Raw genomic sequence first — 43,544 nt, 5'->3', positions numbered from 1 at the left:
TACTTTTGTTCATACTTTTTTGTGTCGTAACTCAAAAGTATAAATCTCGGAGCAGTTCGATTAATTTCTACTGCTCCTTTTTATTTTTCCCGGACACTAGTGATATTTTTTGAGAATTTTGGCATGTAAATAAAATATTTTTCGATAAATACGTTTATAATAATAGATACTTATTTTTGTCGGATCAAAGCAGCACCATAACGAATGAATAGACGAATAGCTTACGTTTTTCTTTTTTTGATAGCCATTAGCACACAACAAATAGAAGGTAAAGAAAAGTTCAGGCAAAAAAATGAAGCGCCAGTAGTAGCCAGTATAAGGAATGAGGAAGACAATACTAAATACATACAACATCTGATTAACCAGGCAAATTACGGAGACACTGTTCGTATACCGTTAGGGACACATTATGTACGCACTATTTATCTTAAGAATGGTGTACATATAGCCTCTAAAGGCGTGTTAAAACAGCTGAAACCAGATAGCGTAGAGAAATTTAGTTTCGCAAAACAATGCTCCAGCTCACCTTTATTTGTCGGTAAAAATATACATGACATTTCGTTAAGTTTTAAAGCCGCTGTCTCCAATGAAGCGGTTTATTTGGAAAATTGTAAGCGGGTAAAAGTGACGAATACAGCTATTCAGGGAGACTCAACTAATATATGCGCTTTTTCGGGAATTTATCTGCGTAATTGTGAACAGGTTGATATAACAAACACCGAAGTTTCCTTTTTTGGAAAAAGTAGACAAAGCCCATCTTTTTATCAGCGAGGTACCGGTATACGAGTACAATCCTCGAAAAATATAAGAATTTCGGATAATAATATTCATGATAATGGTGAAAATGGTCTTTTTTTTCATGCTTGTGCAGCGATAGTTGTCCATCATAATCGCGTATCAAACAACGGTATGAGCGGTATACAGGTGGCTTTTGGAAGCACTGGTTTGGAAAAACAATATAAGATTACCGATAACACCTTAACAGCTAATGCAGCTGATGCGATAGATATTAATAATCCCGACCCTGTACGGCAGGTTGATCTTCAGGCCGTCATCGAAGGTAACCAAAGTAAAGGAAATGGTTGGGTAATGGGTAAAAAAACGCGTGATGGTTCGGGTATCGCAACATTGGTCGGACTTAAAAATGTGCTGGTTCGAAATAATAAATCAGAAAACAGTAATCGCCCAGCTATATATATTAGGCAATGCGATGCCATCGATGTTCTTGAAAACGATGCCGATAATTTTGCAGAGATTGTTGGCGATTTAGGCCAAATACACTTATTTAAAAATACTTTTGACGGTTTGCGTGTATTAGCACATGCCAAAGCTAAGAAACTGACATTAGACTCGAACCACATCCGTTTGGTGTATCTACCCAACGATATTGCCGTTGATAGCTTGGTATTTGTTTCCAATAACTTAAGGGGCGACCTCAATATCAATATGGATGGTCGGTTGATTTGCAAGAACAATACCATATCGAGTAATTCGCCGCGAGGAGCAATTGCGCTCTGGAAGGTAAATGAAGCTGTTTTATCTGGAAATCAAATATCGGCTACAAAGAATAGTGCGCTATATATTCATGAAAAGGCGAGTAATGTGGTGGTTGAAGACAACAAGATTCACGCAACCAATACCTGTATAAAAGACAATGGCTCAAGCCACTTAAAAATAGCCCGGAATACACTGGCATCTGCAACGTATAATGCTTCGGCTCAGACGTTGGTATCGGTAAACCCAAAGGATCTTCATCTCAGCGATAACATTTATTATGTGGGTAAAGAAAGGTTGGAAAAAGATAAAACCAGACAGGCATTGGGCTTAGAAGGTAACGGTACGGTTTATATGCAGGGAGATGTCCGTGGATTATTCAAACCGTCGGCATCCTATAAAAACTAGCTGTTTTATTATGGGGTAAGTTCCCCTAAACAATACCATTACCTTCCATGTAGATGTAGATGTAGGTGGGAACGAATCTATAAGTTCATTCCCCCTGATACTTCGATACGTTGTCCGTTAATCCACCGAGCATCTTCGGTGCACAAAAAGGAAACTACGCCACCAATATCAGCTGGTAAACCAACACGACCCAAAGCAGTGATGCTCGCTATCTGTTGGTTCACGTCTTTGTTGTCTCTGACGTGACCATCTCCAAAATCAGTTTCAATGGCACCCGGTGCGACTACATTGGCACCAATTCCTTTAGGACCTAACTCTTTTGCCAAGTATCGGGTCAGCACTTCAATAGCACCTTTCATAGATCCATAGGCCGAAGAACCAGGAATGGCAAAACGCGCTAGTCCAGATGAAATGTTGATAATACGCCCACCCTCATTAATATAAGGTAATGCCTTTTGGGTTAAAAAAAATACACCTTTATAATGTATATTTAACGCTTCGTCAAATTGCTCTTCGGTTGTTTCCATAAAGGGTGCATAAAGCGCAGTTCCTGCATTGTTAATCAGGAAATCAAAATTTTCACTTCCCTTTTGTTCTTTCAAAAAGGTAGTTACTTGTTCCATGAATGCATCAAAAGTGGTGACATCTGCCGTGTTTAATGGAAATGCTTTGGCCTTTTGCCCGAATGCTTCAATTTCTGCTACTACTTTATCCGCCTCTGCTTGATGCTGTTTATAGGTTAATAAGACATCAATTCCTTTTTTCGCTAAACTGATAGCCATGTTTCTTCCTAAACCACGGCTGCCGCCAGTTACTAAAGCTGTTTTATGTGCTGTTGTGCTCATGTGTTTATTGCTTATTATTTGTTTGGTAACAAAAATCAGCAATAAGTAATGAACGTGGTTGTAAAGATCAATCCATTATTTGCGAAATTCAAATCGGCGTAGATGACCGAAATCCCAAAGGAGTTGTCGCCGTCTGTTTTTTAAAAAAGTTAGAAAAATGAGCGATTTCCTCAAACCCCAAGCTGTAAGCAATTTCTGATACGTTCCAATCGGTCTGCTTCAATAAAATTTTCGCTTCCTGTATCAATCGGCTAGCAATGATTTCGGTGGTGGTTTTACCCGTCCCTTCCTTTAATACCTTATTGAGGTGATTGACATGGATGGCTAATCTATCTGCATATTCTTTTGCTGTTCGTAGCTTGAGTTTTTGACTTGGCGATTCGATGGGAAACTGTCTTTCCAGCAATTCGATAAATAAGGAAATAATACGAGCGGAGGCGTTCTGATTGGAATGTAATGCTTGTGCCGGTTGAAGTTTCTGACCATAATGTATAAGCTCCAATACATAGGTGCGGAGTAGATCGTATTTAAAGGCATAGTCTGATGCAATCTCTTGATGCATCTTTTTAAATAACCATTCAATTTCCTCCGCTTCTACGTCGCTGATTTCAAAAACTGGATAACCACCTGCTTTAAAAAGGGGGAGCTCATCTAATAAAATGCCGCTTTTGTTTTTAATTAAAAATTCATCGGTGAATACGCAGAACGAACCCGATTGTTGTTCGTCAAGTGGTACCCAATGATAAGGAACTTTAGGTGTTGCAAACAATAAGGTATTTCCTGCTATATCGAATTCCTTGTCTGCATATTCTGCCTTGTTTCTGCCTCTGATTAGACTTATTTTATAATAAGCTCTTCGGTTATAAGGCATGATGTGTTTCCGTTTGACCTCGATTAAAGTTTGGGCAATATCAAACACATTAAAATGTCCGATTTCCTGATGAATGCCCGGAGGTAATAGTGTTTCTATGGTTTTACCCGTAAATTGCGCAGCTTGTTGGTAGAACTCATTAAGCGAGGTGCTCTTTATGCTTTTCATCGATCAATTTGATTGCAAAATCCAAAGATATTAGTTTTTAACAAATTCGTTTTTCTATTTTTATACCGACCTACTTCCCTTAAAACACTGTTTTATAGCAGGGTAGATATGAAATCGGGGTAATGATAAGGCGATCTGTAAAAAGTATCCTTTTATCAATAAAATGTATCCAAACACTACCTTCTTAAATGTGTATTTTTGCATGGTATTGAGCAATAAAAAATGGTTAAGAAGATGGTTAATATACAAGAGTTTGTGGATTATGCGAAGTTTTCGCCAATAAAAATGAAAAACTGCATATCGTAAATTTCGGAAATGAAAAGGATATTTTGCGTAAATCCCAAAAAATAACTATTGACTTCTATCTTATGGCGATAAAACCACCATTAGAAAGGAATCGAATTATTGAACAAAAGTTTGAAGATCAAGCAAATTCGTTTTTATATGTGGATTGCCCACAAAATACACTGGCTTGGGATGTGAGCGAACCCAATTCTGGTTGTGTAATTATGGCCGATGCAAAGCTGATTACAGCGTGTTGCCAAAGACTATAATTTCGTTCACTATAACAATCATGAAGCACTTTATTTCACTAAAGAGGAAGAAGTTTTACTATGGGATTTATTTAGGAATGACTACAATGAATTTGGGAAGCCGCATTATTCAAAAGATGTCATCGTATCTTACATCGCATTGATATTGTCTTACACACAGATCTATTACGACAGACAGTTTGACACTCGGAGTGCTGTATATCATCAAGTGGTTGAGGATTTTTACAATAACCTCGACGATTACTACAGTCAACAGGAAGGTGTTTCCGGAATGCCTTCTGTGGCTTATTTTGCTCAGAAGGCCAATCTGTCACCAAACTATTTTGGCGATTTGATAAAACACTTTACAGGGCAATCACCTATTGACCATATTCAGGATGTTGTATTGAAATTAGCAAAGGATAAATTGAAAAACACCTCGTTATCCATTTCGGAAATATCCTATAGTTTAGGCTTTGACTACCCAAATTATTTTGCGCGGTTTTTTCGTAAGAAAACTGGACTATCGCCGAAGATCTTTAAAAATATATAATACTTTTTATGACATCATTCAGTCAGCTAAAAACCATGCAAATAAGAACAAAATTGTGGATTGCTACTATCGGTTTGACTATTTTTTGTGCTTGGAAAACAACACAAACAAACGACATTACAGAAGCTGCATGGCTTATAGGAACGTGGGAAAACAAAACTCCAAAAGGAAGTATTTATGAAACGTGGAGCAAGTTAAATGACCACGAATATATAGGTAAAAGCTTTATCACAAAAGAAAAAGATACCATCGTTGCTGAAAACATTCGATTAGTTCAACAATAAGACGGATTATTTTACATTCCGACTGTTAAAAATCAAAACGAAGGTTTACCTATTCCGTTTGCTGCCAAAACAATTTCAGAAAACCAATTGGTTTTTGAAAATCTACAGCACGATTTTCCGCAAATCATTTCGTATACAAGAATCAGTTTAGATTCTTTGGTGGCTGAAATTTCGGGAACTAAAAATGGAAAAGAACGTAGGGAAAGTTTTTCGATGAAACGGGTGAAATAAGATCATGATATTAATATCCAAACGTCAGGTGCCGGAATTTGTTCTTTTTGTACCAGAGGGGTGTTTTTTTATAGATTAAAGCAAATACCTTTAACCAATAAAAAGATATGCCACACTATGTAGATGAAACTGCTTCGGTAATTATACCATTCTTCCAGGAGAACCTGTAGCGGATAGCTTAGCGGTACAACCTATTCCATTAAAAATGGCTGTATCAAAAGTACACTCAACGCCATGGCAGTAAGAATGACGATGACGCAATCTGGACTTTTGATACAACCTCTTCTTCGTATTAATTCATCACATTTAACACGATTCATGACGCATCGCGAAGCGCCTTGATTTTATCGTGTGCGCTTTTGATTTCATCTGCTTGCTTGCTTACTAGCTGTATGGTATCAGGAGCTAATGTATTGGATTTGAGAGCATCATTATACGCTTTTTTTATAGCGTCTTCGCCGCGTTCCGCTTCTTCAAGTATGCTCTTCCGATCGCCTCCACCGAATAAGGCTTTAACGTCAATCCATGCCCGGTGTAGTTCACCAGCCATGCTTGTTCCGGTTTCTGGATGTCCTGCATGTGCAGTGACTAGAGTGGTGAGTTCCTGACTGAACTTTCGGCTCTGGGCGGTAAATTCCTGAAACAGCACTTTTAAGTCAACATTTTCATCCTTGATATCGGCTAAAGCTTTTTCAAATCCCGCCACACGATCATTATTGATTTGTATTAAATCATTTAAAATGGTAATTGAATTTTCGTTGTTTGACATAGGTATAATTTTTTGATGTTTTCATTTAATAAACGCCTATACTATCGATCCGGTTTTAAAAAGATTAAAATTGTTTTACTAATCATCGTTTTACCCGAATGCCATCTACAGTTGGCTTATGTTTTCAATTACGCACGATTTATACGATTTACCAATAGGAATGATAACATCGTTCGAGAGGATGATGTTACGGACATCTATACGTTTGATGTGTTGTTTATTAACCAGAAATGACCGATGAGTTTGTAAAAAATGGGCATGGTTCAGCTTAGCCAAAAATCCTTTTAATGTATGGTATAACGAATAATTCCCATCAATTGTGATTAGCTTAATGTAATCTCTTGCCGATTCGATGTAAATAATATCTTCCTGATATAGCTGAACTAGAAAGCCTTGTGTTTTTATAAACAAAGGGTTTTTCTTAATAGAAGATTCGGGTTTATTGTTTTTTAATTTGGTTATGGCATGCAGAAAGCGCTCATAGGAAAAGGGTTTGAGCAGGTAATCGATTACATCCAGTTCAAATCCATCAAATGCATAGTGCTTGTAAGCGGTCGTAAATATTGTCTTTGGTGTTTTTGGCAAGGCTTTGAGAAAATGTACACCGTTGACTAACGGCATTTCGATATCCAAAAAAAGTACATCAATGTTATGCTTACGCAAATATTCAAAAGCTTCGATAGCATTGCGAAAACTTGCTGTCAAGACGAGATTGGGAGTTTTCGCAATGTAATGCGCTAACACTTGTAAAGCTAATGGCTCATCATCCAATACAACACATTTCATCGTATTTTAATTTTGAATTCAGCAATATAGTGATTTTCAGTTTGATCAACCTGGAGATGGTGTTGGTCGGGATAATAACGTTCCAGGCGCTTACGAAGATTACTTAAGCCAATACCAGATTTTTTAGTCGTTGATAGCTTTGATAATGGTAATCGCTCGTTGGCAATTCGGAATGTTAACCATCCTTCCTCGTTGAGTGCGACATTGGCTTTTATCTCCGCCTGATCTATAGCGGTTTGTTTACCGTGTTTAAAACTGTTTTCGATTAATGGAAGAAACAATAGGGGAGGTATAGTCAAGGTGTCATCTACATCGTTTATTTGAAGATGAATAGTTGCTTGTGGAAAACGTAAACGTTCGAACGCAAAGTAACTGTTCATGAAGTGAAGCTCCTCTTTCAGCGGTACTTCTTCTCTAGCGGCATCATGCAAGATATAATGCATCAATTGCGAAAGCAATAAGATAGAAGAAGAGGTGTCTTTGGGATGATTCAGACTTAAGGCATAAATGCCATTAAGCGCATTAAAGAGAAAATGGGGCTGTAGTTGTGCCTTTAAAACCTGCATTTGTAATTTTAAGTGTTCGGTTTCCATTTTCCTGCGTGATATTTCATTGCGATAAGAAAAGATGGAAATGCCCACAGCCAAAAAAGCAATGGTATCCGTAGTAATAAGGTTCCAATCCAAATAACCTTGCTGTAAAGCATGAAAATAAGCCTTTTCGGGCATGGAACTTACTAAGGAGAAAAAATAAGCCGTCAACCGATTGTTCCATGTACCCAAAATAACGATATACACAAAACTAAGCCCTAATAACCAAGTATAGCGTTTCTTCGATAATAGCTTAGGCACCAAATAGCGATAATAGAAAATGAGGTAAAGTGAAGAGCAGCAAGCATATAGACAAAGGATAGGATAGGGGAAATTTTGTCCCATTTGAGGAGGAAAATAATCATGTTCTAGGTGATAGGAATATTTGTACATCAGTACATACAATATCCATACCAATACCTCCAATATTATCGGGTAGGTTAAAATGGTGTTCTTGCGTTGCTTCATTTTTCCAAAAATCGTATTAATTGATGAATTGACAATCGATACCCGACTAACGGGTGTTTTTATACGACGAATTTTTTAACCTAGCTGCACGAAGGATGTATCAAGCCATCTGTCGTGTCGCAGCTACAAAACCTGTGTTCGCCAACTAAATTGGGTGAAAAAAGGAATATGAATAACATAACATTTGTTTGGCTATTGTTTTTTTAAGCCAGTTCATAGGAGTACGACAGAGTTTCGCTACCTCCAGTTGCTGTCAGGATTCACTTCAGGTAGTCGATATGGATTCGCTTGCAACATCGGTTGTCAACTTAATTGGTAATCAGGAAATTGTAGGACTAGGAGAGGGGACACATGGTACAGCGGAATTTAATCAAATACGAGCAGCGATAACAAGAAAGTTGATTGCTCAAAAAGGATTCAGATACATCTGTTTTGAGCACAATTTTGGTGAAACGGCTTTGTTTGCTAAGGACCTCCTGTCGACTTCCGCAACCGACCATTTGGAAATGATGGGTTTATTGAAAAAGCACTTCATCGGTATCTATCAGAATAAGGAAATCCTAGAATTTTTTTCCTGGCTCCATGCCTACAATAAAGAAACAAAAGATCCTATCTCACTTATTGGAATCGATTATGCAGAAGCCTTAGGCTCCATTCTTACGCTGGAAAGTAGTATGAAAAATGTAGACGAATGTAAACCTATCCTTAATCGATTAAAAAGCAATGCAACATATCTAGATTCATGTTGGAATAGCCAATCAATTCCTCAGGATGCGCAAATGTGGTTAGAGAAAGGGGTCGAATCCGTTGATCTCATTGATAATGTGGAGAAAATTGCGATGCTTAAAAAGAAGCGTGAACTGCCTTTTAAGATGAGTTTGCTCAATATAAAGCTTGTTTATGAAACCTTTAATCGTTATCGACTGAAGGCAACAGAAGTTTCTAGAGATAGTTTGCTCTTTCAAATGGTCAAGCAAGTCCAGGATGTTGATAAGCATGCTAAAATGATCATATGGGCGCATGATGGACATGTTGCTAAAGGGGAAGTATTTGAAAATGAAAAGCCACTGGGAAATATTTTGAAGGATTATTATCCGGGCAACTATTTTTCTGTGGGAACCATAACTTCGGGGGGAAAGTACTTGGTTACAAAAGATCGTTTTCCAACAAGATATAACACGTTTTTTCCGACAAGCCTTCAAAAACCGATAAATGGTTCTGTTGAACAGTATTTGGATGGACTTGGCCAACGTCAATGCTTGTTTTATCCGGGTAGTTTATTCGATCATGCAGCCCTCAAACATTCAACTTATATGCGCTTTGCGGGCTATAATTTTACCAAGAAGAATACTTTTCAAGAAGTGAATTTATGGTCTTGCTTTGATGTATTGGTCTATTTTCGAAAAACGAATCCGTCAAGGTTATTCCGTTAAACCGGTAATGAATGTACATGGGCCGATAATGTGCCTTGTAGCTATAGTGGCGGAAACACCGACATAACATCCGATAAATACAGCACTTCACCAATGGCCACCTTTATGACTGCGTCCTGCATGCGCTTTGCTAACATATCAAAAAATATTTTACGGAGTATCCAGTTTGTTTGTCCTATAATAAATCCTTAGTTTTATAGCTGTTATTCCATGATAAATTTAAAATTATGAACTGCCCTATTTAATCTGCCAGCTGGAGGATCTATCATACAAGAAAATGTAAATTTATGCACAGATTTTGACTGTTAATTGATGTTCATGAGCCCTTTGGGGGGTAAATACAGTAAGATCCATCTGACCAATAGGTTAAAAACCGTTTTTGCGGTTCATGAACGCCAATAGTAAAATAGAAATAGACAAATAATTATTTACGGATGAAAAGATTCCTGGTTGTTCTTATCTTTCTTTCTCATTCATTGACCACTCCTTTCGCGCAAGAAAAAGCAACTCGATACTTACCAGCAGCACTGCAAAACTCTGGTATTTATCACATTGCAGCGGTCAGGACAGTAGATACAGCTACTTTTGTAGATGTCCGTATTACTTTTATTCCGAACTGGTGGTCGATGTTTTCCAAAACCAATTTCATCAGAAAAACAGGGACTGATCAAAAGCTATTTCCTAAAGGATTAGTCGGTGGCGTATTTGGAGAAAAGCTATGGACACCAAAATCAGGCGACACACTAGTGACATTGATCTTTGATCCGATACCTAAGCACGTTAAACAGCTTGATTTTGGTGAGGACGATAAAACCTATATCTACGGTGTCCAATTAAATGGTAAAGAATTACACGCGGCTGAAAAACAGATAAATAAAGAAAAGGAAGCGCTGAAATGGATAGATGCTGAGCTTGCCAAATCCCAAAATAATGAGGTGCTACAATCCTATAACGATGAAAATTTCTTCAGGAAAGATTCAGCGCGCATCGTAGGTTATATAAGAGGTTATGATAAACGACTCGGCTTTTCAAGTGGCATTATCTATAATTCGAACGAGTTGACCAGAGAAGATTTTCCGACCACCATCAAAATTCATGACGATGGACGGTTTGAGGTGGGGTTAGCGCTCCAGCATCCAGCGATCCATTATTTGGTTATAAATGATTCCGCGATAGATCATGTTTACCTAGAACCCGGACATACATTAGGCATGGTGTTGGATTGGGAAGATTTCCTACAACGGGATAGGTATAGGAATGGGAGTTATACTGCGAAACATACACAGTACTTTGGAGTTTTGGGTGCATTTAATCAAGAACTTTTTGGTATAGATATAAACAAACCGGATTATCAACAGCTTCGAGATGCACAAAAAGTAGTAGTACCAATAGATTTTAAGCATAAGCAGATCAGGCAATGGAAGGCTGAAAAGAAACGTGTAGATTCACTTTTGCAGGCAAGAAATGCTGGAACTAAGTTATCGTCACTCGTCAAAGTCCAGGTGGATTTGGCCTATGCGAATTACCTTTTTGAATATGCAAATAATAGAGACTATTACAGCAAACAGGATACGGCTAATCAAATACTCCGGATGCCAATCTCAGAAGATTATTTTGATTTTGTACGTTCGCTGAATCTAAATGATCAAACCTATTTAGTATCGAACGATTTTTCAGGTTTCATCAACCGTTTTGAGTATTCACCGTTATTTCCATGGCAAGAATCATCTCGAGCAAAAGATAGTTATGCCTATTTCGATTCAGTGGCCGTGAAGCATTTTTCGGAAATACCGCTAATGGTACAGGTAGCAAAAATCCGCACGGTTCAATATCAAATAGCGTTTTTACAGGACAGCATTCAGCTTGATCATATTATCGGGCAGGCAACCCGAACCTTACCTTTGGATTTTTTGAAAGCGGAGGTTTTTCGGCTGAAAGTAGAAAAATTGAAAAGAGATGCCGGATATGACCTGCCGGATACCTATGGTGCTAACGTGTTTCGGAAAATTGTCGATAAGTACAAAGGGAAAGTGCTGATGGTAGATTTTTGGGCAGAATGGTGTGGTCCCTGTCGTGCAGGCATCGAAGGCCATTTGGCCGATCGAGAAAAGTATGCTAACCATGCTGATTTAGCATTTTTGTTTGTTACGGACGACAGTACCGGAGAAGACTTTTATAAGGATTATACCGAAAAGCAAAAGATGGTCAATTCATATAAAATTAGTAACGAGGATTATCTGGCATTGCGGGAATTGTTTAAATTCAATGGTATTCCGCACTATGTTTTAGTGGGAGCAGATGGAAGAATATTAGACGATAATTTTCAGATGCACAACTGGAAATACGAGCTGACGCGAAGACTACCTGAAAAGTTTCCGTTAAAAGAGTTTAGTGCTATACAGCAGTAGGTTTTTTGGCTTAGATCATTTACCAAGGTGTCTTCTTTTAGAAATTAACGAAATCATTTGCATTTATTAATCTTAATATTCATCTTTGTTTATAAAGAAAGATGAATACAAATTATTTACATATCAATTGGTGGTGGCACAAAGGCTAACTTTGTGGCAGTACCGGTTGTAATGAGGATAATAAAGCATATAACAAAGGGCTTGCCATAACGCAAGCCTTTTTTTATGGGTTTTATCAAAATATTTTTATTGAGCAAAATGTTGGCCAAATAAGCCTTTTACAAGCTTTTTACGAATTGAATTAGATGAAGAAGATATTAACACACTTATTTGAAAGCAAGACTTTTACTAAAGAGGAAGCATATGAAATATTAACCAATATAACATCCGGTAAATACAATGCTTCACAAATGGCCGCCTTTATGACTGCGTACTGCATGCGGAATATTACCGTGGATGAATTGGCTGGTTTCCGGGATGCGATGCTGGACTTATGCTTAAAAGTTGATTTTAAAGATTATCAACTGATTGATCTATGTGGTACAGGTGGCGATGGGAAAAACACCTTCAATATATCTACATTGGCATCTTTTGTGGTGGCAGGTGCTGGCTATCATGTGGCAAAACATGGTAATTATGGTGTCTCGTCAGGATGCGGATCTTCCAATGTGATGGAATACCTAGGTTATCAGTTTTCTAATGATAAAAGTGAAATTTACCGGAGCCTTGATGAGGCGGGTATCTGTTTCTTACATGCGCCCTTATTTCATCCTGCGATGAAGGCAGTAGCTCCTATACGACGTGAGTTGGGTGTTAAAACATTTTTTAATATGCTGGGGCCGTTAGTTAACCCTGCCGAACCTATCTACCAATCCGTTGGCGTATACAGCTTAGCGTTAGCCCGTCTTTATGGCTACCTCTATCAACGGACACCGAAGCAGTATAGTATTTTACATGCGTTAGATGGTTATGATGAAATATCCTTGACAGGCGATTTTAAGGTAATCAGTAATCGAGGTGAACAGTATATGGCGATTGATCGATTAGGCTTTCCTAAAGTGAAGTCGGAAGAAATAGGCGGGGGTGAAACGGTAGCAGAGGCGGCAACTATTTTTACCAATGTATTGCAGGGTGAGGGTACTTCGGCACAGCGCCAAGTGGTGTTGTGCAATGCGGCAGTTGCTATTCAGACAATTTGTCAAGATAAATCATTTGCCGATTGCTATGCAGAGGCAGAGGCGTCCCTGTTAGGAAAGAAGGCCTTAACAAGTTTTAACAATTTAGTGAAGCGGGAAAAAGCGATATATTGAGATGAATAGGTTAAAATTGAAAATCTGTGGCATGACCGATCAGGCTAACATCAACGATGTTTTATCAGTAGGGCCTGACTATTTAGGTTTTATATTCTATGCCTCTTCTAAACGTTATGTTAAAGGATTATCAGCTGATTTTGTTAGGCAATTGACGGTAGTGCAAAAGGTGGGTGTCTTTGTCGATGCTTCCTTAGACGATATAAAGCAGGCGATAATTCACTATGGTTTGGATTTCGTACAATTACACGGGCAGGAACAACCCGATTTTGTACAACAGGTAAAAGCCTTGAATGTAAGGATCATCAAGGCCTTTGGCATGGCGGCCGATTTTGATTGGCAATGTTTGCGTGCTTACCAAGAAATGGCGGATTATTTTCTTTTTGATACTAAAACGTCAAGTCATGGTGGTAGCGGAGAGGTTTTTGATTGGACTTTATTACAACAATATCCGCTGCAAGTACCGTACTTTTTGAGTGGAGGCTTGAGTCTAACGAATCTGGTAGCGGTAAATACGTTCGATGATCCGCGCTTATATGCGCTGGATGTGAATTCAAAATTTGAATCCAGTCCAGGGTTTAAAGATATTCAGCTTTTGAAACAAATTAAAAAGTAAAAAATTTAAATGGATATAAGGAGCAAGACATAAGACAAAAAAGAGGAATTGATCTTGATCTTTTTATCTTGATACTTACTACTGATATCTTATAACTTATCACGTAAAACGTAGGACTTAAAACTTAAAAATAAAAACATGAACAATTATCAGGTCAATACGAAAGGCTATTATGGTGACTTTGGTGGTGCCTATATTCCTGAAATGATGTATCCTAATATTGAAGAACTGCGTTTAAACTATCTTAGTATTATCGATTCAGCTGATTTCAAGCAGGAATTTGAGCAATTATTGAAGGATTATGTTGGCAGACCATCGCCTTTGTATTTGGCGACTAGGTTATCGGAAAGGTATGGAGCAACTATTTTTCTGAAACGGGAAGATCTGAACCATACCGGCGCCCACAAAGTGAATAATACCATTGGTCAGATTTTATTGGCAAAGCGCCTAGGGAAAAAACGGATTATAGCCGAAACTGGAGCTGGACAACATGGTGTAGCCACAGCAACCGTATGTGCACTTATGGGGCTCACTTGTGTGGTATATATGGGAGAAATAGATATTCAACGACAAGCACCTAATGTGGCTCGTATGAAGATGATGGGGGCGGAAGTACGAGCAGCTACATCGGGAAGCAAAACCCTTAAGGACGCAACAAACGAGGCCATGCGCGATTGGATTAATAATCCGGTAGATACCCATTACATTATAGGTTCAGTGGTAGGACCACATCCCTATCCGGATATGGTGGCGCGTTTTCAATCCATCATATCAGCTGAAACACGCAAACAACTATTGGAAAAAACGGGTCGGGAAACCCCAGATTATGCTATTGCTTGTGTAGGTGGAGGAAGTAACGCCATGGGTATGTTTTATCATTTTTTGGATGATGAGCAAGTACAGTTGATTGCCGCTGAGGCAGCAGGAAAGGGTGTCGACAGCGGTCATTCGGCTGCAACCTCCGTTTTAGGGAAGGAGGGTGTATTACACGGAAGCCGTACTATTTTGATGCAAACTACCGATGGACAGGTAATAGAACCTTATTCTATTTCTGCCGGATTGGATTATCCGGGCATTGGCCCTCAACACGCCTTTCTACATAAGATAGGGCGAGCAAAATACGTCAGTATCACCGATGATGAGGCCATGCAAGCGGGTTTGCTGTTAACTCGTTTGGAAGGGATTATTCCAGCCATCGAAAGTGCGCATGCCTTGGCCCAATTGGAAAAAATGTCTTTTAAACCAACAGATCAGGTGGTTGTGTGCCTCTCGGGTAGAGGGGATAAGGATTTGGATAACTATAGAAAATATTTTGATTTTTAAGTCGGCGATCATGAACAGAATCAATCAACTTTTTAACAATAAAGGAGATAAAAAATTACTTTCCATTTATTACACGGCAGGTTACCCGCAGCTTGAAGACACGGTAAGCTTGGCTGAATCATTGGAAGAAACTGGTGTTGATTTTCTGGAAATAGGGTTTCCATATTCTGATCCTGTGGCAGACGGACCAGTTATCCAGCACAGTTCAGAAGTATCCCTGAAAAATGGAATGACCCTAGAACACCTTTTTGATCAGTTAAAGGATTTACGCAAACGGGTGCACATCCCGGTTTTATTGATGGGTTATGTGAATCCCTTATTACAATATGGTGTAGAACGTTTTTGTGCATCATGTGCAGCGGTGGGTGTGGATGGCGTTATTGTTCCAGATTTGCCGATGTATGAATATGAAGAACAGTATCAGGAGGTTTTTAAAAAATACGCTATTAGCCATATCTTTTTAATTACCCCACAAACAACGGAAGAACGTATCCGGAAGATAGATGCTTTGAGTACTGGATTCATTTATATGGTTTCTTCCTATGCAACGACCGGTAAAAACCTAGCCATATCCGATCAAACAACAGATTACTTTAAACGAGTGAAAACTTTACAGCTCAAAAATCCATTGGTAGTTGGATTTGGAATTGCTGACCATAACAGCTTTGAACATGCCTTGAATTATGCCGATGCAGCTATTGTGGGAAGTGCTTTTGTACGCTTATTGGGAGAACCCGATTATCGAAGTAAGATTCCGGCTTTTATTGAAGGTATTAAGGGAGGTGTGAAAGTGTGAGTTAGAGCAACCACATTGTGCAAGCAGCTAGCCGGAAAGATAGATTGTAAAAAGATAGATCAAGCTATATAGATAACACTTCTGGTTAAAAGCACTTACTGTTGTTCACCGAAAATGCCGCATATAAAATTTACAAGGTGTACCGGGAGGCACTAACGTTCCTGTAAATTTTAAAGCGGTGAGTTTCTTTGATACTTTCTTTTCGGAAAAGAAAGTATAGAATAAAAGTTGATTTTAGCTAAGTTTGTAGCAAACACAAAAATTATGTCACACATTAAAGATTACGTAGAAGCAAACAAACAACGTTTTCTAGATGAATTGTTTGAACTGCTTCGTTTTCCTTCGGTAAGTGCTGATGCTAAGTATAAAGATGATGTGCTGAAGACGGCGGATTATATCGCAGAAAAGCTGCGGTCAGCTGGTGCCGATAACGTGGAAGTATGCGCAACAGCAGGTTACCCTATTGTATATGGCGAAAAAATCATCGATCCGACTAAGCCAACGGTGCTGGTATACGGTCATTACGATGTACAACCACCAGAACCACTGGAATTGTGGCATACACCACCTTTCGAGCCAACGGTGCGTGATGGGAAAATATTTGCCCGTGGTGCATGCGATGATAAAGGTCAAATGTACATGCATGTGAAAGCCTTTGAATTGATGCAAGAAACTGATGGACTACCATGTAACATCAAATTTATGATTGAAGGGGAGGAAGAAGTTGGATCAGCACATTTGGATACGTTTGTTAAAGCGAATAAAGAACGTCTGGCTGCCGATGTGGTGTTGATTTCTGATACTGCCATGATTAGCCTGGAACACCCATCATTGGAAACGGGTTTGCGTGGCTTATCTTATGTTGAGGTGGAAGTAACCGGACCTAATCGCGATTTACACTCTGGGGTTTATGGTGGAGCAGTGGCTAATCCGGCAACGATTTTAGCGAAAATGATCGCTTCTTTGCATGATGAAAATAATCGTATCACCATTCCAGGTTTTTATGATGACGTGGTAGAACTGTCGGCAGCAGAGCGGGAGGCATTGAATAAGGCTCCTTTCGACGAGGAGGCATATAAAGCCGATTTAGAGGTTAATGCGTTATGGGGTGAAAAGGGATATACCACCATAGAACGTACCGGCGTTCGGCCAACGCTAGAAGTAAATGGTATTTGGGGAGGCTATATTGGGGAAGGAGCAAAAACGGTGTTGCCTGCTAAAGCTCACGCTAAAATATCGATGCGTTTAGTGCCGAATCAACATTCGAATACAATTACCCAATTGTTCCAAAAGCATTTTGAGCAACTCGCTCCGGAAGGTGTGCGGGTAAAAGTTACCCCGCATCATGGAGGTGAACCAGCGGTTACCCCAACCGATAGTGTAGCGTATAAGGCAGCAGAAAGGGCAATAACCGAGGCGTTTGGCAAAGCACCTATCCCGACAAGAGGTGGGGGCAGTATTCCTATCGTAGCTCTATTTGAAGAAGAACTTGGGTTGAAAACAGTGTTGATGGGGTTTGGTTTAGATAGCGATAACTTGCATTCTCCAAATGAAAAATATGATATAGCGAATTATTATAAGGGTATTGAAACCATCCCGCTATTTCATAAATATTTTGCCGAATTGAGTCAGTAAAAAAAGATCAGCCAGCTTATCCTTCATAAATGGAATAAGCTGGCTGATCTTTTTTCTTCTTCCTGCATTACTCCCAATCAAAAATTTGTTTTAGATTGGGGTTAAGCACAATTTGTTGTTGAGGTATTGGCCGATAATAATATTTAGGAGATACAAAGATGCCCATATCTTCTATTATTTGAACATTTCCTGATGTAGCATTTTTTAAGAACAGGGATACATCCTGACCAAATGTACCCACCCGATAATACTGCAGCACTTTTCCTAAACTGTTGGTCTCTTTGTTATTCGGAATTGACTGGGAAGCAGGGAGCAGGTAAATATCTGGAATTCCATCACCGGTTAGGTCGTGTTTACCCAAAGAGGCAAAATAGATTCCTTGAGGTTCATTTTCCAGAAATTTGCCAGCTTCCCAACGCATGAGGTCATCATGGCGTTGGCCTTCAAAAGCTAACTCCACCCGGCGTTCTCTTCTGATTTCCAATATTTCAGCCCGTTGAACGGAAGTCACGTTAGGAAATTTTGCGACTTCTACCGGATCAATAGGTGGATTTAAAGTCATATGAGGCATGCCCACGCGGTCTCTCAATTGATTTACGGTTATATCGAGATCGCTTTGGGTAAGTTGCCCAATTTCGGCTTTGGCTTCGGCATAGATCAGTAGGATTTCTGCAAAACGGTACAAGGGAACATCCATATTGTTTCGGGTGTCTTGATCTGTGGAATTATAAAAACCTTTAATCTGATGATAACCCGAAAAGTTCTTAGCCAATTGCTGCACATATAGACCGGTTCCCTGTGCATAGGTACCTGAGCGGACTAACACCCAGCCCGGATAGGCATACGTTTGGTATAAGCGGGGATCTCGATCGCGAAACTCTTGCACAAATTCATTTTGTTGGTAATTCGGTTGACGGCTATAGAAAGAACCATCTTTCATTAAATATGCTTGTACTAGATTTTTCTGTGGATAGGTCTCGTAATTGCCAAATACACCTTCACCGCTGTCGCCATTCAGTACGTTAGCCTGATAAAACCGAGCAAGAATAATTTCCTTGTTGCCCGAGAGATCGGCATTGGCGAAAAGGCTGCCGTAATCTTCATTCGGTTTGTTCGTTGTATAGATCTGAAAAGACCCGTTGTCCATAATATCTTTCGCAACATCAACGGCTTTCTGCAGAAAATCGGATGCCGAATTGGAGAGCTTAAGTTCCGTATGATATTTCCGGAAGGTCCCTTCATATAGAAGAAAGCGGGCATAATCTGCTTTTACTACCCAGCGGTTCACGGCACCTGTAGGTGCAGAAACATCCACATTATTCAAGGCAAATTCATAGTCTTCCATAATATGGTTAACAACGGTTTCCCTAGGATCGCGTGCGGCAAATAGGATGTCTTCGCTATTAGCTTCCAAGGGAACGTCAATCCAGGGTACATCCGAGTAACGTTTTACTTTGTCGACATAAAAACGGGCCCTAAAGAAACGGGCTAAACCTTCAAAGTGGTTTAGGCGATCTTCAGTAATATTGGCTTTACGAAAACGGTCTAAAAAGAAATTCACATTTCTAAGTTGTCCCCATTCCCAGCCACCGGTGATAGTAGTAGAGGAAGGATTGGTGGTCACCATCGTTTTCAATTCTACGTTTCCCGTTGAAAAGGCATTATCGGTTAAATTATAAGCTTCGGAAGTGTAGATGCCGGTAGAAGGAAAATCATAGAGATTATTGGCATACAAGTTTAAATCTTGTTCGGTATTGAAAAAACTTCCAGCATCAATATCGGTTTCCGGGGTTTTCTCTAAAAAATCGTCGTTGCAAGCCGTAGCAGCTACACAAAGGATTCCTATGAACAGGATTTTTCTGATCTTATTATTTAGTGGGTTATATAAGATTGTTGGCATGTTCTTTTTTTTTAAAATATGGCATTAACTCCTATGGAATAACTTCTTTGAAAAGGATATGTCATCCCATTTCCTTGCCGTCCTATAGCTGTTGTAGGATCGGTATTGATATTAGCATTGGTACTTTCCGGATCGTAAAAATCTTTTATACCTGACCATTCAAAGATGTTTTCGCCTGAGGCGTAGATGCGAAGCCGGGTAAAGCCGATCTTCTTGGTTAGCGAAACGGGTAAGGTATAGCCAATGGTGATATTTTTGATTCGGAGGTAAGACCCATTAAGTAGATAGGCAGTTTGTGGAATTGCCAAACCCATAGCATCATCGATTCGGGTTCCTAAGTTGGCATCGGCAAGCCAGGATTGTAAAATTGGATATTTTCCGTTGGGATTAGCATCGGCAAGCCCCAGATTCAAATACGATTGGGAGTGCTGGGCTTTTTGTGCTTCGCTATCACCGGTAGGACGGTAAAAGTCGAGCAGATGTTCATACGTATTGCCATAAGGTTGTTGGTAAAAACCCCAATAAAGGTAATCGAGCGGATAATAATCCCGTTTTCCTACACCTTGTAAGAATACCCGTACATCGAAGTTTTTCCATGAAGAATTCAGGTCTATGCCAAACTGATAGCGCGGCGTAGTATTACCAATTACCGTCAAGTCTTTCGTATTATCAAGGGTATAACCTTTTTCAATCTTACCATTGCCATCACGATCGATATATTTTGGCCACCCCGGTACTATCTGTAAGGCTCCCCAAGGGATAATAGATGTTTCGTCCAGCTGGGCAATTTCATCCGTGTTTTGGAATAATCCATTGCTTTGCAAGCCCCATATTTCTCCAAGATTCATCCCCTTATAGTATTGAAGAATACTTTCGCTCGGGTTATCAAACCGGGTAATGTGGGTTTTTGAATCGGATAGTACAAGACGGGCTTGAAAAGATAAGGGGCTTCCACTTAGCTCATAGCTATCCCGATAGCCCAACGATAATTCCCAGCCTTTTGTCTGTAGATCTGCTGCATTTTCGTTCGGTTCGGCTGCTCCTAAAATACCGGGCAATTCTTTACCACCGGTAAGCATGTTCAGTGTGTTCCGTTTGTAGATGTCAACAGTCATCGTGAAACGATCCTGCAATATGCCCATGTCCAAGCCGAAGTTCAGGGTGTTCACCTTTTCCCATGTGTAGTTAGGAGAAACCAAGAGCGGCGGACTGATCATGGTTGGACGCTCACCGCCAATGAGATAACCGGATTGTGAAGTCCCCATGGAAGGGAGATAGCCGTAATTGACCACATTCTGATTTCCCAAAGAACCATAGGAAGCGCGGAGCTTCAGGTTGTTAACGGTTGATCGGATTTTTTCCATAAAGGATTCCTGGTCTAGGCGCCAAGCGGCAGATGCGGAAGGGAAGAAGCCAAAGCGTTTGTCTTTTGGAAAACGGGAAGAACCATCATAGCGTCCGTTGAATTCCACTATGTAACGATCGGCATAGGTATAATTGACCCGTCCGAAGGCCCCTCTAATGGCATAGGTTTGAATCTCTTCGCTACCACTAGTCAGTCCTGTGGCCAGCCCGGTAGTTGGGTAAGAAGACGAAATCAAGTCTTGTTTATTGAGGTAAAAATATTCGTCACGGTAATTTTCCTGATTATAGCCTATAATGGCAGACAGGTTGTGCTTGCCAAAACTTTTATTCAGAGTGCCGTACAAATTGAATACTTGGTACCCAATGGATTCGCCCCCTCGTTCGGCAGCGTTTTCACCCTCTTCCCGGATATCATCCGGGCCGTAACCAATTTTATATTTGGTATGATAGGAGTTCGTATTGATGGAAGTATTTCTGAACGTGAAATCACTGTTGATTGTTAGCAATCTATCCCAAAAGTTCATCTCCGTTGTAAAGGTAGATTGGATCATGTTTTGCTTGATCGTTGTAACGCCACCATCGACTATCTGGGCGGCAGCTCGGCCAACCGTTTCATTTGCCCAAGTACCATCTGGGTTTTTATCCCATGAGGTTGGAAATAGGGTATAGAGGTCATAGATATTAAATGGCGTATTGTAGAGATTGGATTGTGTGGAGGTGCTGGAATGGGAAGTACTATAAAAACTGGTAGGCGATGTTCGGTTCGTGAAGGTATAAAAGGTATTGTTTCCTATTTTAAGCCATTTTCTCAAGTTATAATCAATTTTAGCTCTTAAGCTATAACGGTCATTGTAATCATCCGCCAACGTAAGAGGACTGTTTTGCCGATTATATCCACCAGAAAGATAATATTGCGCTTTATTGTTTTCACTCACGCCACTGATAGCCAAATCGTGGTTTTGATTGAAATTGTAATCATCTAGAAAATAATGGCTCCAATCCCGATCCCCCATGTATTCCCATAACGTAGGATCTGAAGGATTTACACGTACACCTGGAATAGAAGGATCGTCCGATCGTTCCTTAGCATATTGGTAATATTGGTCGCTATAATTGACGTTATCCCATGGAGTATTGTCGGTCGATAGTTCCAGTAAGCGAGAAAAGATATAGGGGTCGGTTACCATTTTAGGTAGCACAGTGGGTTTGTTCAAACTAAAGTTATTAGCGTAATTGACGGTAGCCCCAGCAACAGATCCCGTTTTGGTTTTGATCAGAATGACACCAAAAGCAGCTCGCGCTCCATAAATGGCGGCAGCGGAAGCATCCTTGATGACTGACATGGTTTCGATATCCTGTGGAGCAAGCAAATTAAGTTCAGCGGGACTAACCTGCACCCCATCAACTAAAATAAGTGGGTCACCCCCATTAATGGAGGTAATTCCTCGGATGTTGATGTTGGCCGCGGCTCCAGGAGCACCGGAATTAAAACGGATGTTTAAGTTAGGCACCATCCCTTGTAGGCCTTGTGCCACATTGGCTACCGGTCGGTTTTGTAAATCTTCGGCCTTTACTTGGTCAACGGCACCCGATAAGTTGACTTTCTTCTGCGTACCATAACCAACAATCACCACTTCTGTTAAGCTTTGTTTGTCTTCTGCCAAGATAATATCATAGCGCTCCGATTGCGTTATGGTAATGTCCTTTGGTAAATAACCTACCGTAGAAACGTGTAATACATCACCCACCTTAGCCTTTAACGTAAAGGTACCGTCAATTTTAGTAGAGGTTCCTTGATGCTTTCCGGTAATGGTGATACTGACGCCGGGTAAAACTTCACCAAGAGAGTCTTTTATAGTTCCGGAAATAATCCGATCTTCCTGGAGCGCTTGTCTGGCTTGCGCAACTTGCTGCCCGATCGTGAGCAACGCAACAACCAGTAATAGTAAGAGTTGTTTCATCTGTTTGTTGTTATTCGTTTTTGTAAGTATTTAATAGTACTCATGAGCCTGCTTAGCAGGTTTTGTTTTTAGTTGTCAGATGGAGCTTTTAATGACTAACCCTCGCAGGGCTTCTGAACACAAAGGCTGGTGTTTAATTTGTTGAATAAATAATTTTCTGTCCTGTGGATTCAATGATTGTTTTGATCATGTCGGGTTCATATATTTTTACGATTAGGGATTCGGAACAAAGATGAGTTTCGAATGTTAAGGACGGATTAAAATTTCATTATTTTAATTGAATGTTCATTCAATTAAAATGGTATATTTAATAAGGGGTGAGCTAGATATGGCGTGGTATATGCACCGATATCCTTAACAATAATTTAATCGGTCATGGTACTTTTTAGATAGGTCGTCTAGCTACCTTTGTAAAGCTATGCTTTTAGTTGTGATTGATACCTTGGGATGGGCAGGTGTAATTTTTTGCCTAATGGCTTATCTGCTTATTACCTATAACTATGTAACGCTGGACCATTGGTTATACCAGTTGCTGAATATTGCTGGAGCAGCCGGTCTGATCACCAACGCCCTGTATTATCATGACAAACCCAATATATGGGTTAATACCTTATGGGTATTGATTACACTGGGTCGAATGTTCCGATGGAAATGGTTAAGCAAAATGCGTAAATAAACCTACCGTGTTAATCGCAATAGATCGTAAATTTCTTCCTTATATTGATTTAATCGCTTTTCTGCGATGGTTTTATCGTCTATTAGTGACAGATAAAAATAGGCCCCGTCTAGAAAAATGAAAATGAGATCGGCGGTATGGCTGGGATCGGCTAATTGTAATAATTGCCGTTCATTTAACTTAGTCAGTACAATAGTAAGAGTCGATCGCAAAGAATCAAGAATAGTAACGTATTTTTGACGGATTTTTTTATCACGAAAACTCTCGGCATAAAAACCATAAAATAAACTATCGTCAAATAGTCGGTTCCATTTTTTAGAGAAAAGACGGTCAATAATCTCATGAAGTTCTGCAAGACCATAATCCTTTTCATGATCTATTTTAAAAATTAAAAGATACCGTTCTAATAGATAATCAATCAGGGCATCTTTTAGGTCCTCCTTGCTCGCAAAATAATGAATAATGAGGCTAGGATTAATATTCATCACTTTAGCAACTTTGGCAATTGACGTATTGGCATAGCCTATTTTTCTGGATACCTTATAAAAGACCTTAATAATTTCTTGTTTTCGAATATCTTTTATACTTTTTCTGCCCATAGCCTTTTGATAATATACCTAACCGGATTACAAATAAATAGGTTATTATTGAATGAATGTTCAATTAATAAATAAAATAAAGATTTCTTAATCATGGCTTAATGACGAAACCTGACCTTGCTCACAAAAGTATGCATGCAATAGCTCATACAAGCTCAAGCTTCATTACCATTAAAATAATTATTTCGATGAAAAAGTTAAACATTTTATTCTTTTTATGTGTCTATGCTTGCCTCGCTTCGGCGCAACAACAGAAAAAAGTAGTTTTTATGATTGTAGACGGAATATCAGCCGATGCATTAGAACAGGTCGCTCCTCCTCACTTTAAAGAATTGATGAAAAAGGGAGGCTATTTGCGGACACATCAAGGTGGTGGATTAGGTGCTTATACTGAAACACCCACCATTTCTGCCCCGGGATATACTAATGTGTTAACAGGGGTATGGTACAATAAACATAACGTTCCGGATAATGATATCAAGAATCCGAATTACCATTATCCTACGATTTTCCGTTTATTGAAAGATGCATTCCCTGAAAAAAAGATTGGTGTTTTCTCCAGTTGGTTGGACAACCGGACGAAGTTAATCGGTGAAGGTTTGCCACAGACTAGTCAAATCAAGATGGACGAGACTTTTGACGGGCTGGAGTTAGACACCGCTCATTATCCACACGATAAAGGACGTCAATTTATGTTGGCAATTGATCAAGCGGTCACGGCAAAAGCTGCTGAATCGATCAAAGAGCGAGGATTAGACTTATCTTGGGTGTATTTGGAATATACAGACGATATGGGGCATATGTATGGTGACAGTCCACAATATACCACCGCTATTGAAAAGGTGGATGAAGAAATAGGACAGATTTTGGCTGCTATTGAGGAACGTGAAAAAAAATTTAATGAAGAATGGTTGATGATCGTGACAACTGATCACGGCCGGGCAGAGAAAGATGGTAAGGGACATGGGGGACAATCGTTCCGTCAACGCTCCACTTGGTTATTGAGTAACCGTCCGCTAAACAATACCTACAGTAAGCTACTATATCCGGCGTCAGTAGACATTGTACCTACCATCACGGCATTTATGGGAATTCCGGTTCCAGAAAGCACGTTGAGAGAATTGGATGGGGTGCCATTAATTGGGGAAGTAGCGATAGCAGAACCTAAGGCCCATCGTTTAAAAGAACATTTGGATATTTCTTGGATCCCCTTAAAACAGGAAGGCGAGGTGAAGATTTGGGTATCTACTACCAATAACAAAAAAATAGGGCATGAAGACCACTATCAACTAATGGGCACTTTTCCGCTGAACCGCAAATACGCACTTATCTCCATTAAGGATATGCCGTCTACTTTTTATAAAGTAGTATTGGAAACACCAGACAATTCAGTAAATTGCTGGGTAACCAATTAAGTCTATTGCATTTTTGCGCTGACGAATAAACTAACATCGGGATTTAAGGAAATTCTATTACCTACCATAGACGAAATACCTTAACTTTGTGCTCGTTTGAACCCTAATGGGGGGCTTAAAAATTCGTCCTTTCGACCGTAATGAAATGGAGTAAAATCGTCAGACTTTTTTAGCTATCTTCTTTGGGGCGAAACGATTACACGATTAATTATCCTAGTACATGACTAGCAGCGCAATAAGACAAGCATTTTTAGATTTTTTTAAGAATAAAGGGCATGAAATTGTTCCATCAGCACCTATTGTAGTAAAGAACGATCCAACGTTAATGTTTACCAATGCTGGTATGAACCAATTTAAGGAGCTCTTTCTGGGTGAAGCACCCATAAAATTTCCTAGAGTCGTTGATACACAACGTTGTTTGAGGGTTTCCGGTAAACATAATGACTTGGAAGAGGTAGGAATTGATACGTATCATCATACGATGTTTGAAATGCTGGGGAACTGGAGCTTTGGCGATTATTTTAAAAAGGAAGCCATTGCTTGGAGTTGGGAACTGTTGACCGAAGTATATAAAATTGATAAGGATAGGTTGTACGTAACGGTATTTGAAGGGGATGAGCAGGAGGGGCTTCCGGCCGATACGGAGGCATACGACTGTTGGAAAATGCATATCAACCCAGATCGTATTCTGAAAGGGAATAAAAAGGACAATTTTTGGGAAATGGGCGAAACCGGTCCATGTGGTCCGAGCTCTGAAATTCATATCGACTGTCGGAGCGAGGCAGAACGCCAAGCGGTTGACGGAGCCAATTTGGTCAATGCCGATCATCCACAGGTAATTGAAATTTGGAATAATGTGTTTATGCAATTTAACCGGCTCAAAGACGGTTCGTTACAACCGCTTCCAGCAAAGCATGTCGATACGGGAATGGGCTTCGAACGTTTGGTACGTGTATTGCAACACAAAACATCCAATTATGATACGGATGTTTTTCAACCTTTAATTAACGTCATTGCACAAGAAGCAAACGTTGTTTATGGAGCACAAGAATCTCAAGATATTGCGATGCGTGTAATGGCAGACCACGTACGCGCTATTGCTTTTGCTATTGCCGATGGACAATTGCCATCGAATAATAAAGCAGGTTATGTGATTCGGCGTATTCTACGTCGTGCAGTGCGTTACGCATATACTTTCCTTAATTTTAAGGAACCTTTCCTTCATAAATTGGTTCCCGTATTGGCTGCTCAATTTGAAGGTGTTTTTAACGAACTTTTTGCCCAACAGGATTTCGTTCAAAAAGTAGTTTTGGAGGAGGAAGCCTCCTTTTTACGAACATTGATTACGGGGATACAGCGATTTGAGGGGTATCATGCAGATGAAAATAAGGTAGTAAATGGTGATTTTGCTTTTGAACTTTACGACACCTATGGCTTTCCTATAGATTTAACAGCTTTGATGGCACGGGAAAAAGGTTGGGATATCGATATGAAAGGATTCGAAAAGGCACTGGATGAACAGAAGCAACGCTCTAGGGCTGCAACCACGATAGACACAGGCGATTGGGTAGTGCTAGATGAACATACAGACACCACATTCGAAGGTTACGATACGCTGCAAACCAATACCAAACTATTGAAATACCGTAAGATTTCTGTTAAAGGAAGGGATCAATATCAGTTAACGCTAGCCAATACACCGTTTTATGCGGAAGGCGGTGGACAGGTTGGTGATACGGGTACCTTAACAGATGAGCAAACAGGAGAGGTGATTGATATCCGTGATACGAAAAAGGAAAATGGATTGATTATACACTTCACCGATAAATTACCTACGCATTTGAGGGGTGTTTTCCTGGCTAAGGTTAATACGGAACGACGGGCAGCTATTGAGCGTAATCATTCGGCTACCCATCTGTTACATGCGGCGCTAAAAACAGTACTTGGAGCGCATGTAAATCAAAAAGGCTCTTTGGTAAACGATGAGGTTTTACGTTTCGATTTTTCGCATTTTGCGAAAGTTAACGAGGAAGAAATTACCCGGATAGAACATCTGGTTAACCAGAAAATCAGGGAGAACATTTTTTTACAAGAGCAACGTTCGGTTCCCTATGCAGAGGCCTTGGCTTCAGGTGTAACGGCTTTATTTGGCGAAAAATATGGTGATTATGTTCGGGTGATCACCTTTGACGATCACTTTTCAAAGGAATTATGTGGGGGAACGCATGTTGGCAATACCGGTAATATTGGTTATTTTAAGATTGTCGGAGAAAGTGCCGTGGCAGCTGGCGTACGCCGGATAGAAGCAATCACGGGAACAAAGGCTGATGATTTTATACAGGAACAGGGGAAATTGCTTCAACAATTGAAAGATATGTTGAAAAATCCAAAAGATTTATCAATTGCACTACATGCCCTGCTGCAGGAAAACCAGAAATTAAAGAAAGAAGTCGAAAAATTAACACAAGAAAAAGCGCATCAATTAAAGGATACGTTGATTAACCACGCTGAAGTGGTAAATGGCGTACGAATGATATTGGATATGGTGGAACTACCTAGTGCGGATGCTGTGAAGAGTTTAGCTTTTTCCATTAAGCAATCAGTACCAAAGGATTTATGTTTGGTATTGGCAGCCAATATTGAAGGTAAACCGCATGTAGCTGTTATGATAGCCGACAATTTAGTAAAAGAACGAAACTTAGATGCTGGAAAACTAGTTAGAGAATTAGCGAAAGAAATAAAAGGTGGGGGAGGTGGCCAGGCTTTCTTTGCTACGGCAGGTGGTAAGGATGTGAATGGCTTGCCTATTGTCTTGCAAAAAGCAAAAGCTTTGTTATCTTAGCGCATAAAAAAATATGACGGAGGAGGTGTATTGATGAGTGTTGGTGTTTTAGGTGGACTTCTAAAAAGTCATTAAAAATCAATCAAATGAAGAAATTATTAATCGCATTAAGTACGCTAGTGGCGTTAGCCGCTTGTAGCAATAAAGACCAATTTGTGCTTAATGGACAGCTTTCTAATAACGATAACGTAAAGAAAATATTTCTCTATGAAGGCGGAGAAATGGTAGATTCGGCTTTTTTGAATGATGATAATCAATTTAGATTTAGGCGTACCGCACCAATTCCACAATTTTATAATTTAAAAATTGGCGACAACAACTATTTTTTTGTGTTGTCTAACGGTGAAGAAGTAAATTTTAAGGCGAATATGAAAGATCCAAATGGTAACTACCAAGTAGAAGGATCTGAAACATCGTTAAAGATTAAAGCTTTTAGCGAAATCAATGCGCGTTACGCTGCTGTTTCAAGAGAAATTGAAGGCGAATTTCAAAAGCGCTTAAGCAAGGAACCAGGGAAAGAAAACGAGATTAGGGAAGAGCTTTTTGCAAAATACCAGAAAAATATGGATGAATTTTCGAAAGAGGTATTAGCTTTTGCCCATAAAAATGTGGATAATTTGGCTGGTTTCTATGCAATTAGTTCATTAGATCCTTCCGAGTATGAAACGGAAATGATTGCTTATGCTGATTTAATTAAAGACAAGTTTCCTAAGAACGAAACGGTAAGGGATTTTGTGACCCATATGGCAGAGTTAAAACCTTTAACAGTAGGACAGAAGGCACCTGACTTTGAGTTGTTGGATACAAAAGGCAAGACGGTAAAATTATCCGATTTTCGCGGCAAATATACGTTAGTGGATTTTTGGGCTTCATGGTGTGTCCCCTGTAGACAAGAAAATCCTAATATCGTTAAACAATACAATACGTTTAAAAACAAGAATTTTACCATTTTAGGTGTTTCATTGGACAATAACCAAGCTGCTTGGCTGAAAGCAATACAAGATGACCACTTAACGTGGACGCATGTTTCTGACTTACAGGCCTGGAATAGCAAAGCTGCTGAGTTATATAAAGTATCCAGTATACCAGCATCCTTTCTTTTAAATCCAGAGGGGATAATTGTTGCTAAGAATTTAAGAGGGGAGAAACTAGCTCAATTTTTAGAAAAAACCCTATAGCGGTTGTATAGGAAAATACTACTGGAGCATTCTCGTTATATTTAACTTTAACTAGATGTCAAGAGAAGGTTTAGGATTAACAATTTGTTAATATTGAGATAACGTTAACTTTCGATTAAGTACATAATTTAGCCAAAAATTATTCGTATGAGCAGTGCCAAATACAAGATACTCGTTGTTGATGATGAACCGGATATTGTAGAACTAATAGAATACAATTTAAAACGAGAAGGTTACACCGTTTTTACGGCCAATAATGGTCAAGAAGCGATTACTACTGCTCGGAGGGTCAGTCCGGATCTTATTATTTTGGATATCATGATGCCCAAGATGGATGGTATAGAAGCGTGTAGAATTATGCGTAGTATGCCTGAATTTAAGAATACATTTATGGTATTTTTAACTGCAAGAAGTGAAGAATATTCCGAAATTGCAGGATTCAATGTTGGTGCCGACGACTATATTGCCAAACCTATTAAACCAAGAGCCCTAGTTAGCCGGATTAATGCCATCCTCCGCAGAAATGCTAAAGGTGATGAAGTTTCGGAGAACAAAGTCGAGATTGCTGATTTAGTCATTGATAGAGAAACGTTTTTGGTCTATAAGAATAATGAAAAAATTGTTTTGGCTAAAAAGGAATTTGAGCTCTTGTATCTGCTAGCTTCAAAGCCGGGTAAAGTTTATACCCGCGAAACGATATTAAAAAGTATTTGGGAAGATTCTGTAGTCGTTACCAATAGAACCATCGATGTCCATATTCGGAAGTTAAGGGAAAAAATAGGTGATGATTACGTTTCTACAGTTAAGGGGGTTGGATATAAATTTGATCTGGTTTAGGCTATACGGAATAGTTACGTCGTTATCCTACATTTGCCTAAGGGAAAGAACAATTGTCGTTTTTTCATTTTTTTAACTCCTTAGAAAAACTGTTTATAACCTATTCTCGTTAGTAATCCTAATATACCAGTTGCTTACTCCTTAGGTTTTGAAAAGATTTTTTTAATCATTTAGGTGCTCTAACAATTATTGTATATCGTTTTATACATAATTTTTTATATATTGCCTTAATGTCAAGAAAAAATCATCTTCAAACCCGATATGGTATTCTGAAAGATAGTTCCGATTATAAATAATAGTTTTGCGGCGTAATCATTATTATTAGCTATGGGGATATATTATAAACAACTTGGGATAATTCCAGTAAACGATAACGATCGTTTAAGAAAATTATACCGGTATCATATCCTGAATACTCCACCTGAAGATAGTTTTGATAAGATTGCTAAGCTCGCAATGGATTTGTTCGAGTCGACTAGTGCCTTTATTTCATTTGTAGATCGGAAAAAGGTTTTCTTAAAATCGGATACAACAGGTCAATTTGAACGCTATACCAATAGGGAAGACAGTTTGTGCTCGTGGACAATTTTACAGGATCATGTTGTTGTTTTTAACCAAATTGAAGATGCGGCATCTATTATTATCGATCCGGATTACTTTAAATTGACGGGTGTTAATTTTTATGCCGCTACTCCTATACAAACACCTGATGGCTATAAAATTGGTGCTTTATGCGTCGTTGATCCTAACCCTAAATATCCTTCAGAAAAACAGTTGAAAATGCTGCACAGCTTGGGATCTATCATTACGGATGAGTTGGAATTTAGATTGGCTACGCGTAATGCGGTGCGTGTGCAGACTGATTTGATGAATGTTGCCGTACACGACCTAAAAAATCCGTTAACATCCATTAAATTGTATGCGCAGCTCATCCAAAGGGAAGCCAACTGTCCGAATAATTTACGAGCCATGACCGATCGAATCATTAAATCTTCTGATTTCATCCTGTCTAACTTGAATGATTTATTAAACTTATCGCAGATTGAGGATGGAGCGATGAAGCTCAAAATTGAGGCTTGTACAATGGATCCGCTATTTAAAGACCTGGTTACGGACTTTGAAATTATCGCGAATCAAAAAAAACAGCAACTTGTTTTCGAAAATCACCTCAAAAAACCTATTGCAGGAGACAAAATGCGTTTAAGGGAAATCTTTGAGAATTTGCTCAGTAATGCATTAAAGTATTCCTTTCCCGAAACCACTATAAAACTGATCGCGCAAGAGCATGACCACAAAGCGTTAATTGAAGTTCGCGATAAAGGACAAGGATTGTCGGAGCAGGATAAAACAAAATTATTTAAGAAGTTTGCCCGACTTAGTGCTGTGCCTACAGGAAAGGAAAGGAGTAATGGTTTAGGCTTATCTATTGTAAAAACATTGGTAGAGCTTCATAGTGGTAAAATTTGGGCAGAAAGCGAAGGCAAAGGAAAAGGAGCCACGTTTTTTGTTTCTTTACCTTTAGTGGAAAGTTAACATTAACCTTCCCTGATATTTACTAGGTCCTGTCGTAGCTTCAAATAGGTAAAATATTAGAATCCTTTTTTTACCTTTGTGCCCTATGGAAGAAAACGTAGTGCGTGTCAAATTCCCAAAGTTTAAGGATCTCATACTTTTTGAAGATGATCATTTAATCGTTGTCAATAAACCGGCATTTATCGCTTCGCTGGACGAAAGGCGCGGAGGAGAAGTGAATATGTTACGCCTAGCAAAACAATATCATGCTGACGCTCAGATATGCCACCGTATTGATAAGGAAACTTCCGGCTTGTTGCTCATTGCGAAAGATCCGGAAACGTATCGTGCCGTTTCTATAGCATTTGAACGACGGCAGGTGAAGAAAATTTATCATGCTATTATTGGAGGAATACACGTATTTGATGACCTCAAAGTTGATTTACCCATTTTGAATTTGGGAAATAAAAATGTTACTATTGACAGGGCGAATGGTAAATTAGCGGAAACTTGGTTCAAGTCCATAAATTACTTTAAACATTTTACGTTGGTAGAATGTAGACCTATTACGGGTAGAATGCACCAAATACGAATACATTTGGCAACGCAACACGCTGCTATTGTGGGAGACACCTTATACAAAGGTAAGCCTGTTTATCTTTCGCAGTTAAAGCGGGGGTATACTATTGGAAGAGGACAGGAAGAACAACCTATCATGAAACGCTTTGCGCTACATGCGCGTGAATTGTATTTTAGTATCCATGACAAATCCTATCATTTTGAAGCACCTTATCCAAAAGATTTTTCAACACTTTTAAAACAATTGGAGAAATTTGATTCCTAAGATAAGCATTAACCTGACTTTTTAGGTGGTAAAACGTGGTGCTACGATTAAGTCCTTGGGATCTTTCCGGTAGTCATAAAAACCAATTTCAGTCTTAATTCCCAATTGTTTGGCGGCAACCATATTAACCAATAATGGACAAGGAGCATATTTCGGATTGCCAAATCCCTCCTGCAATACCTTTAATATAGCCAAGCATACATCTAAGCCAATGAAATCAGCTAGTTGTAGCGGTCCCATTGGATGGGACATTCCTAATTTCATAACGGTGTCAATTTCATGGATGCCCGCAACACCTTCGTATAGGCTATAGATCGCTTCATTGATCATGGGCATTAAAATCCGGTTGGCAATGAAGCCTGGATAATCCTGGACCGCAACAGGAATCTTTTCTAATTGACGAGCCAGTGCCATAACGGTGTCAGTAACTTCGTCACTGCTGGCATAGCCTCGTATCACCTCTACTAATTTCATGACGGGTACCGGATTCATGAAATGCATGCCAATGACTTTGTCTGGTCTGTTGGTTACCGCAGCAAGTTTGGTAATGCTGATAGATGACGTATTGGACGCTAATATCGTCTCTGGAGGACATAATTGATCTAAGGTTTGAAAAAGGTCTAATTTAATTGGCGTTTGTTCTGTCGCTGCTTCTATTACGAAGTGTGTATGGACAACCGCTTCTTCCAATCGAGTAAAGGTCTTGATACGGCTAAGTATAGCGGTCTTTTCCTCCGCTATCAGTATGGATTTTTGTATCTGCCGATCTAAGTTCTTTTCAATGGTTGTTAATGCGTTGCTTAAGGCCTTTTCATGCAGATCTACTAGCGAGACATGGAAGCCGTACTGCGCAAAAGTATGGGCTATTCCATTACCCATAGTGCCTGAACCAATTACAGTGATGTGTTGTATCATGGATCAAATTGATTTATTCTGTTTTCATGCCACTAATGGTTTTTTGCATTTGGGCCATCATTGTGGTTAGCGTTTCCAGACTTGGCTCGCTTGTAGGTTCCGGGAAATGAGTGCTGATAAAAGCTTTTGCTTTCCAGATTTCTAATATGTCTGGTGATTCCACCCAATATGGTTCGTATACTTTATTATCGGAAAGTAATTTTAATCCCTTATCTTCTTTAAATTTGTAGGCAACACGTTTATAGACAATTCCGTCTGCCTTCGAGATGATCACATAGGTTTGCCCAGGTTTAATATCGAACCAGTTTTCAAGATATTCACCAATGACAATCGTGCCTGATTGTAGAGGAAGCATAGAGTCGCCTTTTAATTCAAAAGCCCTATAGGTACCTTGTTTAAAGAACGGCAATCTGAATTTGGGTAATTCACTAATGTAATCGGGGTCAGCATAGCCATTCAAATAGCCCGCACTAGCTTTTACAGGTACAAGCTCAATGTTTTCGCGGTCCTCTCCATCTACCGTGATACTCAATACACGAACACTGGAGGCATCGCCTTTGGGAGTCGGTTTCCATTTGTCGTCAATTTTTTCATTAACCAACTCATCCATAGTTAATTCATAATAAGATGCGAATTTTTTTAGTAATTCGTATTTAGGTTCTGCACGATCCTCTTCATAAGCGCCTACCAAAGAACGTTTAATTTCCATTAAATCAGCGAATTGCTGCTGTGTATGGCCTTTTTTCTTGCGAAGATATTTTAGATTGGATGCAATATTGCTCATTTTTAAAATAATTTTGTTTTTACTAATATTGTTAGTATTATTGTGCCAATAAAGTTAGTAAATAAAAATTAATTAGCGAAAAATTTTAGTGTATTTTGTTATGAAGCATTTTGTCTATATTTTAACGGATTGTAATCGCAAACATCTGCATGTGGGTTTAACCGATCATTTATTGGAAACCGTGGCGTTTTACAAGCAGCATAAGCAGCTATTTTTTGATGCTGCAAATAAAGTTTCCCGATTGGTTTACTTTGAGGAATTTAATGCAGAAGAACCCGCGATTTCTCGTTTTCATATATTAGCAAGCTTTACAAGGTCTCAAAAAGAACGATTGATTCGCGCATCCAATAAAGATTGGCGAGATTTGAGCTTACGTTTGGCTACAGAAAGTTTATTCGTCAATATACAACAGTCCATGCGCCTTTCTTCAATAAGTGCCTAACATGGCCGGTTTACTTACCATCCTGGTGCAAAATTAAGTCCGAAAGTGCCAAATTTAATGTCCTTTCTGTTAAATGGTATGGCGTAATAAGGTTCTAGCACAAAATAGCCGAAAAGATTGACCCGTAGGGATATACCGGCACTTAAGGCAGGAACCTTCTCATAAATATTTACTTTTGAACCATCATCGTTTGTTTGAGTTTCTATTAAATCAGGTTCTTTTTTAAAAGCAATCTTGTCACCAGCACTCCAAGCTAGCCCCGCATCAAAAAAGACATTCAGATCAGAAAAAAGCAGTCCCGATTTGATTGCGGCAAGCTTTTCAGGTCCAGTAAAAGGAAGCCGTGCCTCAAGATTAACTACTGCAATCCTTGAACCCATTAATTGGTTAACATCAAAACCACCTTGGGTCGCATTGCTATTATTGTTATAAAATGAAGCGGATTCATACCCTCTTATTAAAAACGGATAGCCTATGTATAATGGATAAAGCTGGTCTTCTCCACTGCCAACACGCATATAGGTATATGCCCTAGCTGCTAAGGTTACGGGTTTAATGCGTTGGTACTTCCGTAAATCGACTGTATAGCCCATAAAACTGAAATCGCCGAAATATTTTTCTGCAGAAAGCCGATATCGATAACCACTTAAAGGAGCAGCGACACCGAAAAAGGAGTTATCCCCTACGAAAGCGGCGTTTAATTGTTGTAATGTAAAAGAATTGAAGTTGCCGCCATATGTCGCACTTGCTTCTTCGTTAGACAGCTTCCGCTTATCACTACCATAATAGTAAAGTGTATTTGGATCATAATAATTACTATATCGATCTACGCGATAACTGTAATGGGCAAAGGCGCCTCCTAGCTCAACACGTGTTGTACGAGATATGGGATAAGCTGCAAAGGCATCAATCTGATCTTGGAATGTCCGGATAATATCCGTGTTTTCCGTGTAATAAGTGTTGCCGTTAATGGTTTCATAGCCGTAACTCATTAGACCGGACATAAAAGGAATGTGTGAAATGGATGCTCCCCAAGTGATCCTTCCTTTTTGGTTGATATAGGCAAATTGCCCACCAAAATCATAAATTTCACCATTAATGGCTAAGCCCGCAAATAGCTGATTTCTACCAAGAATATCAGAAAAAATGCCTTGGATACCACTGGCGAGCCCTGCACCATACCGACTGTTAACGGCTACACCAACACCACTTCCTTGCAGGTAGTCTAATTGGAATTTCGGTTGATAGGGTATGGGTTTTATAGTCGACTTTGCTACTCGTTGGAAAATATTATAATTCTTTAGATTGCTATTGATAACGTCTACCCCAAGTGATTGGGGAGGCGGTAATAGTGCCGCGTCAAAGTTTACGTCGTTACTAGACACTTCTACTGGACTGAAATCGGATGGTTTGGCATTATAAATGGTATATTTCTGTGCTCGATAGTAAGAATAAAGGATATCATCGTTAGCCGAAACACTTAAGGCTGGCGAATATTCGGTAATACCACTAATACCAGTGAAGTAATCGGTCATTCTTTCTATTTTTCCAGAATCAAAAGTGTACCGGTATAAGTTACGAAAACCATCTCTGTTAGAAAGGAAATAGAGTTGACTGTCATCGGCAGAAAACTGCGGATTCAAGTTATTGGCATTAGGGAAAATGTCAATCTTTTGGATTTCCTTGGTCGTCAAATCAATAATGGCTAAGCCTAAAGGTATATCGACACCTTCATAGCCACTTTCTAAACTTAAGCGATCGGTACTGAATACTAACTTTTTACCATCTCTGGAAAAACTGGGATGATAATCAGAATATTGATCATTGGTAAGTTGCGTTATCTTCTTGGTGTTCAGGTTATATAAATAAATATCACTATAACCGTTTTTTAATCCAGAAAACGCAATGGTATTTCCGTCGGGCGACCAAGCTATATTCGAAAACTCTCCAATATCACCCATAGCTTCCAAAGATAACGTCTTCCCCTTGTCAACGTCTATAATAAGCAATTTTGATTTGCCCTGGCTGAATACACTGTAAGCAAATTTTTTGCTATCGTTGGAAAAAGACCCCGCACTCTCAATATAACTAAAATCATCAATATGGGAATTACTTTGTGTGCTACCCAATTTTCGTATAATCTTACCCGTTCGAGCGTCCGCCAAAAATAAGTCAATGCTAAATAGTTCTTTCTCCGATAAAAAAGCAACGTATTTTCCATCGGGCGAAATAGTAGGGGAGACGTTCATATTGCCCCCATTTTTATTATTTATAATTACCTTTCCTTTAGGTACTTGGGCGGTGTCTGTTAGCAAGGATTTATAGGCATTTTCGATACTGGTACGCCAAAGGTTAGAAAGGGTGGCTTCATCATAGCCAAAGGTATATTTAATAGCCGTTTGATAGCCATATTTGGCTGTGTTTTTAAAAAATGGAACAATTACGGTATCACCATAAGTCGAACCAATGTAGGCCCAAAATGCTTGCCCATAGCGATAGGGGAAGTATTTATTGCTTTCGGTAAGGTCTCTTAAGCTGGGAATATCTTTGTTTAGGTAAGCATCCCGCATCCACATAGCCGTAAATGCGTCTTTTTTACCAATGGACAGGTATTCGGCCATCCCTTCGACCATCCATAGCGGAAGGTTGCCGATGTTTTCAAGTTTGGTAGAATCACCTTCAATTAAGGTATGGTATTGGAAGGCATGTACCAATTCGTGTCCTAAAACATGTCTTGTTTGGTTGTTAATGAGCATGATGGGCATAACTACCCGATTTTTAAGTGCTTCTGTGACCCCACCAGTACCTAAACTGATTTCGCCGCCGATAGCGGTAGTCTGTTGGAAATCTGGATGATTATTGTATAGAATCAGCGGATTTTTACGCAGAAAAGTATCTCGAAAAACCTGTTGATGTAATTCGTACCACAGTTCTCCTTCTTGCATGAAACGCGTAAGCAAACTATCGTTTTTGAGGTAGGTGTAAAAATCAAAGTGCGGACTTTCCTTTACTTTAAAATTTAATGCTTTATACCTCATTTTGTTTTGCCCAAAATATTGACCGAATGTTGTTGTAGCATAACATACAAAAAGCATAAGGAAAGCGAAAGAGAGCCATAATTGTCTGGTTAGGGAGGCGTGTTTCATATTTACTGAGGTACCGTTTGAATTACTAAATTAAAGCTTAAGATTCATTTACGCAACTTTATCCTGTGCATAACTTTGTTATTTTTGCTTCAGCTGATCATCGATATGATTCATTTCTTCGTCGTTATATATGGGTATCGTTGGTTTTAATTCAACAGGAAGCCTCTCATCACTTGATATACTATCCTGAGCGATGATCCGCGGACTGGGGCAATTATATTTTCGGGTAATGGGTACGGTTGGCTCAGGCAGTGGTCCATAACTATAACCGCTGTTTGGATCATGATATAATTTTTCCATAAATTTTGCAAAAATAGGTAAAGCCGTATGTGAGCCTTCGCCAGTTGCCGAATTTCTGAAATGAATGCTTCGCTCGTCATTACCCACCCAAACACCTGTTACCAGGTCTTTGGTGATACCCATATACCATCCATCAACATAATCTGAAGAGGTTCCCGTTTTGCCACCTATTTGATTACCTTTTTTCCATAAGTCCCACTCCCAAAGCGCTTGTGAGGTCCCCCCAGGCTCATCCATCGTGCCGCGTAGCATATAGGTCATAAGCCAGGCTATTTCTTCACTTAATACACGTTTGGACTTTGGTTTGAAGGTTGCCAACACATGACCATCCTGATCCGTTATTTTTTGCACTAGTATAGGGTCATTGTGAATGCCTTTATTTAGGAACGTTGCATATGCGCTAACCATTTCATATACCGTTACATCATTGGAACCTAAACTTACAGACGGAACAGACGCTAAATAGCTGGTAATACCGCATCGATGAGCGGTCTTTACCACATTATCCCATCCTACTTTTTCGGTGATTTGTGCCGTAACAGAATTCACGGATCTTCCCATCGCCCATCGAAGAGACATATTGATACCCGTGAAATTCCAATCGGCATTTTTGGGCTCCCATGTCTTCGCTTCTCCATTTTCCGTGTATTCTATTTTTACGGCTTTATCCTGAAATTTATCACAGGGAGACATACCTTGCTCTAAGGCAGTCAGATAAGCAAAAGGTTTAAACGTTGAACCAGCCTGTCGCTTTGCCTGATTAACATGGTCATATTTAAAATATTGGTGATTGATGCCACCTACCCATGCTTTTACTTCAGCCGAATAAGGATCCATAACCATCATGCCAGTATTTAAAAGTTTAGCATAATGAGCGAGTGAATCTAGCGTAGAGTAGGATACCTCTTTCATCCCATCCCAAGTAAACACGTTCATCTCCTTGGGTTGGTTCAGGTAAAAATCAATGCTGTCGGTATTTCCTTTATATTTTGTTTTCAAAAAAGTGTATAAAGGCAATTTTTTAGCAAGGTTTTCTAAAAAATTTTCAATTACCGTTCCTTTTGAATCGCGCCAAGGCAATTCATTTCCCCAAACACTCGCTAGCCTTTTTTGCAAAACAGCCATTTGTTCGTAAGCTGCTTCTTCGGCATATCGTTGCAATCGCGAATCTATGGTGGTATATACTTTTAATCCATCCTCATATAAGTCGTAATCATTCTCCTCACACCATTTTTCAATAAAACGCTCCGCTGCACCCCGAAGATAAGAATCTTCTTTGCCTTCTTCGTCTACGCTACCTAAGCTGAGATCTAGAGAAGATTTCGTGTAAACCTTGTATTGATCGAGACTAAGAAAGCCCGCCTTTTGCATTTGGCTAAGCACTATATTTCTTCTTTCGGTTGAACGTGCAGGATTCCGTACCGGATTGTATAACGTGGTGGCTTTTAACATGCCTATCAGTAAGGCTGCTTGAGGCGCGGTAACCGCATTTGTGTTTTGATTAAAATAACGTTTAGCTGCCGTTTTAATGCCGTAAGTGTTGTTTCCAAACGATACCGTGTTTAGATACATGGTCAAAATATCCTCTTTGCTATATCGGCGCTCTAATTTTATAGCAGTGAACCACTCTTTTATTTTAATAATAACCATGCGAAGCCCTGGAACCTTGCCTAATAAGCCCGCGGACTGATTATAACGTGTTCTAAAAAGGTTTTTAGCCAGCTGCTGGGTAATCGTGCTACCCCCACGTTTGTCTCCTTGTGCTGTAGAAACTAAACTGGAAATTACGGCACGGAAATCGACTCCATGGTGTTGGAAAAAACGAATATCTTCAGTTGCAACCAACGCGTGTACGATGTTTTTTGATATACTATCGTAAACGACCGGCGAGCGGTTTTCCCGAAAATAACGGCCAATTAATTTACCATCGGCGGTGTAAAGTTCGGAAGCAATGTTCAATGTTGGAGCCTGAATATCTTTAGCGGTAGGTGAGTAACCAAAAAGTCCTAAAAAGTTGAGTTCAATCGCACATAAAAATATAATGACGAAATATATGGTAATAACCAGGTAACGAAGAAACTTGTTTTTAATTCTTCTGAACATATGGTAAATATCTAAAATGAATGCTAAAAATAAATGTAAAAAAATGTTAAAAGGTTATTTCTGTCTGGATTATACGCTGTAAGTACACATTGGCCTTAAACAAATCTCGAAAAAAAAATTAGTAATCTACTACTACAGCTAATATTAAAGTAAACTGATAGACGGTCAACATATGGAGATGATGAATATTACAACGAAGGGAAAGCGATGATGTGTGCAGGGAGAATCATTTAAATCTGATCGATTCTAATCCAATCCATACCCGCAGCTTCAGCAGCGGCAACCCCGGGATTTCCATCTTCAAATACGATGCATTCTTTCGGCTCAATACCTAACTTTTCGGCTGCGGCCAAAAAAGGATCCGGAAATGGCTTACCTTTTGGCGTTTCACCAGCACAAATTAGCACATCTATATAATCCGTTAATCCTAATACAGCTAATGTCTTCTGTACTGTAGTTCGTGTTCCTCCAGATACGACACCGATACACGCATTTGGGGCATTTTCTTTTAAATGTTCTGTAACGTAAGCGATAGGCTGTGTTTTTTCGATATATTTTTCAAAAAATATGGCGGTTTTTTCTGCTGAAAACGTATCGGGTAAGGCTACATGATATCGTTTGCTAATTTCATCCGCTACCAGCTTTGTTGGCCATCCCGCCAATTCATCGATAATATTTGTATCTAGATCAATACCATAGTTAGCAGCAGTTTCTTTATATGCTAATTTATGAGCCATCATATTATCGGCTAACGTTCCGTCGCAATCATACAATAAAGCTTTATATTTTCCTTGGGTTTTCTTGTTGAGTATGGCTAATTTATCTAATGTGTCTGTATTCATGGATGTAAAATTCGAATCCCAAAAGTAAAAATTAAAAATTCAAAAGTAAAAAGTAAAAACTCCGTCTGCTGGCAGACTCATGGTGCCATAAAAAAACAAACAACAATCAATAACTCAAAAGTAAAAAAGCAGAACGCTACTTGTCGCTGCGACCGCTACTAAAAGTCTTGATACTGATGTCCTGGCACTAACAACCAATAAACCAATAACTAACAACCAATAACTACGAATAACCGTACTATCCTTTATATTTGAACCATTTAATCAACTCACGATAACTCGCTTTTTTACCATACATCAGAATACCTACTCGATATACGCGGGCAGCTATATAGGTCGTGAGTAAGAATCCGATAATCAGGAGTGCGATGGATAACATGAGCTGCCAGGCGGGAACTCCAAAAGGAATACGTACTAACATACCAATTGGTGAAGTAAATGGAATCATGCTTAACCAAAACGCTAGTGAGCCGTGAGGGTTATTAACCAACACGGAAAAAGACAGCATATAGGTAAAAAGTAAAGGCATAATGATGGGCAACATAAATTGTTGGGTTTCCGTTTCGCTATCGACAGCAGAGCCAACCATGGCAAATAAAGCACTATAAAGTAAATAGCCTCCAATAAAATAAATTAAGAAACAACTGACGATCTGTCCATAGTCAATTGTCTTGATACTTTCGATAATACGCTGCATTTTAGACTGGCTTTCGGATGTGTGGCCGGAAGAAGTGTCCTCTTCTTGGCTATCGGTGCTATGTTGCTGGATTGTGGAGATGCTTTCCTTCGTCTGGTTAAGTAAAAGAGAAGACGCTGCTCCCATGAGTCCGACGGATAATATAATCCATAATACAAACTGCGTAACACCAACTAATCCGATGCCAATAATCTTTCCCATCATTAATTGAAACGGTTTTACTGAAGAGATCACCACTTCTATAATACGGTTACTTTTTTCCTCAATAACGCCGCGCATCACTTGATTGCCATATAAGAAAAGCGATAGGTATATTAAAATCGATAAACCAAAACTTATCCCAATGGCAGCGCCTACACTGCTGTCTTTTTCTCCCTCTACGGTTAATTGTTTCGATTTAATAGTTACATCTGCTTTGATGCTGTTTAAAACGTGCATGTCAATTCCAGCCTCTTTAAGTGCTCTTGACTTCAGAATATTATTTAATTTATCCTCTATCGTATTTAGGGTATTGATACCTTTTTTCTCCGTGTCGTAAAGTTCAACCGTTTGCGAGTGGACAATATCTGCAGGAATAATTAATAATACAGTATGTTCTTCACCCTGTTCCATGGTTTTTTTTAGATGCTCAACAGGTTCTGTTGCGGGAATAAATAGCAGGTGATCAGTATTGGTTAATTGATCGGCAATAAAACCAGATTGATCAATGACACGGACCGTGGTAACGGGTTCTTGATTGTTTAGTGCAACATAAAAGATAATAGCGTACATGCCAATGAAAAGTAGCGGCACTAAAAAAGTGGTTATCAAGAATGATTTCTTTTTAACCCTGGTGAGGTATTCACGGTGTATAATGAGCAGTATTTTATTCATTATTTTTGATTTGCATCTATAGCGGTAACTTCCTTAATAAAAATATCATGTATGGAAGGGATAAGTTCTTCGACATGTAAGATTTCGACCAACGGAATAAGATAGGTAAGTACCTGATTGATGGTGTTTTCTGTTGCTATTTTAATTCGTAGGGTAGTAGTAGCTTCACTTATTTGACGATCTTCAATGGCAAACAAATCATTTGAAGCAATCTCCCGCAGGCCTTGATAACTTATCCGAAATGTATTTTCACGATAATTGTTTTTAATCCCTTTAACCGAACCATCCAATATTTTTTTTGATCGATTAATTAGGGCTATATGATGGCATAATTCTTCAACAGATTCCATTCGATGTGTCGAAAAAATAATGGTCGTACCATTGGAATTCAATTCCAAGATTTCTTGCTTAATCAGATCGGCATTTACTGGGTCAAAACCAGAAAAAGGTTCGTCTAAGATTAATAGATCTGGTTGATGGAGTACCGTTGCTACAAACTGTACTTTTTGTTGCATTCCCTTGCTTAGATCTTCCACCTTTTTATTCCACCACGATTGCATTTCCATTTTTTCAAACCAATGTTTAATGCGTTGCTTAGCGTCATCTTTTGATAAGCCCTTAAGTTGGGCCAAATAAAGTAATTGGTCACCAATTTTCATTTTTTTGTATAGACCACGTTCTTCAGGCAGGTATCCAATTTTGGGGATATGTTTGGATTGTAGGGGTTCGCCGTCAAATAAAATTTCTCCACTATCTGGAGCGGTAATTTGATTAATAATCCGGATTAATGAT

General features: G+C 39.3%; 33 protein-coding genes (1 of these 33 only partly in view). 18 read left to right on the top strand and 15 right to left on the bottom strand.

Annotation, left to right across the window (positions count from 1 at the left end; translation table 11 throughout):
* Positions 1-204: 204 nt before the first annotated feature.
* Positions 205-1,902: a right-handed parallel beta-helix repeat-containing protein gene (locus ABD930_RS08665; RefSeq protein ID WP_345231323.1), complete on the top strand. Its 1,698-nt coding sequence runs from the start codon at positions 205-207 to the stop codon at positions 1,900-1,902.
* 77 nt (positions 1,903-1,979) lie between these two features.
* Here the strand turns inward: ABD930_RS08665 and ABD930_RS08660 are convergent, their stop codons facing one another.
* Together ABD930_RS08660 and ABD930_RS08655 are read right to left on the bottom strand one after the other, a co-directional pair.
* Positions 1,980-2,747: an SDR family NAD(P)-dependent oxidoreductase gene (locus tag ABD930_RS08660; protein ID WP_345231322.1), complete on the bottom strand. Its 768-nt coding sequence runs from the start codon at positions 2,745-2,747 to the stop codon at positions 1,980-1,982.
* 88 nt (positions 2,748-2,835) lie between these two features.
* Positions 2,836-3,786 (bottom strand): helix-turn-helix domain-containing protein, encoded by a 951-nt coding sequence (locus ABD930_RS08655; protein ID WP_345231321.1) that lies wholly within the window; start codon positions 3,784-3,786, stop codon positions 2,836-2,838.
* A gap of 699 nt (positions 3,787-4,485) precedes the next feature.
* On the opposite strand from ABD930_RS08655, the gene ABD930_RS08650 reads away from it, so the two are divergent.
* Both ABD930_RS08650 and ABD930_RS08645 read left to right on the top strand, forming a co-directional pair.
* The gene (locus tag ABD930_RS08650; RefSeq protein WP_345231320.1) at positions 4,486-4,872 is read left to right on the top strand and encodes a helix-turn-helix domain-containing protein; all 387 of its coding nucleotides are present in this window, start codon (positions 4,486-4,488) and stop codon (positions 4,870-4,872) included.
* Between the two features lie 8 nt (positions 4,873-4,880).
* Positions 4,881-5,156 carry a hypothetical protein gene (locus ABD930_RS08645; protein ID WP_345231319.1) on the top strand — a complete coding sequence of 92 codons (276 nt, stop codon included), beginning with the start codon at positions 4,881-4,883 and terminating at the stop codon, positions 5,154-5,156.
* A 547-nt stretch (positions 5,157-5,703) separates the two neighbouring features.
* Here ABD930_RS08645 and ABD930_RS08640 read toward each other — a convergent pair.
* The 3 genes from ABD930_RS08640 to ABD930_RS08630 form a co-directional block, all read right to left on the bottom strand.
* On the bottom strand, positions 5,704-6,156 hold the full coding sequence (locus ABD930_RS08640) for a ferritin-like domain-containing protein (protein WP_345231318.1): 453 nt from the start codon (positions 6,154-6,156) through the stop codon (positions 5,704-5,706).
* Positions 6,157-6,261: 105 nt separating this feature from the next.
* Entirely contained in the window at positions 6,262-6,942 is a 681-nt protein-coding gene (locus ABD930_RS08635) for a LytR/AlgR family response regulator transcription factor (protein ID WP_345231317.1), read from the bottom strand.
* A complete protein-coding gene (locus tag ABD930_RS08630; RefSeq protein ID WP_345231316.1) occupies positions 6,939-8,000 on the bottom strand; it encodes a sensor histidine kinase in 1,062 nt (353 codons plus the stop codon). The genes ABD930_RS08635 and ABD930_RS08630 overlap by 4 nt, the downstream gene beginning before the upstream one ends.
* Positions 8,001-8,188: 188 nt before the next feature.
* On the opposite strand from ABD930_RS08630, the gene ABD930_RS08625 reads away from it, so the two are divergent.
* The 7 genes from ABD930_RS08625 (at position 8,189) to ABD930_RS08595 (ending at position 17,521) form a co-directional block, all read left to right on the top strand.
* The gene (locus ABD930_RS08625; RefSeq protein ID WP_345231315.1) at positions 8,189-9,433 is read left to right on the top strand and encodes an erythromycin esterase family protein; all 1,245 of its coding nucleotides are present in this window, start codon (positions 8,189-8,191) and stop codon (positions 9,431-9,433) included.
* A gap of 434 nt (positions 9,434-9,867) precedes the next feature.
* Positions 9,868-11,841, top strand: a complete 1,974-nt coding sequence (locus ABD930_RS08620) for a TlpA family protein disulfide reductase (protein WP_345231314.1) — start codon at positions 9,868-9,870, stop codon at positions 11,839-11,841.
* A gap of 305 nt (positions 11,842-12,146) precedes the next feature.
* Positions 12,147-13,151 (top strand): anthranilate phosphoribosyltransferase, encoded by a 1,005-nt coding sequence (trpD, locus tag ABD930_RS08615; protein ID WP_345231313.1) that lies wholly within the window; start codon positions 12,147-12,149, stop codon positions 13,149-13,151.
* Between the two features lies 1 nt (position 13,152).
* Positions 13,153-13,767: a phosphoribosylanthranilate isomerase gene (locus tag ABD930_RS08610; RefSeq protein WP_345231312.1), complete on the top strand. Its 615-nt coding sequence runs from the start codon at positions 13,153-13,155 to the stop codon at positions 13,765-13,767.
* A 138-nt stretch (positions 13,768-13,905) separates the two neighbouring features.
* Complete coding sequence (gene trpB, locus ABD930_RS08605; RefSeq protein ID WP_345231311.1) at positions 13,906-15,090, top strand: tryptophan synthase subunit beta; 1,185 nt, start codon at positions 13,906-13,908, stop codon at positions 15,088-15,090.
* Between the two features lie 10 nt (positions 15,091-15,100).
* Complete coding sequence (trpA, locus tag ABD930_RS08600) at positions 15,101-15,886, top strand: tryptophan synthase subunit alpha (RefSeq protein WP_345231310.1); 786 nt, start codon at positions 15,101-15,103, stop codon at positions 15,884-15,886.
* Between the two features lie 264 nt (positions 15,887-16,150).
* Positions 16,151-17,521 (top strand): dipeptidase, encoded by a 1,371-nt coding sequence (locus ABD930_RS08595; protein ID WP_345231309.1) that lies wholly within the window; start codon positions 16,151-16,153, stop codon positions 17,519-17,521.
* 67 nt (positions 17,522-17,588) lie between these two features.
* Here the strand turns inward: ABD930_RS08595 and ABD930_RS08590 are convergent, their stop codons facing one another.
* Both ABD930_RS08590 and ABD930_RS08585 read right to left on the bottom strand, forming a co-directional pair.
* Positions 17,589-19,421: a RagB/SusD family nutrient uptake outer membrane protein gene (locus ABD930_RS08590; protein WP_345231308.1), complete on the bottom strand. Its 1,833-nt coding sequence runs from the start codon at positions 19,419-19,421 to the stop codon at positions 17,589-17,591.
* A gap of 11 nt (positions 19,422-19,432) precedes the next feature.
* Positions 19,433-22,747, bottom strand: a complete 3,315-nt coding sequence (locus ABD930_RS08585) for a SusC/RagA family TonB-linked outer membrane protein (protein WP_345231307.1) — start codon at positions 22,745-22,747, stop codon at positions 19,433-19,435.
* 418 nt (positions 22,748-23,165) lie between these two features.
* Here ABD930_RS08585 and ABD930_RS08580 point away from each other — a divergent pair, with 418 nt between their 5' ends.
* A complete protein-coding gene (locus ABD930_RS08580; protein WP_345231306.1) occupies positions 23,166-23,423 on the top strand; it encodes a CBU_0592 family membrane protein in 258 nt (85 codons plus the stop codon).
* A 2-nt stretch (positions 23,424-23,425) separates the two neighbouring features.
* Here the strand turns inward: ABD930_RS08580 and ABD930_RS08575 are convergent, their stop codons facing one another.
* Positions 23,426-24,022 (bottom strand): TetR family transcriptional regulator, encoded by a 597-nt coding sequence (locus tag ABD930_RS08575; protein WP_345231305.1) that lies wholly within the window; start codon positions 24,020-24,022, stop codon positions 23,426-23,428.
* A 188-nt stretch (positions 24,023-24,210) separates the two neighbouring features.
* Between ABD930_RS08575 and ABD930_RS08570 the strand changes: the two genes are divergently transcribed.
* The 6 genes from ABD930_RS08570 (at position 24,211) to ABD930_RS08545 (ending at position 32,650) form a co-directional block, all read left to right on the top strand.
* On the top strand, positions 24,211-25,437 hold the full coding sequence (locus ABD930_RS08570) for an alkaline phosphatase family protein (protein ID WP_345231304.1): 1,227 nt from the start codon (positions 24,211-24,213) through the stop codon (positions 25,435-25,437).
* 220 nt (positions 25,438-25,657) lie between these two features.
* A complete protein-coding gene (gene alaS, locus ABD930_RS08565; protein WP_345231303.1) occupies positions 25,658-28,279 on the top strand; it encodes an alanine--tRNA ligase in 2,622 nt (873 codons plus the stop codon).
* 86 nt (positions 28,280-28,365) lie between these two features.
* Positions 28,366-29,457: a peroxiredoxin family protein gene (locus tag ABD930_RS08560; protein WP_345231302.1), complete on the top strand. Its 1,092-nt coding sequence runs from the start codon at positions 28,366-28,368 to the stop codon at positions 29,455-29,457.
* A gap of 147 nt (positions 29,458-29,604) precedes the next feature.
* The gene (locus ABD930_RS08555; protein WP_345231301.1) at positions 29,605-30,294 is read left to right on the top strand and encodes a response regulator transcription factor; all 690 of its coding nucleotides are present in this window, start codon (positions 29,605-29,607) and stop codon (positions 30,292-30,294) included.
* Positions 30,295-30,621: 327 nt separating this feature from the next.
* Positions 30,622-31,827 (top strand): GAF domain-containing sensor histidine kinase, encoded by a 1,206-nt coding sequence (locus ABD930_RS08550; protein ID WP_345231300.1) that lies wholly within the window; start codon positions 30,622-30,624, stop codon positions 31,825-31,827.
* Between the two features lie 85 nt (positions 31,828-31,912).
* The gene (locus ABD930_RS08545) at positions 31,913-32,650 is read left to right on the top strand and encodes an RluA family pseudouridine synthase (protein WP_345231299.1); all 738 of its coding nucleotides are present in this window, start codon (positions 31,913-31,915) and stop codon (positions 32,648-32,650) included.
* Positions 32,651-32,671: 21 nt separating this feature from the next.
* Here ABD930_RS08545 and ABD930_RS08540 read toward each other — a convergent pair whose 3' ends face one another.
* Together ABD930_RS08540 and ABD930_RS08535 are read right to left on the bottom strand one after the other, a co-directional pair.
* Positions 32,672-33,565: a 3-hydroxyacyl-CoA dehydrogenase NAD-binding domain-containing protein gene (locus ABD930_RS08540; RefSeq protein ID WP_345231298.1), complete on the bottom strand. Its 894-nt coding sequence runs from the start codon at positions 33,563-33,565 to the stop codon at positions 32,672-32,674.
* A gap of 13 nt (positions 33,566-33,578) precedes the next feature.
* The gene (locus ABD930_RS08535) at positions 33,579-34,349 is read right to left on the bottom strand and encodes an XRE family transcriptional regulator (protein WP_345231297.1); all 771 of its coding nucleotides are present in this window, start codon (positions 34,347-34,349) and stop codon (positions 33,579-33,581) included.
* 100 nt (positions 34,350-34,449) lie between these two features.
* Between ABD930_RS08535 and ABD930_RS08530 the strand changes: the two genes are divergently transcribed.
* A complete protein-coding gene (locus tag ABD930_RS08530; protein ID WP_345231296.1) occupies positions 34,450-34,791 on the top strand; it encodes a GIY-YIG nuclease family protein in 342 nt (113 codons plus the stop codon).
* Positions 34,792-34,805: 14 nt separating this feature from the next.
* Here the strand turns inward: ABD930_RS08530 and ABD930_RS08525 are convergent, their stop codons facing one another.
* From ABD930_RS08525 to ABD930_RS08505, 5 genes are all read right to left on the bottom strand, one after another.
* Positions 34,806-37,829 (bottom strand): DPP IV N-terminal domain-containing protein, encoded by a 3,024-nt coding sequence (locus ABD930_RS08525; protein WP_345231295.1) that lies wholly within the window; start codon positions 37,827-37,829, stop codon positions 34,806-34,808.
* Between the two features lie 186 nt (positions 37,830-38,015).
* Complete coding sequence (locus ABD930_RS08520; protein WP_345231294.1) at positions 38,016-40,340, bottom strand: transglycosylase domain-containing protein; 2,325 nt, start codon at positions 40,338-40,340, stop codon at positions 38,016-38,018.
* Positions 40,341-40,570: 230 nt separating this feature from the next.
* Positions 40,571-41,182 carry an HAD family hydrolase gene (locus ABD930_RS08515; protein WP_345231293.1) on the bottom strand — a complete coding sequence of 204 codons (612 nt, stop codon included), beginning with the start codon at positions 41,180-41,182 and terminating at the stop codon, positions 40,571-40,573.
* A gap of 238 nt (positions 41,183-41,420) precedes the next feature.
* A complete protein-coding gene (locus ABD930_RS08510) occupies positions 41,421-42,752 on the bottom strand; it encodes an ABC transporter permease (RefSeq protein ID WP_345231292.1) in 1,332 nt (443 codons plus the stop codon).
* Positions 42,752-43,544: the 3' portion of an ABC transporter ATP-binding protein gene (locus ABD930_RS08505; protein ID WP_345231291.1), read on the bottom strand. Its footprint extends 122 nt past the window's final position; 793 of the gene's 915 nt are visible here — the last part of the coding sequence; its start codon lies beyond the right edge, outside the window; the stop codon is at positions 42,752-42,754. The genes ABD930_RS08510 and ABD930_RS08505 overlap by 1 nt, the downstream gene beginning before the upstream one ends.

Origin of the sequence: Olivibacter ginsenosidimutans, from assembly GCF_039542865.1 — a bacterium.
Lineage (GTDB): Bacteria > Bacteroidota > Bacteroidia > Sphingobacteriales > Sphingobacteriaceae > Olivibacter > Olivibacter ginsenosidimutans.
Note: the sequence above shows the minus strand (reverse complement) of the source record. Positions and strands in the feature narration are given on the sequence as shown.

Coding starts and splice junctions, on each gene's coding strand:
- ABD930_RS08665 (WP_345231323.1), top strand. CDS start 205: ATGAATAGACGAATAGCTTACGTTTTTCTTTTTTTGATAGCCATTAGC.
- ABD930_RS08660 (WP_345231322.1), bottom strand. CDS start 2,747: ATGAGCACAACAGCACATAAAACAGCTTTAGTAACTGGCGGCAGCCGT.
- ABD930_RS08655 (WP_345231321.1), bottom strand. CDS start 3,786: ATGAAAAGCATAAAGAGCACCTCGCTTAATGAGTTCTACCAACAAGCT.
- ABD930_RS08645 (WP_345231319.1), top strand. CDS start 4,881: ATGACATCATTCAGTCAGCTAAAAACCATGCAAATAAGAACAAAATTG.
- ABD930_RS08640 (WP_345231318.1), bottom strand. CDS start 6,156: ATGTCAAACAACGAAAATTCAATTACCATTTTAAATGATTTAATACAA.
- ABD930_RS08635 (WP_345231317.1), bottom strand. CDS start 6,942: ATGAAATGTGTTGTATTGGATGATGAGCCATTAGCTTTACAAGTGTTA.
- ABD930_RS08630 (WP_345231316.1), bottom strand. CDS start 8,000: ATGAAGCAACGCAAGAACACCATTTTAACCTACCCGATAATATTGGAG.
- ABD930_RS08620 (WP_345231314.1), top strand. CDS start 9,868: ATGAAAAGATTCCTGGTTGTTCTTATCTTTCTTTCTCATTCATTGACC.
- trpD (WP_345231313.1), top strand. CDS start 12,147: ATGAAGAAGATATTAACACACTTATTTGAAAGCAAGACTTTTACTAAA.
- ABD930_RS08610 (WP_345231312.1), top strand. CDS start 13,153: ATGAATAGGTTAAAATTGAAAATCTGTGGCATGACCGATCAGGCTAAC.
- trpB (WP_345231311.1), top strand. CDS start 13,906: ATGAACAATTATCAGGTCAATACGAAAGGCTATTATGGTGACTTTGGT.
- trpA (WP_345231310.1), top strand. CDS start 15,101: ATGAACAGAATCAATCAACTTTTTAACAATAAAGGAGATAAAAAATTA.
- ABD930_RS08595 (WP_345231309.1), top strand. CDS start 16,151: ATGTCACACATTAAAGATTACGTAGAAGCAAACAAACAACGTTTTCTA.
- ABD930_RS08590 (WP_345231308.1), bottom strand. CDS start 19,421: ATGCCAACAATCTTATATAACCCACTAAATAATAAGATCAGAAAAATC.
- ABD930_RS08585 (WP_345231307.1), bottom strand. CDS start 22,747: ATGAAACAACTCTTACTATTACTGGTTGTTGCGTTGCTCACGATCGGG.
- ABD930_RS08580 (WP_345231306.1), top strand. CDS start 23,166: ATGCTTTTAGTTGTGATTGATACCTTGGGATGGGCAGGTGTAATTTTT.
- ABD930_RS08575 (WP_345231305.1), bottom strand. CDS start 24,022: ATGGGCAGAAAAAGTATAAAAGATATTCGAAAACAAGAAATTATTAAG.
- ABD930_RS08570 (WP_345231304.1), top strand. CDS start 24,211: ATGAAAAAGTTAAACATTTTATTCTTTTTATGTGTCTATGCTTGCCTC.
- alaS (WP_345231303.1), top strand. CDS start 25,658: ATGACTAGCAGCGCAATAAGACAAGCATTTTTAGATTTTTTTAAGAAT.
- ABD930_RS08560 (WP_345231302.1), top strand. CDS start 28,366: ATGAAGAAATTATTAATCGCATTAAGTACGCTAGTGGCGTTAGCCGCT.
- ABD930_RS08555 (WP_345231301.1), top strand. CDS start 29,605: ATGAGCAGTGCCAAATACAAGATACTCGTTGTTGATGATGAACCGGAT.
- ABD930_RS08550 (WP_345231300.1), top strand. CDS start 30,622: ATGGGGATATATTATAAACAACTTGGGATAATTCCAGTAAACGATAAC.
- ABD930_RS08545 (WP_345231299.1), top strand. CDS start 31,913: ATGGAAGAAAACGTAGTGCGTGTCAAATTCCCAAAGTTTAAGGATCTC.
- ABD930_RS08540 (WP_345231298.1), bottom strand. CDS start 33,565: ATGATACAACACATCACTGTAATTGGTTCAGGCACTATGGGTAATGGA.
- ABD930_RS08535 (WP_345231297.1), bottom strand. CDS start 34,349: ATGAGCAATATTGCATCCAATCTAAAATATCTTCGCAAGAAAAAAGGC.
- ABD930_RS08530 (WP_345231296.1), top strand. CDS start 34,450: ATGAAGCATTTTGTCTATATTTTAACGGATTGTAATCGCAAACATCTG.
- ABD930_RS08525 (WP_345231295.1), bottom strand. CDS start 37,829: ATGAGGTATAAAGCATTAAATTTTAAAGTAAAGGAAAGTCCGCACTTT.
- ABD930_RS08520 (WP_345231294.1), bottom strand. CDS start 40,340: ATGTTCAGAAGAATTAAAAACAAGTTTCTTCGTTACCTGGTTATTACC.
- ABD930_RS08515 (WP_345231293.1), bottom strand. CDS start 41,182: ATGAATACAGACACATTAGATAAATTAGCCATACTCAACAAGAAAACC.
- ABD930_RS08510 (WP_345231292.1), bottom strand. CDS start 42,752: ATGAATAAAATACTGCTCATTATACACCGTGAATACCTCACCAGGGTT.